Source organism: Lacrimispora sp. 210928-DFI.3.58 (assembly GCF_020554865.1).
Classification (GTDB): Bacteria; Bacillota; Clostridia; order Lachnospirales; family Lachnospiraceae; genus Enterocloster.
The window spans coordinates 1-48,016 of the sequence record NZ_JAJCIC010000035.1 but is presented as its reverse complement, the minus strand read 5'-3'; the positions used below and the strand labels follow the sequence as shown (position 1 = coordinate 48,016).

Sequence of the window (48,016 nt, the reverse complement as noted above, 5' to 3'; positions counted from 1 at the left end):
AGTAAAACTGTGCTACAGCCCCGGCAGGCCATCGCGCAGCGATTTTGTTCAATCGGTATTTTCGTGATTAATATCAATCAACTCGACCTTGAAGTAATGTTTGTCCTTTTCTTCCGTGTCAGTTTCAGTTGTTACGATTGCATCAAGAATTTCATCAACGGTATACTTCTTGTCCGAAATCAACATCTCACGCATCAGCTTCGCATCAAAGTTCATTCGAGAAGCTACCGCTTCTCCTGCGTATGATGTTGTAAATACTAAAGTCCGGCAATATGCCAAACCGCAAAGTCGTCCAATACCACGGAAACCCTTGTCTACACCAATCTTTTTGTCGGAGTTTGCAATGTCACCCAACTGTGCAACGAAATCTTTTTCTCGTACACCCGTAGCATTATCTTCAATCGAAACATATCGTTTCTTTTGGTCGATGAAGATTGCAACTTCTGCTAATTCGGGAGTTACAATTCCGCTATCTATTGCCTTGTCAATCTGGTCACAGGCATTCTGCACATATTCTCTGTAGGCTACCTTTGAGTCTGAATACATACCCGTTGTCAGATTTTCAAGAATATTCTTTCCTATCTTAGCCATGTCATTTCACTTCCATCATTTTATCTGTTTATAAATTGGCTTCGGGAATTTGATGTGCAGCATAGACCTAAAGATAGGATTTTGCACAATGTATTCGCCTTGCTTTAATCTTGTCATCATTGTCTTATATACAGCCGGAACACTCTTGTAATCACTCTTTGTAACCTCGATAGAGTTTGTTCTTCCGTATGCATGAGTAGAACAGTTACCCGTTACTCTATCATGGATTGCACTTCTGAACTGTTCTGCAGCAAATAGAACCACACCTAACGAACGACCTCTTTCAGCAACATCGAGGATCTGCTGAAGAATCGGAGAGTGACGAGGTGCATCTTTAGAGGCATACTTGTTCAGCTCGTCGATAAAAATAACAATTCTGGACGGAGGTGCTACGCCCTCATCTCCGTTGTATTCACCAAGCTGCAAGTTATACAGTGTCCTAACTGCATCACCAAATACATACGCTTGCTTATCTTCAGAAAGTTTTGCGATGTCAATGACATGGACTTCGTTCTTTTTGATGTACTTCAACGAATCACCAAGTCTTGTTTCTGCCTTGCTTTCATCAACAGCTCTTGCAAAAATGGCGGTCTTGTCGTTAATCGCCTTATTTACAATACGGTAGAACTTTCGCCAGCTTGAAATAGGAATTTCCTTGTCGCTTGTTCCGCCAGCATTACATTTTTCTTTAATGGCTTCAAGGAACTCCTGCCAATCATTGACAGAGCTAAATTTACCTTGACCAGCCATAATATAATTGATGATTGCATCCATTGTCTGAGTGGTATCATCAATATTGGAGAACATCAAATCCAAGTTATTGCGATCATACTTGTAGATATACTTGAATTTCTTTGCCTTTTTCTTCTTTACATTGTCAGCTACTTCTTCCGGCTTCAAATACGTATTCCAGTATTTTTCAGTGGAATAAGGATAGTAATATGTTACATTTTGGAAAGGCTCTGCTGACAAGCCTAATTCCTCATACATAGCAAGGTTTTCTTTTCGTGCCTGTTCCGGATTATCTTCGTCGCTGTAATCATTTGGCTGGTCAATGGTTAAAAGGTCTCTGCCCTTAACATTAAACATTACAAACGCAACGGAATCTTCCTCATCCTCGCTATTCAAATATCTATCCTGGATTGCTTTCATCAAGAACATTGCATAGGATGTTTTTGCAGCAAGTCCAGAAATACCAGAGATATTCAGATGTGCGCCCTCTGGTCCGATAATAAATTTAGAGTTCAACCGTACAGGAAGCATTACCTTTTCACAGCCAGCGGTTCCTTCGTACATTTCAAGATAGCCACATACCAACGGATTACGAATATCTTTTAAGCCTAATGCGTATTCAATTTCGTTGGCTGTTGCAAGGTACACCTTTGCATTGCTTTGACACGGGATGTAGATGTTCTTGGTATTACATACAACTTTAGCTTGAACATAGTTCATGCCAACACGCAAAGTAGGACTTTCTACATCCACATCACCGAAATCACTTGAAATGTAGTTTGTTAAAAAGCTCGCTGCATCGGTAATATGAGATATATCCTCAATCATGCCGTATGAAAAAGAGCCATTAACGTGTTCGACTTTTACAATGTCAAACGGATTTAATATCAGCGTCGGATTAGTCCAAAACGCAAAATTATCAATAGTCGTAGGGGCTTTTTCTGTCGCCAACACTCGACCTATAATCTTGGAATCTGTCACAATATTTCCTCCTTAGAATAAGTGCAGAAACATTTCTGTACTCATGTATTTGCTTTTCACAAAAGATTCTGTCAAAAAAACGGGATAAAGATGGTTTGCCCATCTCTTGTCCGTACCGTAACACGTTGGAGTTCGCTCATTTATCAGCGTAGCACTCAACAAATCAATTTCATCACTGTCTATGCCGATACCATATTCCTCATCCATAAGTATCTTCTCGACCTTAATCACACCATCAAAAGGAGTTCTGGTGTGTTTCTTATCTCGGATTCTTATATACCAGACTGCAAACTGAACATCTCCTAAAAAAGCCTTGTTTTCATAGAGCGCAACTGGCGTTCTATGAAATAGAGGAAGGTCAGCGATGTAGTTTGCATTCGATTTACCAGTATGATCTAAGATGCTTTCTGGATTAAAGGATTTTGAAACGCCTATAACCCAACGATAGTTGTGCTTTATCTTTTGAAGTTCTCGTAAATCGCCCCTGCCGGTTTTCATCGGTTTGTATTCAAGAGAACCATCTTTCAGTAAATAATTATTCTGATTGATTCTGCCTGCTTTCACAAGCTCTGCAACCATTTCCTTTTCAGACTGTATCATGTAGTCTTGGATGCAAGCTATGCCGCTATCCTCGACTTTGCCTTTTCTCTTGTCTTTGGGCATTGTGTACGGAAGAATAGCAGAGAACTCAATCCCTAATCGCTTCAACTCAGCACTCTTGTTCAGCTTTACTGTTTTTGCTGCGAAGAACTCTTCATCGCCCCACCCATCTGCATTGCATACATTGGGCAATGACAATACGAGCCTTCTATAAAACTTCTCGGCGTGCATAACGCCATCTACTCGTCTGCAACACCCAACACCAACTTGTCCAGCTACAACTGGATAAACTTGCTTGTTATATGAAATATCGTCAACTTTATAGGCATGGCGTGAACCATCTAAGAAATAGCTGATAACAGGGGGACTACCTGCTAACTGTCTTGCATAGTCTCCGAGGGGGACTGGCTTTTTGTGACGTGTGGTCTCGCCAGATACTTGCCATTTCATTATTTTACTGCCATCATCGTCATAATCAAACGATGGCATTCCTATGGTATCAAACGAATATTTTTCTGTATTATAGCTTTTGCCATTCGTTTCTTTGGCTATTATCTGCATTATCTTTGCCATAATGTTACCTCCTCAATTAAGTATCATCTTCGTCAAAATCAACCTTAATTGAGTTGGCATTGCAAAAAGCACTGATTTTTTTCATAGCAGCATAGTTCGGTTTTGACTTCCCACGCTCCCAACGATTCACTGTTGAGAACGATACACCTATCTCTTTTGCAAAAGATTCTTGACTGAGATAAGCGACCTTTCGGATGTATTTAATTCCTTCTGAAAAATTCATATTCTCACCTCTATAATATGCGGTGTTTATACAATAACTCACTATAAATTATAGCGAGTTTGCTATGGAAATGCAATAGCAGAGCTATGAAATTACGAAAGAATTTACAAATTTCCACCTCTAAAGCGTCTTTTCAATAACATTATGCTGCTTGATACCCTATACCTTGCTATGTAATTGCGGTCAAAAAATCAAGTACAGACCTGACATTTTGACCGCAAATCAACCTTTATTGATACATTACTTCATCATTCGTCTGTAACGGTCTCTGCGTTCGCTCAAATGGTCTTTCATTCGTTTATGATAGTCTCTGATGGACATATCCACGGGAACCGGCTGACTGTCCGGCACATACTTGTGGTGGGGTACTCGCTCAACCTCCAATCTCATATTGTAGAAGAAGTTGCGATATCCGTCATCGGTTGCTTCTTCGATCAACATAACAGCCAGACGGAAGAAGTTTTTCTTTGCAGTCGGGTCAACTGCCAGAGCTGCGGCGTGGCAAAGTCTTGTAACGGTCAAGCCACGGTTCGGGCATCCGAAAGTGAACAGGATTTTCTTGTCATTCATACTCATCATCATTGTGTTGTCCTCCTTAGCCGTTGTCGGATTTTGCATTAAATCTATTCTGTTTTGCGTATTCACTTGCTTTCTGTCTGCGTTCCTCGCTCATCGGAGGTTGCAGACGAATGGATAATCTGGACTTTTCCAGAACATAAGAAACCCCGCCTTGCTCACAGGACTTTTCCAGTCGGCACAAGTCGGGGTACTTCTTGCTGAAATTCGCCAGTCGCTTTCGCAATCCGGCATTGTAGGTATAAATGCTTGCTGTGTTCTCGCCCTCATTGAACAGGACAATGGTTTCTTTCTCATACTTCGTTAGCTTCGCCATATTCGTCCTCCATGTCATAGGTGCTGAGTTCTGCCAGTTTCATGGTCAGCTCGGCATCGTAGTAGCTCTCCATTTCCTCTCGGAGAGTGCGGAAGAAGCACTGATACCAACGCTTCGCATCGTCCGTGTCCAGCTTGATTGCCAGTCCCAAGAAAAATTTCTGGGTCTCGTAGTCGGGAGCAATCACCGCAATCATCTGGAGACGGTCAACCGTTGCTTCGTGATTGGGGCATCCGAAAGAGTACAGAGCCTTCTTCTCAAAAATGTTCATCTTCATTGTGTTTTCCTCCTAAGATTTTGAAAAATTAAAAGCGACAGAGACTTCACAAGGAAATACCTGTCGCTTTGTTGTCGATATGAAATTGTTGGGTCAGGACTTGATATAATCACGCAGCCCATAATTGATGGGGGCTATTCTGATAATCAACCATTCAGCAATATGTGGGATGATAAAGACCACAAAGGCAACCGTCAGCATTTGGAGTGTTTCTGCTCCTGTGCCGATGCCGAACATCCATCCAGCAGCCGCTATCAGGAACAGTAGCCCTGCAAGCAGATTTAATATGACGGTCGAGAACTGCGTGAGGAAGATACCGACCCATTGTATCAGGGTGACTGCCGCAATCAGCGGCAGTACCAGCAGCTTTAAAAACATCTTTATCAGAGCCATGTTTTTCTCCTTACTCGGTATGTGGGAAGAATGGACTGTGGAAGATTTCACACATCAGCAGAACGCCCATTGTGAACCCATACTTAAACTGACACTCGTTTGTCATGTTGCCCTCGTCTGCGTAACTGTCGCAGAGCTTTTCAAGCATGGCATAATCCTCCGGGGACAACTTACCCTCAAAATAGGTCATGGTCTCGGAAATATGTGTGGCAGTCTGTCGGAACTTGTCAGACTTCGGCACGATATCCTCGCTTGCGTAAATCCCACCTTTGAACAATGCTTCTAAAATCATATATCTTCGCTCCTTTCTCAGAAGTAAATTAATTCAGCTTTGATGGTTTCTTCTGCCTGTGCCACACAAGCGTTCATCTTACGAATCCATTCAAGCTGATTTTTGGCTTTGAGCTGCTCTGTCACGCCGTAATATTCCATCAGCTTGGGAAGAATGATGTTCATCCGGTTCTTGGCAGCGGCTTCAATCTCCGCACAATGTTCGTAGAGTGTTTCAGACAGCACCATATCGGAGAAAATGACAGGGTGTGCCAGCCGCAGATACTCTCTGCGCATCCGTCCCCACTTTCCGAGACAGATACTTGGCTTTTCCAGTCTGATGTCCGGGATGTAGTAATCTCCGCACTTGATAAAATTCAGTTCCATAGTCAAGCTCCTTTCTTTTTCTGATAATTCTCCCTGCGTTTGGCAAGGGTGGCTTCATATCTGGCGATTGCTTCGGGGTCTCCAGCTTCCGCATCAGCCACCATCTTCTGGCGGCTTCTGAGCGTGGCTTCGCTCTGATACTTCCTCATTTCAGCCAGCTTCCGGGCAGCTTCTTCATCGGTCTTGGCAAGCTCAATAAGAGCTTCACGCTCTGCCTTTCTTCTTGCCGTCCTTGCTCTGGTATATTCAGCCTTGCGTTCTGCCATCATTGCGGCATATTCGGGGTCAGCCGCCATCCTTGCTTCTTCACGCTCCTTTTTACGCTGTCTGGCTTCGGCTTCCTTGGCTTTCAGAGCTTCCCATTCCTTTGCGGCGACCGGGTCAGTCTTTGCTTTTTCTTTCAGTTCGGCTCGTGTCATTTTCTTTTTTCGGCTGGCTCGTTCCATACGCTTGCGCTCGGTTTCAAGCATTTTTTCACACTTGATGCGTTCCTTTTCTTCCAACTGGCTGAGATATTCCGGGTCGGCTTCTCTGGCTTCTTTAAATTTCTGACGGCGTTTCTGATTGCGCTCTCGCTGATTGGCAAGATGCTTCTCATACTGTGCAATGGCTTCGGGGTCTCCGGCTTCCGCAGCCATTCGCAGGGCATCAAGTTTCTGCTTTCTGCGTTCCGCAGATCGTTTGCCTTTTTCCTGCTTCTTGCGCAGCTGCTCGGCTTCAATAGCGGCAATGCGTTCTTCCTCTGATATGGTTTCGACCGGCGGATAGTAGTTGCCGATGAAATTGAAATGAATATCAATGTTCTGCTGACGGTAAACCGTTCGTCCGCCTGTGGCTTCGTGAACCTCAATTCTGTCGATAAAGGCATAGAGCATGGTGTCTGTCAGTTCCTCGCAGTCTCGGTATTTCTTGACCAGGGCAATAAATCGGGAAGTGTCCACTTGCTTAATTTCGTCCTGTTGAACCAGACATTCCAATTCCTCAATACGCTTTTCAAGCACAATCTGTTCTTCGTCGTACTGCTGAATCATTCGCTGTGCCTGTCGCTCCGGCAGGAGACCGTTCAAGGCACTTTCATAGAGCTTCCTGATTTTACTGTCTAAATCTGCCATTCTCTTTTGGGCTTCGACAAGCTCCTGCTGTCCGTTGTTCGCTGTCCTCGACTGTTGCTCATTCCATACGGCTTTGAGTTGGTCGATAAACTCTGCTTCGTTTTCAAGGACATATTTGCTGACCGTCTGGATTGCCTGTAAAATGACCGCTTCCAGAACCGATGTTTTTACATAGTGGGAAACACATTCGGCTGTGGCACTACGATAGTTGCCACATTGAAAAGCAGAATCGGAATCATAGTGTTTATCACCATGTTTGGCTTCGGGACTGATAAATCCCATCCTTGCACCGCAGTCAGCACAATACACTAAGCCGGACAGACGATGAGAGTATGTTCCGTTCGCCGCTCTCGGCTTTTTCTTCATGCGGATTTTTCTGGCAATATCCCATGTATCCTGATCAATGATGGCTTCATGAGTGTCCGGGAATAGCATCAGCTCGTCCGGCGTTGCGGCTCTGCGCTGCTTCGTCTTGAAGTTCTCGCAGATGGATTTGCCCAACACGGTATGACCGAGATATTCCTGCCTGTCAAGGATATAGCCAACGGTAGTTGCGTTCCAGCGGCAGGGGTCTTTCACACTTTTGTGTCTGCAATTCTTCGGATTGTGCAGGGCGGCATACGCTGCCGGTATCAGCACTTGCTCCGCTGTCAGAATGTCCGCAATGGCTGTGGTACTGTTGCCCTGGCAAGCCGAACGGAAGATTTTCCTGACAACCTCTGCGGCAGGCTCGTCAACGATAAGGGTCTGCTTATCATCCGGCTTTCTCTTATAGCCATAAGGGATAGAACCACTGCACCTCATTCCGTCTTTCATTCTGGATTTGAATATTGCCTTGATTTTGTTGCTTGTATCCTTGGCATACCACTCGTTCATGATATTCAAAAACGGAGTGAAGTCATTGTCCTGCGGAGCGGCACTATCCACATTGTTGTTGATGGCTATGAAGCGAACGCCCTTTTTCGGAAAGAGGATTTCTGTGTAATAGCCGACTTGCAGATAATTACGACCAAAGCGGCTGAGATCCTTTACCACAAGGGTCTCAACTCGTCCGGCTTCGATTTCTTCAAGCAGGGCGGCAAAACCGGGACGATTGAAATTCGTACCAGAATAGCCGTCATCATAAAAGTGTCGGATGTTTCTCAGCCCATGCTGACGAGCATATTCTTCGAGATATTTCTTTTGGTTCTGGATGGAATTGGATTCTCCAGCCTGTTCATCATCTCTTGATAGACGCTCATACAGAGCAGTTATTTTGATTTCTTCTTTCTTTGCCACGATTTTGACCTCCCTTCTTTATGTAATTTGCGTTTGTGACACGCACCCCTTGTCTATCCTCTTACAGTTTAACCTTTCGGGTCAGTGACCACATAGGAGCTGTGCATCTGGAGAAGGTTTGGCTTCAACCAAAAGCGAGTTTTACCGGAACCCGAACCGCCGATAATCAGGACATTCTTATTTCTGGCATTGGCAGGATTCTTCGGACGATTGCTCATCATCAGCCGCTCTGTTTTTGTCAGGATCACATTGTCCTCGAATTTTGGTGCAATAAACGGCTCAATATCTTTTGCCGTTCCCCAACGAGCAGAACCGTACTCAACATTGTGCCGGTACTTCTTTGCGTTTTTGCCTTTTAGATAGACAGCCAGCCGGAGTCCTGCACCGCAGAGAATACCAATCAGCAAATCCAACGGGTGAAAGCTGGGCAGCGGATTGTTCAGGGCTATCGGAAGGGCATGAAAAAAGCTGAGGATTTTCGCAGATGAATCTGCACCCTCAGCCAATCTCCATGCTTCTCCTAAATTCGTAGCGAACAATCCTACCAGAAAATACGGTAAATTCAGAATCAGGAGCTTTTTCATTTTTCTCTTATCCATCACAGATCACGCTCCTGTTTCTTCTCTCGAACCTTCTTCGGAATCGCTGCGACAATTTCCTTGAACTTCTTCAGTTGCGCCAGAACACTCGGCTTTTCATTCTTGGTTAATGTCCTTGCTTGATGTTCCTTGCAGATTGCATCCAAGGCATCTGCATCTTTGGAACGGACAAAAACAAGAAACCGGGGAGGATCAACGGACTTATCTTTTCTTACGGCAAAGTCCACGCCGTACTTCTTGGCGAGCTTTTCAAAATCACGGATACTCTCTTTGTCGATCTCAACATTCGTAGCGCCCTGATTCTGTCCCAAAAGCTGTTTCACGGATTGCTTTCCATGAACGGCAGGGTCTCGTGCCTTTTTCATCTTCACTTTTTCCCGGTGCTGCAAATACTTGCGGATACCGGCAATGATAGTGCGCCCTGTCAGCTTGGTAGTGCTGATCGCCAGGTTTACTGTCCTGTTTTCAACTTCTTCCTGCATGATTCATCACCTCCTGCAAGCAGTAGAGTGAACAGATTATCGTGCCATATCTCTGTGGTCGTAATACAGATTGCCCTTGGCAACTGCGGCATGGCTGATAATCTTGATATTGCCAGCTTTCTGGTTATCCAGAGCCTTCTGATAACCCACATCGCTCAAATACAGACGATTTCTTTCGCCTTTCCAACCGACAGGCGATTCATCGGTCAGCACATCGAAAATAATCATGTGCTTGGTGGCTTCATCAAATCGTGCCAAGTCCATATAGGTATGTCCCTGGTACTCCTTAGCGCCATCCTGAATCCGCTTTCGCTCCATCAGCTCTCCAATCGTCGAATTTCTTTGCATAAGAACCTCCTTACAGAACATCTCGGTCAGGGTTGCTTTTGTGGAGAACCGTATCAGTTTTGACAGGTGCATCTTCTTTCTTCACCATATCATCCGGCAGGGGAAGCGCCATAATGCTGCGCCCCATGCGTACAAAAGTCTCAGGCTGATGAAAGTGTTCCTCAAACTGCTTCATCAGTTCCGGGGACAGAGAACAAAAATCCTCCTCGCCCAAACCGACCACCAGGAAATCACCGGCGATAATGTCATAAATATCGCCGTCATCATCACGCAGCGCACGGTTCAGGTCTTTGCCTACGAGTTTACCTTCATCGTGCATGAGCAGTGCAACCGGCTCATTGAACGGATAAGTTGCCTCAATATCACCACCTACGGCCTTCTGCAAATCCTCCAGCTCACAGCCGATCTGCACAGCCTGCGGATACATGAACGGCTTTACCAGCAACACATTCATGGTATCTGCCTGTTCTTTCTGAACCTCCCGTTCCTCGGTCGTGCCAAACGCAACACCGGTAAAGTTTTCGGAGTCCAGAATGTACTCCGAATTATAATAAGCGGCTCTAACCTGTTCCTCTGCTGCATCGTGAGATTCTGCTTGCACCGTAACCGTTTTCTCCAAGGTTTCTGTAATCTTCACATCGTATTCTTTCAAGTTTCGATACCTCCGTTTCTTTGGGAATAAGAAAAGCGACCATCCATGAACCTGTTACAGTTCATAAATAGTCGCATCCACATCGGCTAAAAGCTCGAACAAACAAATATCGTCCAGTTCGCAAATCAGGGAACCCATGTCGAAGAAAATATCGTCCTCGCATTCCACCGTAGTAACTACGCTGCGGTGTTCGTTAAGACAAATGGCTTCTTCCTTGTCCATCGTAATCGTGGACATACAGGACACCACATAGAATGTCATATCTTCTGCTAACCACAGCTCCTTGCACTGAATCGTGCGAACTTTTTCATCGCCGCTCATATCTTCTACATAGGACAGAAGACGCACGGCTCTGCTGTTCAGAAGTACCGTTCCCTGATAGTCGATCCCATCACCAGCAGAGGACAATACTCGATACTCGCTAACCATCTCGGCATTTTTCTGGAACGACTTTGCCAGAAGCGCAGGAGAAATATCATCGAACTCCTCACTGTAGTTTACGAGCATGTCTACCATATAATCAGGATCGCAAAGGTCGTAGAGTTCTTCCAAAGCGCCCTGAATGTTTTTGGGTGTAAACATTTTTTCACCTTACCTTTCCATAGATTTTTCTCTTTTTTTCTGCCACTGTTCCAAAAGCTGAATGATTTTATCCTCCATCTGCTTGTTGGTATAGGACTTCGGGAAGTATTTTCGCAACGAATCCGTTTTGAAAGTTACTCTGTCCAGCTCTCCCTTCTTGATTTCATTCATAATCTCGCACATCGCATCCAGCGTACACTCGCCCTCCTGTGCGAGCTTTTTAATTCGCTGTGCTTGCGAAAGGGAAGGGGCTGCTTGAGCATAATCCATTGCGGAAAGAAAGTCCTGCTGTTCTTCGCTTGCCAGATAGGAAAGCTCCACCGCAGGATTGAATTTGATCTGACCCGTATCCACCATATCCAGCAGTTCCGGAATCAGTTCGGTAAGACGGATATACCTTTGAACCTGCACACGGCTATCGCCACTTTGCTCAGCAACCTGATTCACCGCCCACGACTTCTGCCCAACTTGGGCAGAAGTTAAATCTGTCCGTTCGCCCTGATGTTTAATCGCATCCAATTTCATCTTGTAGGCAAATGCTCTTTCGCTCGGAAGAATGGTTTCTCTCTGCAAATTCGCATCGACCATCAGAATAATGGCGGCATCATCATCCAGGTCACGAACAATCGCAGGCATGGTTTCCTTACCCGCAAGCTCCGATGCCCGGTGCCGCCTGTGACCAGAAACGATTTCATAACCACCATCGGGGTCAGGACGGACAATCGCAGGAGTGAGAACTCCAAAATCTCGGACACTTTCCGCCGTTTTCATCATTTCCTCATCGTCTACCACTCGGAACGGATGTCCCTCAAAGGGGTGTAACTCAGAAAGTGGAATTTCCTGCACACGCTCCTGCTGGGCTTCAGCTCTGGATTGATCGGTGGAGAAAATATCATCGTACCCCTTCAAGCTGATGTTTGCGCCTTTTTTCTGCATTGTTTAACACCTCCTTCGTCAGAACTTTATAGGCTTCGGCAACTTTACCTTTGGGATCATGCTTGAAGATACTGGTTCCCTCAGCGCTGATTTCCTCTGCACGGACAGAACGGGGAATATCTGTCTTGTAGACTTTCAGCTTTCCACCGTAGCTCTCCCGAATCAGATTGCTGATGTCTTTGGAATAGTTGGTTCGGCTGTCCACCATCGTTAGAAGAATACCTTCGATTTTCAATTTGGGATTGATTTGCCGTTTCACTTTGCTGACGGTTTCAAGCAGCTGTTCCAGACCCTTTGCAGGAAGATACGCCGCCTGAACCGGTATCAGCACATTGTCGGCAGCTGCCAACGCATTCACGGTCAGCATACCCAAAGACGGCATACAGTCCAGAAGAATGTAATCATAGTTCTGTTTGACCGTATCCAGGTACTGACGAAGAATGGTTTCTCGGCTCATGGCATTGACCAGTGCTACTTCCATACCTGACAGTTCGATGTTGGATGGCACCAAATCAACGCCCTCCGGATGATGAAGAATCCCTTCACCGGGAGCAATGGGTTTCTCCATCATAATCTTTCCCATCAAATCGGAAAGTGTCGGAGACAAGTCATCCGGGTATGGGTTGCCAAGACTGACCGTTAGGGAAGCCTGGGGATCGGTGTCTACCAGAAGTACCTTTTTACCCTCAAGCGCCAAGCCCACGCCCAGATTCTCGGTGGTGGTGGTCTTGCCGGTTCCTCCTTTCTGATTGACCACCGCAATGATGGTTGCTTTTTTCGACATTTTTCGTCACTCTCCTTCCTCTCGTTTCATTTTCAATTTCTTAAATCCTCCTTCCAAATATCCGTGTGACATATCGTGCCGAACAAGAGCATCGTAGTAGGTGTCTATTGTCGTCGGCGCATTGTATATCGTAGTCAGCATATACTGACGGATATTTCTAATCTTTGTGGTGTTCTCTTTGAAGCAGTCCATAACATATCGAATGTGTTCGATATTCAGTTTCATAAACCGACTGCGGACAATTTCTGCCGGACGCTCCTCTGCACCAATGCGAATCAACGGTCGCTTTGTGCAAACCGTTTCAACAATCAACTCCAGAATGTTATCCAACATTTCAGAATCGTAAGGGTAATCCTTCTTCAACAAATCTATACTGAGCTGATCCGAGAAATAATCAAAGTATTCTTGATACCGGTCATTCTCGTCCATCATTCCACCATTTCCGGAAGGAAAGATAGAATCAGTATCACTAAATTCAGTATTTTTAATATCAGTATTATTACATTGTGATTTTGGAAGTTCTTGAGTTGTGATTTCCATTGTTCCAGAATTGTGATTTTCACAATTCAAGAGTTGTGAATCCACAGCAGAGATAAAGTTCTTCACATAGATCAGGTTGGGTTTTCCCAGACCCTGGCGCTTGCGTTCAATCAATCCTGCTTTCTTCTCAAGTTCACTGAGCAGCTTGATAGCCTTTTGTTCAGCACAGTTCAGAGCCATCTTCGCTTCGTCGATTGTAAAAATGATATACACTCGACCGTTTTTATCTATCCAACCATTCTTGGCAGACAGGCTCATGCGGTCAAGCAAAATGCCATACAGCATCTTGGCATCGGCAGAAATATTCCAGAACCTCTCGTTCGTGAACAACACCTTCGGAACTCGATAGAATGTGAACAGATCGGATTGCTGACCGTAAAAATAATCAAAACTCACACGGCTTCACCACCTTCTTTCTGCGGAACACTTTCTGTTGTCAGCGGAATGCTGCGGAAAGTCGTATCCGTCTTTTCGTAAGGACATCGGGCAAAATGGCAGAAGCGGCATTCCTGTTCATACGCATCCATATCAACGAAGCCCCACTTCACGCATAACCTTCTTCGTACACCAACCAATGCACGGGTGATCTCGCCCATAGGGACAGCCATCACATTCCGACTTGGGTTTCGGTGGCAAAGAGATTAAGTAGTAGCAATTATTTCTACCCAGACGGCAACCCTTTCTGCCATTCGTCCAGAAGTAGCAGTAATGGCAATCGCTCGGCTTGTCTGCGGCATAAACAGACTTGCTCAAATAAAACACCTCCAATCTCTTGTATTTTCCCATGGTTTTGGGCATAAAAAAGAGCGCCTATCCATCCCCGATGCGGGGCAAATAGATGCTCTATGTATATAACGATATTCAATTTTATCTGCTATAACAGCATGGTACTCAAAACATCCGCCTTTTTTGATTAGCTGAATTTTTGGCACGATTTTGGGGCTGATTAGCAGGAAGGGTATTTTCATTAGCAAGAACAGCCCGTTTTCTGCTAATAATTAGCTGGCAATTTTGTCTTATAACAACCGTTCGATTCTGGAGGGGTTGTCAAAAATCAAATTTTGGAGTAGAATTTTATCTCATACAGTGAATGAGCTTTTTCGCAGCTTTTTATATAAGAAAAGCCGAAAACCCTTGAAAACAAAGGCTTTCGGCGTTGTTAGCTGGCGTCCCAGAGAGGATTTGAACCTCCGACCCCACGCTTAGGAGGCGTGTGCTCTATCCAACTGAGCTACTGAGACATGGCTGGTTTTATGACTAAGCCCGAAGAAACTCGAACTTGAATCCTATATGAAGTTTTTCCAAGGTGGCCGTTGTAACGCAACCTTAGGAGGCAGTCGCTCTATCCAACTGAGCTACGGAAACACATATCAGCGGACTAGGGCGGTTCTGCCGAAGTCCGTCTTATATCATAACCTATATTGGGGAAAAAATCAAGCCTCAAATTGTACGGTTCCCTGCATCCACACCTGGCCCTTGAAGCGGCGGCCGATCTGGGGTTCGCCGAGCAGATCCTGCTTGTTGATGGCAACGGTGAAGGTCAGGTCATTGCAGTCAAGCTTCAGGCGGTAGACCTCCTCTCCTGTCAGGCGGTTCTTGGCAAGCTCCATATCCGTAATGTTGCCGATGACGGAATACTGGTCGCATTCCACGCCGCAGGGCATGAAGCAGGTCTCGATGATGGAGTAGATGTCCTCGTGGGCAATGCGCCGTGATACCATGGAGTACAGGTCAATGTCTTCGATGGTAAGGGTTTCAATGGCATCCTCGTCTCCATGCTTGGCGGCCTCCAACAGGCGTCCGCGCTTGCTGGCTTCCTGGCGTGAGTCTTCGGCCTGCTTTGGAGTCTTCTGAATGGGAAGGAGTATTTTTCCCTGTACAGCAAGGCCTGTGAGGCAGGCTCCTTTTGGAAGGACGGGCAGCTGCTTCTGGCGGCGGAGACGGTACTCCATGGAGTTTTCAATATAGAAAATGAGGGAAATGCCAACTCTGTATTCATCTAACAGCCCGGCGTAGGTCTCGCGCTCTGTGTGGCGCTGTATGGAGCACTCCGCATTGGAACTGACATCGCTGCTCTGCACATAGGGGAAATAGTATTCCCTGGTGAATGTTCCGCGTTCACTTATACGACCTACCATCACTATGCCCATTCCGGGGGCAGTCTCAGCCCGGAGTTCGTAGAGCTTGGAACCGTCCTTCTCATCAAGACAGCCGGTAGTCAGGGCCTCCTTTGCAAGGCGCCGCAGCAGCTTATCCATATCCTGTTTTTTCTGGTACATGCTAAAACCAATGGTACGGATGAATTTATGCATTCCTTCACCTTCTTTCCTGTTGATCCTGGGAAAAATCCTTCTGCCCATTATATACTACTTTATGATAGATTACCAGTATTTTTGTGAAAGAATGTATAAAATATTCATGACACTTTTCGATGGTTTTCGAGAAAGAATTGTTAATATTTAGACGATTTTTATTTATTGACTGACAAACGAAGTTATGCTAGACTGAAATCAGGCATAAGCTTTATAATTCAATATGATCGGATGATGGATTCGGGAGAGACTGCACTGGCAAGCCAGGAGGCAGCGCCGAAGGGGAAGCGAAGAACTCTCAGGTAAAAGGACCGGATACCGGACGAAACTCTGGAAAGCAAGGATGCACCGACGAAGCTAAATCTTTCAGGTATAAAGACAGAGCGCACGAACAGGTTATTTGTTCGTGCGCTTTTTCCGTGTATTTGAAAATGCTTCATAGTGCAGCCGTCAGGTATTCTGCTGTGCCTGAAAATGTAGGTAAATGTAAAAAACAAAAAGGAGGGATTAATATGGCTGGGACAGAATGTAAGACACCGCTGTACGATATGCATGTAAAGTATGGAGGGAAGATCGTTCCCTTTGCAGGCTATCTGCTTCCGGTACAGTACGGTACGGGGGTGATCGGGGAGCATATGGCAGTGAGGACAGCCTGCGGGCTTTTTGATGTTTCCCATATGGGAGAGATCATCTGCAAGGGCCCGGACGCGCTGAACAACCTGAACATGCTGCTTACCAATAATTATACCGTAATGGCGGAGGGCCAGGCGCGCTACAGCCCCATGTGCAATGAGCAGGGCGGCGTGGTGGATGACCTGATCGTCTATAAGGTCAGGGAGGACTGCTATTTTATTGTGGTAAATGCAGCCAACAAGGATAAGGATTTTGCCTGGATGAAAGCCCATCAGTTTGGAGATGTGGTGTTTGAGGATATTTCGAGCCAGGTGGCCCAGCTGGCGCTCCAGGGACCAAAGGCCATCGGGATCTTAAAGAAGCTGGTGAAGGAGGAGGATATACCGGAGAAGTATTATACCTGCAAATTCCACCGGACGATCGACGGAATGGACTGCATTATCTCCAAAACAGGCTATACAGGCGAGGACGGAGTGGAGATCTACCTGGCAGCAGAGAACGGGCCCAGGCTCTGGGAGCTGCTTCTGGAGGCAGGAAAGGAGGAAGGTCTCATTCCCTGCGGGCTGGGAGCCAGGGATACCCTGAGGCTGGAGGCTGCTATGCCTCTTTACGGACATGAGATGGACGATGCCATTTCTCCGAAGGAGGCCGGACTGGGGATCTTTGTAAAAATGGACAAGGAGGATTTTATCGGCAGGCAGGCTCTGATTGAGAAAGGGCCCCTTACCAGGAAGCGTGTGGGCTTAAAGGTAACAGGACGCGGTATTATCCGTGAGCATCAGGCAGTGTATGCAGGCGGTGAGCAGATAGGGATCACCACATCGGGAACCCATTGTCCGTATCTGGGGTATCCGGTGGCCATGGCATTGGTGGATGTGGCCTATAAGGAGCCGGGAACGGAGCTGGAGGTAGATGTAAGGGGACGGAGAGTAAAGGCAGAGGTAGTGGCGCTGCCATTTTATAAGAAAAAATAAAAAATAGTTGAGCGCCAGAGCGCGAAACTATTTGCTACGCAAACGGAGCGAAGCGAAGTTCGCGGTAATACGGGATCTAAGTGCTCATAGCGAAAAGGAACCTGGCTGCGGGGAGCAGGCGGCAGGCCGGCACGGAGCCATAGAAGGATAGTAAAAGAGTCAAATATAAGGAGGTAATAGTTATGACATTTCCAGAGGAATTAAAGTACACAAAATCACATGAGTGGGTAAAGCTGGCAGAGGACGGGACTGCCTATGTAGGCGTAAGCGATTATGCTCAGAACGCATTGGGAGATCTGGTTTTTGTAAATCTGCCGGAGGCGGGAGATGAGGTGACAGCGGGAGAGGCATTTGCGGATGTGGAGTCTGTAAAGGCTGTGTCAGATGTATATTCTCCTGTCAGCGGTACTGTGGCAGAGATCAACGAGGGGCTTTTAGATGCGCCGGAATCCATCAATGAATCCCCCTATGATGCATGGTTTGTGAAGGTGGAGGGCATCTCCGGACAGAGCGGGCTCTTAAGTGCTTCGGAATATGAGGAGTATATCAAGACTCTGGATGAATAAAGATCCGGAAAGCCGCGAGGGCAGGCTTCAAATAAGGAGCTTACGGCAGATACGGACAACAACAGCACAGAAATGAGGTGACATATATGGGTTCCTATGTACCCAACACGAAGAAAGAGCAGCAGGAAATGCTTCATGAGATCGGCTTTGAAAGCTTCGATGAGATGTTTTCCCATATACCGGGCGAGGTGAAGCTTAACAAACCGCTGGATCTTCCCTCCGGCTTAAGCGAGCAGGCAGTCATGCGCAGGATGGAGGAGATTGCAGAGAAAAATGTCGTATTTAAGCACATTTTCCGGGGAGCAGGCGCTTACAACCATTATATCCCGGCCATAGTCTCAAGTGTAGTATCCAAAGAGGAATTTGTCACAGCATACACCCCTTATCAGGCAGAGATCAGCCAGGGCATCCTCCAGTCGATCTTTGAGTATCAGACCATGATCTGCGAGCTCACCGGGATGGATGCTGCCAACGCCTCTGTGTATGATGGAGCAACGGCGGCAGCAGAGGCTGTTGCCATGTGTAAGGACAGAAAACGCAGCAGGGCCTATATTTCTGGTGCGGCAAATCCACAGGTGATCCAGGTGATAAAGACCTACTGCTTTGGCAGCAATACCGATGTGGTGGTGGTGCCGGAAAAGGATGGGGCAACGGATATAGAGGCCCTGGAGGCACTTTTAAAGGAGGATAAGCAGGCGGCCTGCTTTTATGTACAGCAGCCCAACTTCTACGGGATCATCGAGGACGGTGACAGGCTGGGAGCCGTCGTCCATGAGGCTGGAGCAAAGTATATCATGGGCTGCAATCCGCTTGCGCTGGCTGTCATGAAGACTCCGGCGGAGTACGGCGCCGACATTGCTGTGGGTGATGGGCAGCCCTTGGGAATGCCGCTGGCATTTGGCGGCCCTTATCTGGGCTTTATGGCTGCAGGCGCGGCTATGGTGAGAAAGCTGCCGGGACGCATTGTGGGAGAGACAACGGACAGCAGGGGAGGAAGGGCATTTGTCCTGACCCTTCAGGCCAGAGAGCAGCATATCCGCAGGGAGAAGGCCAGCTCCAATATCTGCTCCAACCAGGCGCTGTGTGCGCTGACAGCAGCGGCATATATGACAGCCATGGGCGCAGAGGGAATGGCAGAGGCTGCCGGACAGTGCATTTCCAAAGCCCATTATCTGCGGGATAAGCTGGCAGAGTCCGGCCTGACGGAGAAATATGCAAGGGAATTTTTCCATGAGTTTGTCACAGTGATTCCGGAAGGAACACAGGCCGACAGTGCAGCGGTCTTGAAGAAATTGGAAGATAACGGGATCTTAGGCGGACTGCCGCTGTCTGACAAAGAAATCCTGTGGTGCGCAACGGAGATGAATACAAAGGAAGAGATCGACAGGACAGCAGCGGTCATAACCGAAGTTCTCTCAGAGAAGTCCGGTAAAAAAGGAGGTGACATTGCATGAAGCTTGTATTTGAAAAGAGTTCCTCCGGAAGAGGGATGAAGCTTTTAGAGGCCTGTGATGTGCCCGGAACAGAGCTTTTGGGGATCCACAAAAGGAGCAGCTCCCCCAGGCTTCCACAGATGTCTGAAAATGAGATCAGCCGTCATTATACAGAGCTGGCAAAGGGTGCTCACGGCGTAAACGATGGATTTTATCCCCTGGGTTCCTGTACCATGAAATACAATCCCAAGGTCAATGAAAAGGCGGCGTCTCTGAAGGGATTTACAGGCATCCATCCCCTTCAGCCGGAGCATACGGTCCAGGGCGCTCTTGAGGTTCTTAAGCTGGCAGAGGAGTATCTGTGCGAGATCACAGGAATGGATGCCATGTCCTTCCAGCCGGCAGCAGGGGCTCATGGCGAATTTACAGGGCTTTTGCTCATAAAGGCATACCACACAGCCCGCAAGGACGAAAAGCGCAAAAAGATCATTGTGCCGGATTCTGCTCACGGAACGAACCCGGCCAGCGCTGCCATGTGCGGCTATGATGTGGTGAGTATCCCTTCCAGAGAGGACGGCTGTGTTGATCTGGACCAGCTGAAGGCAGCGGTAGGTGAGGACACGGCAGGCCTTATGCTGACCAATCCCAATACCGTGGGACTGTTTGATAAGAATATTTTGGAGATCACGAAGATCGTCCACCAGGCAGGGGGACTCTGCTATTATGACGGGGCAAACCTCAATGCGGTCATGGGGATCGTAAGGCCGGGAGATATGGGCTTTGATGTGATCCACCTGAACCTGCACAAGACATTTTCCACGCCCCATGGGGGCGGCGGACCGGGAAGCGGGCCTGTGGGCTGCAAGGAGTTTTTAAAGAGGTATCTGCCGGGAGCCGGGATCGAGAGGCTGGAATCGTACCATTTGACTGCCCATGAGGCTTCCATTGGAGCGGTAAAGATGTTCTATGGGAACTTCTTAGTGGTGGTGAGGGCGCTGGCCTATATCCTGACATTGGGCAGGGAAGGGATCCCGGAGGCCTCCTCCAATGCAGTGCTGAATGCAAACTACATGAAGGTAAAGCTCTCCGATATTTATAAGATGGCCTATGAAGAGACCTGCATGCACGAATTTGTCATGACTCTGGAGGGCTTAAAGCATGACATCGGCGTTTCGGCCATGGATATTGCAAAATCACTGCTGGATTACGGCATCCATCCGCCGACCATGTACTTCCCGCTGATCGTCCATGAGGCTTTGATGGTGGAGCCCACAGAGACAGAGTCCAGGGAAACATTGGATGAGGCGATCGCAGTATTTAGAAAGATTTATGAGGAAGCCCTAAAAGATCCGCAGCGGCTTCACGGGGCGCCCTATGATACGCCCATAGGCAGGCCGGACGAGGTGACTGCAGCCAGAAAGCCGGTACTGAAATATGATTTTGGAGGAGCCGTCAAGCCAAATACCCCGTAGCAAGCTACAAAGTATTTGGCTCTTGAGGCATTTGCCAAATATCCGTGCAAGCACGGCTGCTTGGCTCATTGCTTCGCAGGAATAAACGGCACTGTACCGGAAAGGATTTAAGACATCATGATTTACAAGCTGCTTTGGATCGATACGGAAAATACATATCCCTACAAAAATCTTGCCATGGAGGAGTACATGACCCTTCATGTGCCGGAGGGAACCTGCATCCTGTTTCTGTGGCAGAACCGCCATACGGTGGTGATCGGCAGGAATCAGGACTGCTGGAAAGAATGCAGGGTAAGTGCGCTGGAGGAGGATGGCGGATATCTTGTCCGCCGCCTTTCCGGAGGCGGAGCGGTATTCCATGATCTGGGGAACCTGAATTTCACCTTCATGGTAAAGAAGGAGGACTATGATGTGGACCGCCAGCTGCAGGTGATCATCGAGGCTGTGAGGATGGCCGGTATCCGGGCGGAGAAGACGGGGCGCAACGACATCACGGTAGAAGGGCGGAAATTTTCCGGAAATGCATTTTACCAGTCAGGTGATTGCTGCTACCACCATGGCACGCTGATGCTTCGGGCAGACAAGGAACAGATGTCAAAGTATCTCAACGTTTCAAAGGAAAAGCTGGCATCTAAGGGTGTCTCCTCTGTGAAATCCAGGGTGGCGAATCTCTGTGAATATAACCCGGAGCTGACAATAGAGCAGATAAAGAAAAATCTGGTTCAGGCATTTTCTGAAGTATATGGCAGGGAGGCAAAAGAGCTGAAGGAGCAGGAGCTGCCTGAGGCCGGGATCAAGATCCTCATGGAAAAATTTGAGTCCTGGGATTGGAAATACGGCCGGAAGATACCCTTTGAATATGAAATGGAGCGCAGATTCCCCTGGGGAGGCGTCCGGCTGCAGCTTCAGGTGAACGAGGGAAGGATACAGGATGTGAATGTCTTTTCCGATGCCATGGAGCAGGGAGTCATTGAGGAGCTGGCGGCAAAGCTGAAGGGATGTCCTTATATGGCGGATGCCATATGCAGCGCAGTGAAAGCAGTCCGGGGAAGCAGGGAGATAGGAGAAAAGGAAGCCCCGGAGAGCATTGTGGAACAGATGAAGACAGATATTATGAGCCTTGTAAGGGAGGCTCTGTGACGGGAGGAAAATAATGGCAGACCGATTTGATCTGATTGTGATCGGCGCAGGCCCAGGCGGATATGAAGCGGCGATCGAAGGCGCAAAAAAGGGCATGAAGGTGGCGCTGGTGGAAAACCGGCAATTAGGCGGAACCTGTTTGAACAGGGGCTGCATTCCCACAAAGACCATCCTTCACACGGCGGAGCTCTATCACGAACTGAAGAATGGGCCTGCCATAGGACTTGAGGCAGCCGGGACGTCTGTCCATATGGAGGCTGTGTGGCAGAGGAAGGAGGAGGTGCTTGAACAGCTGAGAAAGGGCATTGCCTCCCTGATGAAGACGAATAAGATCGCTGTGTATTATGGCACAGGGATGATCCTTGACAGAGAACACGTCATGGTGGCGGAAAATGAGCCGGTTCTTCTGGAGACCTCCCGCATTTTGATCGCCACAGGCTCCGTACCAGCCCATCCCCCTATTCCGGGCTCTGATCTGCCGGGAGTTGTGACAAGTGATGAGCTGTTGGAGAAAAAGGAGCTGTTTGGCCATCTGGTCATCATTGGCGGCGGCGTGATCGGCATGGAATTTGCCTCCATTTACAGCTCCCTGGGCCATCCGGTGACAGTGATCGAGGCCATGGACAGGATCCTGCCGGGGCTTGACAAGGAGATTGCCCAGAACCTGAAAATGATCCTGAAAAAGAGGAATGTGGAGATCCACACAGGCGCTAAGGTGGAGGAGATCCAGCCATGTGAAGACGGCTCAGGGCTGATCTGCCGCTACAGGGAAAAGGAGAAGGAGCAGGAGATAAAGGCGGAGGGCTGCCTGATCGCAGTGGGCCGCAAGGCAAACACAATAGGGCTGATATCAGAGGAGAGCAGCCGGGAGATACAGGAAATCTCCATGGAAAAAGGCTGTATTGTTGTCAATGAACACTATGAAACCAGCGTTCCGGGTATCTATGCGGTGGGCGATGTCACAGGCGGCATCCAGCTGGCCCATGCGGCCACAGCCCAGGGCCGGAATGCGGTGGCACATATGGCAGGGGAAGCCATGGATATCCGCACGGACCTCATCCCCTCCTGCGTCTATACCAGCCCTGAGATTGCCTCTGTAGGGCTTTCAGCGGATGATGCAAAGTCCAAGGGCCTTTCCGTCATATCAAAGAAATATCTCATGTCAGCCAACGGAAAATCCGTCCTTTCCCTCCAGGAAAGAGGATTTATCAAGGTGGTAGCTGACAGTGAGAGCCACCGCATCCTGGGCGCCCAGATGATGTGCGCCAGGGCAACGGATATGATCAGCCAGTTTGCAGTAGCGGTAGCGAAAGGGCTGACGCTGGAGGATCTGGCGGCGGTGGTCTTCCCCCATCCTACGTTTAGTGAGGGGATATTGGAGGCGGTGCGGTAAGATAGACCGCTTTATATGGTGTCATAGGCATCACGGAGCTCACCGCGCAGGGCACAGGCGATCCGTGCGCTTTCCTCCAGCTCTTCGATACCAAAAAAGGCATCCATTATGGTTTTTCCTCCCACAAGAGGTCCATGGTTTTTTAACAAAAAACCATTTGCCAAATGTGCCCTGTCTTCCATGAGAGAAAATAATTCACTGCTTCCAGGAGGAGCATAAGGAATTAAAGCGATCTTTCCCACTTTCATATTAAGATAGGGAGTGACGGAGGGGATCACATTTTCGGCGTTTTCGTGTTTATAGCAGGACCACAGAGTTGCGTAGAAGCTGTGGGTGTGGATCACTGCTTGAATGGCATCACTCTTTTTATAAAGACACATATGAAGGGGGAGCTCCTTGCTGGGCTTAATGCTATTTTGGCATTGGCCATCTATGGAGAGCATGGCAAACTCCTCCTTTTTTAATGTTCCAAAGCAGGTTCCGCTTCCTGAAATATAGATCATATCTTCATGCCGGAAGCTGATATTGGCAGAAGAGCCTGATGTTTTTCCTCTGTCAAATAGGCTGTGAGCAGCCCAGAGTATATCTTTCCATTTTTTTTGAAGTTCTTCCATAATATGTTCTCCCCTTTCTATTGGATGCCAGTTTTCTCTACTGCTCTGGTAAAGAAATCGGTCTGTCCAAAATTACCTGACTTTAACACAAGGCGGAGACTGGGATCATCCATGGGGATCAGCACCGGTACGCCGGGTGCAATGCTGTTTCCGAGAGTATAAGAATAAAATCCCAGAGCTTTTGTAACTGCACCAGAGGTCTCTCCCCCAGCAACAATAATTCTGGTCGTTCCCTCCTTTCGCGCCTGTGCTGCCAGAGAGGCCATGGCTTGTTCCAGAGCCGTTGCAACCTTTGCTGATCCGGCTTCCTGAGCTTTCCTGACATCTTCTGCCGGAGCCGAGCTGTAGACCAATACATTTTCATGGTCATGGCTCCTGATTACTTTCATAACACTTTCCACTGTCTGCCTGCCATTTAGCCATTCCTCTGGATGTATCTGAACCCATGGATTTCCCTTTTCTTTATAATCCTCAATTTGGTCTAATGTAGCAGTAGAACAACTTCCAGCCAGGAGAAGGGCACCGCCCTTTGTACCATCGGGAAAAGCGCTCCCTCTGTGGGCAGGCAGGTTCTGCTGCTTTAGACACCTCTTTGCAAGGCAGGTCATGAGCCCGGAGCCGCCGCTGAGTACAGGCAGGCTTCCAAATAATTCTGCAATTTTTGATGCATGTGCGTCAAGGTAGTAATCAGGGATGAGATAGAAATGTTTATGCAGTTTGTTAAAACAGCTGACTGTTTCCTGCAGAAGCTCAGCCGGCCTTTCCAAAGCTGCGCTGTTTAGCTCCAGGGCCGGATATTTACTCTGAGCCTCAATCAGCACCTTCAGCCTTGAGTCCCACATTGGCGTAAGGGGATGGTTTTTCATGGGGCTTTCTGACAGGGGGATGTTGTTTACATACAGGATTCCGTCCTTTACCGTTCTCCCATTTATTGGAAGTGCAGGACATAGAATCGTATAAGGGAGCTCATACTCCTCCATGATAGCGTCCAAAATAGGTCCGATATTCCCCTTTGGGGTAGAATCAAAGGTAGAACAATACTTAATAAATAGCTGCCTTGCTCCCGCTGCCTTCAGCCATCTGCAGGATTTAAGAGTTTCCGAAACGGCCTGATCCGTTGCTGCTGTCCTTGTCTTTAAGGCAATTACCACGCCATCATAGCCTTGCAACTGACCGGCATCAAAAGAAGGGATTCCATTGACCAAAAGAACTCTCATCCCTGCGTCTGCCCAGAAGGAGGCCGCATCGCTGGCTCCGGTAAAATCATCTGCCACACATCCCCATGCAAATCCAGGTTTTGTCATATACACAGTTTCCTCCATATCGTATTTGGAGCACTCCCGGAAACTCCCTTGCACCCGTATTTGCAGCTGATTTTCCGCCAGCTGTGCTCAAATTTACTCAACGTACGTTCCGCGTACGCTTCATAAATTGGGGCACAACTGACAAAAAATTATCTCACAAATCCGGGCACAAAGAGTTTTCGAGAGTACTCAGATACTTATAAATTAAGCAATATTTGTGCCAATTTAAGGGCGGCGGATGCCATACCGTTTCATATGCCTCCACAGGGTAGTGCGGTCGATCCCCAGTTTTTTTGCGGTTAATGTCTGATTATATCCAGATTCTTCCAGTATACGGATCAAAAAATTGCGCTCTTCATCCTGATAAAGGGACTGCTCTACAGTCTGTTTTTTTACAGGAAGCTCCTCAGGATAAATAGCCTCCTGGACATCATTGGCTGAAATTTCTTCTTTGTCCATACAAATGACAACAAGACGTTCGGTTATATTTCTCAATTCCCGTATATTTCCTGGAAATTGGTAATTAGAAAGCAATTTAAGAGCATCCTCAGCAACCGTTGGTATCGTGCTCTTTACCTGCCTGTAATAAAGATCAAGATAATGGAGAAATAGAACCTCTGCGTCACCGGAACGCCTGCGTAAAGGAGGAAGGAAGAGCTTCAGGACATCCAGCCGGTAGAGAAGATCCTGACGAAAGCCGCCGCTTTCTGTCACCTGCTTTAAACTGCGGTTTGTCGCTGCAATAATACGCACATCGACAGCGATGACACGGTCTCCCCCAACACGCCGTACCTCATGCTCCTGAAGGACACGGAGCAGTTTTCCTTGAATACTTAGGGGAATTTCAGAAATCTCATCCAAAAACAAAGTTCCTTTATGAGCCAATTCAAACAGTCCTGCCTTACCGCCCTTAGCTGTACCTGTAAATGCACCTTCCACATAACCAAAGAATTCACTTTCAAGCAGGCTTTCGGGAAGAGCAGCACAGTTTACTGCCACGAAAGGACCATTACAGCGGCTGCTGGCATTGTGGATACTCTGTGCAAATAATTCTTTTCCTGTACCAGTTTCACCTTCGATCAAAATATTGGAGGAAACAGCGGCAAATTTCTGGGCTTTAGTGATCACATAATCAATTTCAGCACTTTTATGGATGATATTTTCAAAATGATAATGGGCGTTTAATCCCTTGTCAGTCAGTTTTTTTCGGATCTGAATTTCTACCTGCTGTATCTGTGTCACATCCTGAAAGGTAATAACAATTCCTGTCATCCTGCTATTGATAATAACAGGGTGGATCGTGGCATTGATAATATTATTTTTCCATCGGATCAGCTGATTAGGAAGTTCTGTTCCCGCATTCAAAGCACTTGCTGTGGGCTTTACAAAAAAGGGAAAAGCCTGCTGTAAAGAGAGACCGATCACATTTTTCTTATGGCCGGTATACATGTTTAAAGCTGCAGGATTGCAGGCCTTGATGATCTGTTTGGTGTCTACATAAAGCATGCCATCCTTTGCGGTCTGAGTGATCGTAGTGAACATTTCAGACCGTTCGCGCTCTGCGCGCATCACCTCTACTGTGCGGATTGCCTCATCTAAGGCCCGCATGATGGCCTCTTTGCCAGTGCGGATGGTTACAGAGGGCAGACCCTTTTGGGAACAGGCCAGATTAACAGAGTATCCGCCTATAAATGCATTGCATCCATCGGCGGCAGCAAGCTCGATCACACGGTCAATATGGTCAACGGATGCGGCATGGTAGCTCTGTACATCACAGGAAACAACACTTCCCAGCTCCTCTGCCTCAACCAAAGCAGCGTAATTTCCAATAAAAGCCACTTTTTTAGGAGAATAGAGGGAGATGCATTCGTTTAAAGCACGGATCAGATCGTAAGCAGTAATAGGCAGTTCGATTACAGGAAGATTAGGAATGATCTTATGGAGTCCACAGGCTGTATATCCTCTGGCGATGATCACATCGCTTTGGGCGTTAAAAGAAAAATCGTCAAGTTCGCCGGCAGTCCGCATTTCTATCCGCTTCCTTAACCGTGCCTTCAGGGGATGGTTTTTGAAAACCTCATTGACTTTGCTCTCCAATTCCGGATAAGGAATAATAAAAATAAGATTGATCATAATTTGCCCCTCCTATTGATGTAATAATTGCAACATTGCATCAATATTACAACAATGTTGCAGAAAAATCAAGAGTGCTATTGTCTGAGGTTGTAAAAAATTTACATAATTTATAAGAAATCCCAAAGGAATTTTCAGACAAGGGGGGATTTAAATATTGGTTGGCACAGAATTTGCTCATTATAATAGTATCTCAATATTGCAATAAACAAAAGGAGGAACGAAAATGAAAAAGAGAAAAAGACGAATTTTAGCAGCGGCCACAGCAGCAATGCTCATTTTAAGTGCATGCTCTGGAACATCAAAGGAAAACACAGGACAGAGCGCTGAACAAAGCGTGGCTGCCACAACGGCAGCAGCTTCTGACACTGTCACAGAGAAAACGGAGGGGAATCAGTTTACATATGTTATTGGAACAGAGCCTCTTACTCTGGATGCACATTTGATCAGTGATGCCAACACAGGACGCGTTTCTGTACAGATCCATGAAAATCTTGTTAAGAGAGATCTGGAAGGAAATTTCAAGCCGGTTTTGGCTACAGAATGGAGTTCCAATGAGGATGCTACAGAATGGACCTTTAAGCTTCGGGAAGGTGTGACCTTCCATGATGGAGAGCCATTTAATGCAGAGGCAGTGAAGTTTAATATTGACCGGTTAAAAGATCCTGCCACTGGTTCTCCCAAATCTTCCCTGGTTTCTATGATTTCAGATTATGAGATTATTAACGATTATGAAATTAAATTTATCCTGGAGCAGCCCTGTGCAGTTATCCCTGCAATGGTAAGCACCTACAGTACCGGCATGATGAGTCCAAAAGCAGTACAAGAATATGGAAAAGATTATAGCACTCATGCAGCCGGAACAGGACCTCTCAAATTAAAGGAATGGATTCCGGGAACCTCTATGTCTCTGGAAAAGAATGAAAATTATTGGGGAGATCCGGCAACAGCAGACACGATCAATATAAAGATCATTGCAGAAGACTCAGCAAGGGCGATGATGCTTAAGACAGGGGATGCAGATGTTGCTGCCAATATTCCCAGCGTTTTGGTAAATGAGCTGGAGAGTGACCCCAATGTGGCGATCAGTATGGTGCCGGGCTACCGCACCATTTATCTGGGATTAAATTTCCAGGATGAAAAGCTTTCCAACCTGAAGGTACGTGAAGCCATCGATTATGCCATTGACCGTGATGCCATTATCAATGGCATTTTGGGAGGCTATGTTACATTCCCGTCAACAGGCGTGATCTCCTCCTCCATCCAAAATGCAAAGCCCGGAATCGGGGATGATTATAAATACGATCCGGAGAAGGCAAAAGAATTGCTGGCTGAGGCTGGTTACCCTGATGGATTTACCACAAAGATCAACACTCCCGAAGGCAGATATGCAATGGACCGCCAGGTAGCAGAGGCCGTTCAGGCCATGCTCTCTCAGGTAGGCATCACAGCAGAAGTAAACGTATTAGACTGGGGCGCATACACAGAGGCAGCAGCAGCTGGCGACACAGCGATCTTTTTACTTGGAAAGGGCTGTGCTACAGGAGATCTGGCCCAGGATCTGATGTACAACTACAGAACCGGAGAGCTTCAGAACTATACCCTCTATTCCAATCCGGAATATGACAAGATCTGTGAGGAGCAGCAGCGCACAGCAGATGAGGCGGCAAGAAAAGAATTGTTATATAAAATGCAGGATATTATCCATGAGGATCGTGCATCCATTATTCTGTATTATGAGAACCAGACCTTTGGAACACGTGCTGATGTGGATGGACTGGTGATCTATCCTAATGAGACCATTGAGCTCGCATATCTAACTCGTAAATAAAGTGTAACAACAAGCCATCCCTCAGGAGTATTCTGGGGGATGGAAGTTTAGAAAGGAACAGGGTGGATAATGGCAAAATATGTTTTTAAAAGGATACTGTCTCTGATTCCCGTATTATTTGTAGTCTCCCTTTTGGTATTCATGATGGTACATATGATGCCGGGAGATCCAGCCAGAATGATTGCCGGAGAGCAGGCTACCGCTGAGGATGTGGAACGGATACGGGTAGCCTATGGATATGACAGGCCTTTATACATACAATATTTCAAATATATGGGAGGGATCCTTCAGGGCAATTTTGGAATGTCCACAAGGACCGGAAGGCCGGTGGCAGAGGAATTGGCAGTACGTTATCCGAACACCCTTCTGCTGGCAGCAACCTCCACAACAGTAGCAATTATCGGGGGTGTTGGAATTGGCCTCCTTTCGGCAGTAAAGCGGTATTCGATTTGGGATAATCTGTGTATGTTCCTGGCTTTGATCGGCCTGTCCACCCCGGCTTTCTATTTGGGATTAATGTTGATGCTGGTTGTCTGTGTAAAGCTCCAGCTCATCCCCATAACGCCAAAGTCAACTGCGGTAAGCTTGATCCTTCCCACAATGACCTTGTCTTCAAGAAGCCTGGCAACGATTGCGCGTATGACACGGTCCAGCACGCTGGAAATTCTGGGACAGGATTATATACAGACTGCCAGAGCTCAGGGCTTCAGTAAAGCAAAGGTGATATTTGGATGCGCCCTGAAAAATGCAATGAATTCGATTGTTACGGTAGCAGGACTGCAGTTTGGCCTTTTGATCGGAGGCGCTGTTATTACCGAAAAGGTTTTTGGATGGCCGGGTCTGGGAGATCTGATCGTAACATCCATCAAGGCCCGTGACTTTCAGGTGGTGCAGTCATCTATTCTGGTAATTGCTGCTTCCTTTGTAATCGTGAATCTTATTGTTGACATCCTTTATGCAATCATTAACCCACGGATCAAATTATCTTAAGGAGGGAAGAAAATGCCGGAAAATACAGAAAATTTACAGGTTCAGGGCACCTTCGCTTCTGACATTAAGATATCAAAATCATATCAGATAAAACGATTTTGGCACAACTTTAAGAAAAGAAAAATCGCTGTTCTGGGAATGGTCATCGTACTTTTGTATGTGGTCATTGCCATTGCTGCTCCCTGGATCGCTCCTTATGACCCGGAGGAGGCAAACTTCAGCATTATGCTGAAAGCACCTGGAATGATAGAAGGGCACCTTCTTGGCACAGATGAATTGGGAAGAGATATTTTAAGCCGTTTAGTCTACGGTGCCAGAATATCTATCGGAATTGGTATGACAGTGGTCATGTCAGCATTTTTTATAGGAGTACCTTTGGGGATCATATCGGGATACTATGGGGGAAAGATTGATTTCATTTTGATGCGGGCAATGGATGTTCTCATGGCATTCCCGCAGCTGCTGCTCTGTATCCTGTTTGTAGCAGTGCTGGGAGCAAATCTGACAAATGCCGTTATGGCGGTTTCCATCTATACAGTGCCTAATTTTGCCCGTATGGCGCGCAGTGAAACACTGGCTATCAAGAACGGCGAGTACATAGAAGCGGCAAGGGCGCTGGGAGCCAGCAATGCCCGCATCATTGTCTCTCACATTCTTCCAAATATCATGTCGCCTCTTATTGTCTTAGCTACTCTGAATTTTGGAAACGCAGTGCTTACCACTTCAGGAATGGGATTTTTGGGAATAGGAGCACAGCCGCCTACGCCGGAATGGGGCGCTATGCTTTCCAGCGGTCGTCAATATCTGCTGGTGGCTCCTCATGTCACAACGATCATCGGACTAGCCATTCTTTTCTTAGTTCTGGGACTCAACCTATTTGGAGATGGACTCCGGGACATTTTGGATCCCAAATTAAAGGATGATTAAAAATAGCTGAGCGCTAGGGCATAATAAAAAATGATTTTGAAAGGAAAGAATATGAAAAAGATCTTTGATTATATTGAAGCCCATCATGACGCATATTTAGAGGAGCTGTTTACCTTTTTAAGGTGCAAAAGCATCAGTACCAGGGATGAGGGGGTAGAGGAATGTGCCCAGATGCTTTCTGATATTATGGAAAAAAGCGGGATAAGCACAACCATCTATCCAACAAGCCGTCATCCTGTTGTTTATGGGGAAAGGATAGAAAATGAGGATCTTCCTACCATGCTGATCTATGGGCATTATGATGTTCAGCCGCCGGAGCCCTTGGAGGAATGGAATAGTGATCCTTTTGAACCGGTGATACGTGACGGCAGGATTTTCTGCCGGGGAGCTTCGGATAATAAAGCCCAGCTTTATACACACGTGAAGGCGGCTGAAGCGTGGCTTCAGGTAGAGGGGAAGCTTCCTGTTAATGTCAAATACTTGTTTGAGGGAGAGGAGGAAATAGGAAGTCCGGATCTGCTGCCCTTTGTGGAAGAGCATAAGGATCTTTTAAAGTGCGATGTCTGCTTTTATTCGGACAGCCACTACCATGAGAATGGCAGGCCTCAGATCAATTTAGGAGTGAAAGGGTTATGCTATGTGGAAATCACACTGCGGGAGGCCGAGACAGACCTGCATTCCATGATGGCTACCTGTATCCAAAATCCTGCCTGGAGGATGGTCCAGCTGCTCAGTACCCTGAAGGATCCGAAAGGAAATATCACCATTGATGGCTTTTATGATGATGTTCGTCCCCTTAATAAGCTGGAGATCGAAGCAGCAGGCAGGATCCCATCCGATGAAGAGACATTAAAAAGCCAGTATGGTGTAAAGCGCTTCCTGAAGGGGCGGAGGTCAGATGATTTTTATTATAATCTCATATTTGAGCCCACCTGCAATATTGCCGGTTTGTATGCAGGCTTTACAGGAGACGGCTCGAAAACCGTACTTCCTAAAAAAGCTTCTGTAAAGATCGATATGAGGCTGGTACCGGATCAAAAGCCGGAAAAAATATTGGAGGCTCTTAAAGACCATTTATGCCGGCACGGCTTCTCTGATGCAGAGATCAGGCATTATGGCATGGTTACGCCGTCAAGAACCCCAGTTGATCATCCCTATGTAAAGGTGGCAGAAGAAGCTTTGCGGGAGGGCTTTTTGCAGGAGCCGATCGTTTTTCCGGGGATTGGAGGAGTAGCTCCGGACTATGTATTTACAGGGCACCTGGGCGTTCCTACGATTGTCATCCCTTATGCAGCGGCTGACCAGAAGAATCATGCGCCGAATGAGAGTATGGTCCTGGACGGATTCTTTCATGGAATACGTACCTCAGCAGCATTAGTTTATCATCTGGCAAAGGAGGCGGGGGAGTATGAGTGATAATCTGCTTGAGATAAAGGATCTGAGTATTGAATTCCGAACATATGACGGCGTGGTGAAAGCGATCAATCATATGACGTTCAGTGTTCCGAAAGGAAAAACAGTAGGACTCGTGGGTGAAACCGGAGCAGGAAAAACGACAACGGCTTTAGCCATCATGGGCCTGGTCCCCAATCCTCCCGGTGTGGTCACATCCGGTTCCATTGTGTTTGATGGGACAGATCTTCTGAAGATCAGAGAGTCAGAGATGTACGGTTACCGCGGGAAGAAGATCGGAATGATCTTCCAGAACCCAATGACATCCTTAAATCCGGTTTACACTGTAGGGCATCAGATCAGCGATGTGATCAAGAAACACCAGAAGGTAGATAAGAACGAGGCTTGGAAGAGAGCGGGAGATATGTTAGAGATCGTAGGTATCCCGCGGGAACGCCTTAACAACTATCCTCATGAATTTTCAGGCGGTATGAAACAGAGAGCCTGCATTGCCATGGGACTTTCCTGCAATCCGCAGCTTTTAATTGCAGATGAACCAACGACTGCCTTGGACGTTACCATCCAGGCGCAGATATTAGAGCTCATGAAGGGCCTTAAGGAAAAGTATAAAACATCGACAATTTTTATCACCCATGCTCTTGGAGTTGTGGCAGAAATTGCAGATTATGTAGTAGTTGTTTACGCAGGCAGTGTAATTGAAAAGGGAAGCATCAGGGAAATATTCGAGCACCCGACCCATCCATATACCCAGGGATTGTTTGGCTGCCTGCCGGATATTGAGTCCGAGGAATCAGAAAAGCTTCATGTGATAAAAGGCTCTATGCCTGACCCGATGGATCTTCCAAAGGGCTGCAAATTCTGCCCCAGATGCGATAAGGCAATGGACATCTGCAGAGAAGAGGAGCCGGAGGATATCCTGATCTGCGGGGAGCATAGTGTAAAGTGCCATTTGTACAGAAAGGAAGGGACAGAATGAGCGAGGCTATTTTGGAGGTAAATAACCTGAAAAAATATTTTAAGGTCCCCGGAGGCACACTTCATGCAGTGGATAATGTGAGCTTTCATATCAATAGAGGAGAGACACTGGGACTTGTGGGAGAAAGCGGCTGCGGAAAATCTACCGTTGGACGTGTGATCCTCCGTCTGATTCCGCATACAGAGGGCCAGGTTATCTATAATGGGGAAAATATTCTTTCCTATAATCATCAAAAGATGCAGAATCTTAGGAAAAAGATGCAGATCATATTTCAGGATCCCTATTCCTGCCTGGATCCCAGAAAGACCATAGGACAGATCATCGCAGAGCCTCTGCAGATACATAAAACAGTTCCGTCAGGAGAGATCAATGAAAAAGTGCTGGATCTCATGGCAAAAGGAGGAGTAAGCCGGAAGCTGTTTAACAGCTATCCCCATGAGCTGGACGGAGGAAGGCGGCAAAGGGTGGGTATCATCCGTGCGTTGGCGTTAAACCCTGAATTTATTGTTTGTGATGAACCGGTGTCCTCTCTGGATGTATCAATCCAGGCACAGATTCTGAATCTTCTTCAGGAGCTTCAGGACACGATGGGGCTTACATACCTGTTTATTTCTCATGATCTCAGCGTGGTCCGGCATATCAGCAATCGGATCCTAGTGATGTATTTAGGTCAAATGGTGGAATTATGTCCTGCCAGAGAGCTCTTCCGGAATCCTGTCCACCCCTACACAAAGGCCCTTCTTTCAGCAGTACCCATTGCAAAATATGGGTATAAAAGAGACCGTATATTGCTGGAGGGAGATGTGCCAAGTCCGATCAATCCGAAGCCCGGCTGCAAGTTTGCGAACAGATGTCATCTGGCGCAGGATATCTGCAGGAGGGAAGAACCGCCTGTTTATACAGTATCAGAAGGGCATCAGGTATGCTGTCATCTGGCAAATTAAAAATATAAAGGAGTAATACATAGTATGGATTATACAAATCTGATCAATAACATCTCCGGAAAAATATCAAAAGTAGGAATAATTGGTGCTACCCGTGGTTATGGGTACACATTGCTGGCACAGATCCCTAAAGTCAAGCATATGGATCTAAGAATAATCTGCTCCAGACATACAGATGAATGCATGAATGTGCTAAAAGAGATTGGATATGGTGAACGAGATATTGTTGTATGCCAAAATAAAGAAGAAGTGAAAAAGGCGTCGGAGACGGCAGTTCTTATTGTCAGTGATTACCGTCTTGTAATGGAAAGCGGCATCACGGCTCTGGTAGAATGCACGGGAAACACAGCTGTCAGTTCTGATGCAGCGCTTTCGGCGCTCAGGCGGGGAATCAACGTTTATATGGTTTCAAAAGAGACAGACAGTGTATGCGGTCCTGTTTTAAACCAGATCGCAGCGGAAAATGGCGCTGTTTATGCCCTTGTAAACGGAGATCAGCCCCGCAACCTTTTGGACCTCTATTCCTGGGCAATGCTGCTGGGACTGGAGGTGATAGCAGCAGGAAAATCAAGTGAGTATGATTTTGTATGGGACAGGGAGACAGGAGATTTTTCCTATCTGGACGGCGTAAGCCCTACAGAAAATCTGCCTGAGCTGCTGGAACATTGGCAGTACAAAGGAACAGAAACGCTGGATGCCCGCAGAAGGCTTCTAGAGAAATATACAGAGATCATTGCAGCAGATCTGTGTGAAATGAATCTGGTATCCAACATTACGGGACTGGTACCCTCATCCCCCTTCTTGAGCTATCCAATTGCAAAGACTAGTGAACTGGCGAATATTTTTATCCCAAAGGAGGACGGAGGAATTTTAGACCGGACGGGGGTTGTAGATGTATTCTATAACCTGAGAGGCACAGATGAGGCCAGCTTCTGCGGCGGTGAATTCATTACTGTTAAGTGCGACAATCCAAAGATGTGGGATATTTTAAAGGGAAAAGGGCATGTGATGAGCCGGAACGGTAAGTATGCCTGCATTTATTATCCTTATCACTATATGGGGCTTGAAACACCTGTATCCGTTTTGCTGGGGGATCTTATGGGGATCGGTGCGCATCCTGAATGCCGCCAGGTATCTGTTCTGGCAGGTGTTGCACAGGAGGATCTGCCTAAGGGAACAGTGCTTACAGTGAAGGGACATCATCATTCTATAGAAGGACTTGTTCCGGAGCTTTTAGAGAGGAAAGAAGTGGGAAATATAGCGCCATTCTATCTTCTTAATGGCGCAGCTCTTCTGAAAGATGTAAAAAAGGGAGAGCCGATTACCCTGGACCATGTGGATCTGTCGCAGCTTGAGGCTTATAAGCTGTATGCCCAGGGACTTAAGCTTTAATTTCATGTAACTGTTCAGAACGGCGAATGTCATTCAAGAAGATGCCTCGTTCTGAATAGTTACAAATTCATATAGAAGATCAGGGTACAGCGTTTTGGGCTGGAGTACGTGACTGCGTTCTGTTTTCACTGCTCCGGCCCATTTTTTGACAGGGTATAAAAATATAGGATTTCTTGGTATAATATCGGCAGGAGGAGAAATTTATGTGCGGCAGATATCATTTTAATTACCAGGCAGTAGACGAGATGCAGGAGCTGCTTGCAGACGGAAGTTGGAAAATGGAGCTGGCGGTGGAGGACAGGGATATCCGGCCAGGGGATATGGCCCCGGTGATCGTGGCAGGCGGGAGTTTAACAAAAGCAGGAAATGATCCGAAGCTCCAAATGCACCGCCAGCGCTGGGGTTTTCCAAGTCCTGACGGAAAGGGGCTTGTGTTTAATGCCAGATCCGAGACCGTATTTGATAAGCCCATGTTCCGGGAGAGCGTCAGCCTGCGCCGGGCGGCGGTTCCTGGAACATGGTTTTATGAATGGAACAAGAGCAAAGAGAAATATACCTTTAAGAAAGAAGGCAGCCGTGTGCTGTTTCTTGCCGGGTTCTACAGCCTTTATGAGGACGGAGAGCATTTTGTGATACTCACCACAGAGGCCAATTTCTCCATGTCGCCCGTCCATGACCGTATGCCCGTTATTCTGGAACGGGAGGATGTGGGAAACTGGATATTTGATGAGGCCAAGGCCAGAAGCATTCTTAGAAAGTCTCAGCCACAGCTTGACCGTTCCTGTGAATATGAGCAGCAGACTTTGTTTGACCTGCTGGATACCAGTATATAGGAAATCATACCTCCTCTGTACTATACTTCCTCTCCATGGACCGCAGCTGCGTCCGGTACTGCACCGGAGTCATCCCGTGAAGGGTGCGGAAGGATTTGAGGAAGCTGCTGTAATTAGTAAAGCCGCTGTTTGTACAGGCATCCAGTACGCTGCGCCCAGCGGCGATCTCACGGCGGCAGTTCTGCATGCGGAGATTGTTGATGTAGCTATGGATGCTCTCCATGGTGTATTCCTTGAACGCGCGGGAGAGGTGCTCACGGCTTGTAAAGGTATACTTTGCAAGGGAGGCAGCGGTCAGGTTGGGATCGGTATAATGCTCGCGTATATATTCTACAGCAGTGGAGATCAGGGCGCTGGTGGCGCTGGGAGACTTTGTGTGCTGCTCCTCCACGATCTGGTTAATAAAAAGCTGAAGCTCGACCAATTCGCAGGTCAGGATCGTTTCCTGATACATTCTCTTAATATGTGAAATCTGAGCCATTCGTTCCAATAATCCCCTCAAATCCCATGAAGATACAGAATTTGCATCAAGGATCACGATGCCTTTCTGCCATGCCGGATCCTGAAGCCCTGACTGCCGGATCGCTTTGTCCCAGGCATTGGCATTGATCTGGACCACAAGGCGGTCGGAGACAGTATCTGTAACAGTGTATCTACCGGCATGATAGATCTCCGCGGGAAAGAATACCATTTCTCCGGGATGCAGGGTATAAAGATTGCCTAAAAATGAATACAGGACATCGCTGCCGGAGATCGGCAGGATGATCTCATGATAAGGATGGGAATGAACAACGGACTGTTTGTTATTCTGGTTCGTGAACCAGGTCACTACAACCTGGCATTCCTCCAGATCGATCCGGGCCATTTCCTGTGTCAGTAAAGAGTCAGTACAGTGCGTGATTTTCTGAACGATCATGGGCAGCCTCCCATCAGAATTTATAAAAGCCTGGACAACAGGTTCTAAATATTCATAGCTGTAAAGCGTCTAATTTCTATAAAATAAAGTATATCTGTAAATATCACATTTTGCAAGTTTTTAGTCACAAAAGGATGAAGCAAAACTCGGCTTGAAATAGTAAAATTTGACTACAGGTTCACGAAATGAAGGCAGAATGATAAAAATATTAACAAAACAATGGTAAGAGTTGTGCAGTAATATATAGTTTTCAGAATGGAGCTGTGTCAATGAAAAATGGAAGTGTGCATTTTGAAGCTCAGGTCATATTTGATGATGACACCATCCGCCGCATGTTCCGGACAGAATATTATACTTATGAAACAGCGCAGCGTGTGCTCCGGCTGATCTTGGGAGCGGCGGGTATCCTGGCGGCATTGTTTCTGGATATCCATACGGCGGCAAGGGTCGTGTTTCTGATGTTTGGCGTGTGGATGCTTGTGGCGGGAGATTTCCCAAGTAAGGTTCAGGCAGAGGGTGTGATCGAAAAGCGGGGCGGAAAGAGCAGCCGGGTAACATACCAGTTCGGCTCATCCGGCATCCAGATCATGGGCGGCGGTCATATACCGTACCAGAGTCTGGACAAGCTGATATTCGATGATGAATACCTGTATCTTTTTGTAAACCGCCAGAATGCAGTTATGTTCCGGGCTTCTGCACTGAAGCCGGCTGATCCGGAAAGGCTTAAGGCAGAAATTGCAGAGAAGAGCGGGAAAAGCTGGAAACGGCTTACCACAGGTATTCTGGAATATAACATCCGGGATGTGCTGCAGGTCATAGATGGCGGCAAAAAACGTAAAAGCAACAGCTGACAGCATTTTAACGAAAATGCAGGCTGCTTTATAAAGAACCAAATAACAAATAAATTATTTTATAGGAGGGTTTTATTATGAGACTACGTAATCATGTAATGAAGGCACTGGTAGTAGCAGGAGCATTGATGATGACTGCCTGCTCCGGCGGCGGCAATTCTTCTACCCAGGCAGCATCCGGCAACGGCGGATCTTCAGGAGAGCAGACCTTTAATCTGAAGCTGAGCCATGGCCTGGCAGAGGACCATGCAGTACATATCCAGCTGACAGAGTGGGTAGAGCAGGTAAAGGAGAAGTCCGGCGGCACCATCAATATTCAGATCGTTCCAAATGCACAGCTGGGCAGCGAGGCAGACAACATCTCTTCCATTCAGGCAGGCGCTCTGGATCTGGCAAAGGTTTCCGCGTCTACTCTCGGTAACTTCAACAATGCATGGAATGCCCTGTCTGTTCCCTACGTGTTCAATGACAAGGATCACTATTATAATGTAATGGACGGCGAGATCGCTGATGAGCTGTATAATATCACTGAGGGCGATGGCTTTATCGGCCTTACCTGGCTGGATTCCGGCTCCCGTTCCTTCTACACTGCAAAGACACCGATCCGCGTACCGGCAGACTTAAAGGGCTTAAAGATCCGTACCATGGACAGCCAGATGGCAATCGATATGATGAATGCACTGGGCGGTTCCGCTACTGTTATGAGCTACTCTGAGATCTACACCGGCATGCAGCAGGGTGTTGTTGACGGAGCAGAGAACAATATCACCGCTCTTCGCGACCACAGCGATGTTGCGCAGTATTACTGCTATGATGAGCACACACGTATCCCGGATATTGTTGTTATCTCCACGAAGGTATGGAATCAGATGAGCGACAACCAGAAGAGCATCATGAAGGAGACCGCAGCAGCTGCAACAGAAGCATACAAGACACGCTGGGCTGAATTTGAGGAGGAAGTAAGAACTGCTGCAGAGGCTAATAACGTTACCTTTGTTGAGGATGTGGACACCGCAGCATTCCAGGAGGCATGCCAGTCGATCTATGACAACTTAAAGAGCAGCGACCCGGATGTATATGCAATTGTTGAGAAGATCCAGGCTGCAGGGAAATAAAAGGAACTACGTAATCTAGCACTTCGTTAAGGAGATGAGATCTTGAAAAAGTTTGATCAGATTTTAGATACCGTCATGCGCTTTATTATGGCGCTTGCCATGTTTGCGCTTCTGGCCGGCGGCACATGGCAGATTACTACCCGCTGGATTTTGGGAAACCCATCTACATTTACAGATGAATTTCTCCGCTATGTATTGATCTGGGCATCCATGCTGGGCTCTGCTTACTGCTTCTACAAGGATGAGCATTTGGCTTTGGATTTGGTGAAGGACCGCGTAAAGGGCGGAGTCCGTGTTGCCCTGCTGGTTTTCATTGAGGCAGCTATCCTGTTCTTCGTATGCTATGTGTTTGTTTTCGGAGGAATGAAGCTGGTGCTGAATGCAACGAACCAGTCATCCGTTATGCGCATTCCCTTTAAACTGCTGTATGCCTGCCTTCCGATCTCCGGCATATTCATTGTGATCGCCAGGATCATCAAGTATATACAGCTTTACATTGACAGCAAAGGAGGTAAATAAGCATGGTTGTTCAGGCTACATTAATGCTGTTTGGTTCATTCTTTGTTATGCTGTTTGCAGGAGTTCCGATCTCAGCCGGTATTGGAATTGCGTCCATTATCACGGCCATCATGAGCGGAATGGATGGAAATATCTTTGCCCTGACAGCGGCACAGAGATGCTTTTCCGGCTGCGATTCCTTCTCCCTTCTGGCTCTGCCCTTCTTCTCTTTGGGCGGTAACATCATGAACAAGGGCGGAATTGCAAAGAGGCTGGTTCGTCTGGCAAGACTTTTAGTTGGCTGGGTGCCCGGCTATCTGGCAGCCACCAATGTACTTGCAAATATGTTCTTCGGTGCAGTATCCGGTTCCTCCGTTGCGGCAACCTCCGCAATGGGCTCCATCATGAGCCCTCTGGAGGCAGATGAGGGCTATGACCCCAACTATTCTGCAGCAGTAAACATCTGCTCCGCACCCACAGGAATCCTGATTCCTCCGTCCGGTCCGTTGATCCTTTACTCTATCACAGCCGGCGGCGTGTCTGTAGCAGCTCTGTTCATGGGCGGCTATCTGACAGGCGCACTGCTGGGAATCGCCGTAGCGGCATTGGCGATCTATCTTGCTGTTAAGAAGGGCTATAAGGCCTCCTCTGTAAAGGATTCCGATCCCGCCTGGAAGATCTGGCTGGATGCGGTTCCTTCCCTGCTGGCCGTTATCATCGTTATGGGCGGAATCCTGACCGGTATTTTCACAGCAACAGAGGCCGGCGTTGTTATGTGCCTTTACTGTGCTCTGCTGGCTGTTATCTACCGTGAGATGAGCCTTAAGACGTTTTATACCCTGCTGTCAGACACCATGAGAAGCTCTGCAACCATTCTCTTCCTGATTGCATCCTCCTCCATTATGTCCTATGTGATGTCCTATTCCGGTATTCCGGCAGCCATCAGCGGAGCGCTGATGAGCATTTCCAGCAACCGCTATGTGATCATCCTGATCATGAACGTGTTCCTGCTGGTTATGGGTATGTTCCTGGATCTGACGCCTGCAGTTTTGATCTTTACTCCTATTTTCCTTCCTATTGCTACCAGCGTAGGAATGAGCCCGGTACATTTCGGACTGATGCTGATCATGAACCTTGGTATTGGTTCTGTTACTCCTCCTGTAGGCTCCTGCCTGTTCGTAGGCTGCGGCGTAGGTCATGTTAAGATCGAGGGCGTTACCAAATACATTGTGCCGATCTTTATCGCAATGGTGATCGCACTGTTCCTGGTAAGCTTTATTCCTCCTATCCCGCTGCTTGTGCCATACCTGTGCGGTCTTGTACCCAGCATGTGGTAAATATAGCAGGATGTGGTAAAATACTTGTGTACTGTCCTGTAAAGGCCTTTCAGGAACAACAGGACAGTATACGGATGTCCCCCATAATATTTGATCTAAAGGAGTGGAGACAAAATGGATATTTGTACACAATTTGCAGGTATTGAGAAATTAAACGGCGCATGGCTGATACATACAAACTGCGCCGACATAAAGGTTGTATTTGTTACAGACGAGATCGTGCGGATCCGTACAGCCTTTGACAGAGATTTTCCGGAGGAGTCCTATGTGCTTATGACTACTGCATGGGAGGACCGCCTGGATCCCTTGTTTGAGGGAGAGAGAACACGTGTGGAGCCGGTGATCCCGGAAACAACAGAAAATGATCAGGAGATCAGCTTTGATACAGGAAAGATCAGGCTGGTATTCACAAAGGATCCCATTGGATTTGACCTGTATGATAAGGAGGGCAGCCTTCTTTACAGCGAGCTTCACGGCGCCCCCAGCACCCTGGACTCCAACCGCCGGGTGAACCACTATTCCTGCATGGAGGAGGATGACTGCTTCTATGGGTTTGGTGAGAAGACAGGGGTCTTAAACAAGAACAAGGCCTTTCTGCGGGAGCGTGCCACAGACGCCATGGGATATGATGCAGAAAAGATGGATACCCTTTATAAGCATATCCCCTTTTACATCCGTTTAAGCCGCAGCACCAAAAAGGCAGTGGGCGTATTCTATCATAACTTCTATGAGTCCTGCTTCAACATGGGCTGTGAAAAGAGCAATTACTGGCACAGATATACCTACTGGCAGGCAGACGGCGGGGATATTGATATGTTCCTGCTGGGCGGAAATTCCATTTCCCGTATTGTAGACAACTATACACTGCTGACCGGAAGACCGGCCCTGCTGCCAAAGCGTGCCATCGGCTATCAGGGAAGCTCCATGTACTATCCGGAGCTGGAAAAGGACAGCGATGATGCGGTTCTGGGCTTCATCGATACCATCAAGGAGGAGGGCTTCCCTATTGACGGATTCCACTTATCCTCCGGCTATACCAGCATTGGAAGCAAGAGATGCGTATTTACCTGGAATAAGGACCGCTTTAAGGATCCATCTGCTTATTTCCATGCAATGCAGGATAAGGGAGCAGAAAATGTTCCCAATATTAAGCCGGGAATCCTGCTGTGCCATCCATGGTTTGATGAGTTCAACAGCAAGGATGTGTTTGTGAAGGACAGCAAGAACCCGGATACCTACGCAGTGGGAAGCTGGTGGGGCGGCCCAGGAGCATTCTGGGATTACACAAAGCCGTCTGCCCGCGAAGCCTGGAAGAAATACGTTATTGAGAACTTGATATCTGTAGGAACCAATTCCATCTGGAATGACAACTGCGAATATGACAGCCTGCTTGACAAGGATGCCATTGTGGACTTTGACGGCAAGGGCGGAACCATCGGTCAGCTGAAGCCTCTTATGTGCACGATTATGTGTAAGCTCAGCAATGATGCCGTAAGGGAGCATGATGAGAATGCAAGGCCTTACTCTGTATGCCGCAGCGGAAGCAGCGGGATCCAGCGCTATGCACAGACCTGGTGCGGCGACAACTATACCAGCTGGAAGACATTAAAATACAATATTCCGATCATCACCGGAATGGGACTTTCCGGACAGCCGAATGAGGGTGCGGATATCGGCGGCTTTGCCGGACCGGCTCCGGAGGAGGAGCTGTTTGTGCGCTGGGTACAGCAGGGAATCTTCCAGGCACGCTTCTCTATCCATTCAGCCAGCAATGACAATACGGTTACAGAGCCCTGGATGTTTAAGGACAGCGCGGACCTGATCCGTAATGCCATCCTGCTGCGCTACCGCATGGAGCCTTATATCTACTCCTGTGAGTATGAGGCAACAAAGACAGGTGCACCCATTATGAGGGCATTGGTTTACGAGTTCCAGGATGATGAGAACACCTATGACAACAGCTTTGACTTTATGTTCGGAAAGAGCGTGCTGGTTGCCAATGTCATCGAAAAGGGCGCTGTAAGCCGTCAGGTTTACCTGCCGGAGGGCTGCAAATGGTATGATATGAGCGATAATTACCGCTGCTACGAGGGCGGACAGACCATTGAGATCCCGGTAACCATGGAAAGCATTCCAATGTTCCTGCGCGAGGGCGGGATTCTGGCCATGGCGGATAACCAGCTGATGAATATGGAGAAGGATTGTGTAAAGGACCTGCACCTGATCATCGCTCCGGCAAAGGAAGGCTCCCAGTTCGTCATGTACGAGGATGATGGAAGAACAAATGACTTCCGGAAGGGTATTTACCGAAAGACTGCGATCAATGTCAGCGGAACAGATGTGGTCAAGGTAGACTTTACAAGTGAAGGAAGCTACCAGGATACGGTTGAGACAGTTACAGTTGAGATGATCCGTAAGGAGAGAAGCCCCTTCTGGGTGACCCTGGGCGGGCAGAAGCTGGAGCACTATCTGAACCGCCGGAAATTTGAGGCGGCAGAGGCCGGATGGTATTACAGCCAGACAAAGAGAGCGGTTCTGGTGAAATATAAGAATCCGGGAACAGATGCCACGCTTACAGTCTCTTTTGAGGATTTTGATCTGATTGGTATGTAACTTTTTAAGCAGCCGTCCGATAGTGGGCGGCTGCTTATTTTATAAAAGCCTGCATGCGCCCGGCTGGCGAACAAACCGCCATACGGCAACAGTCTGGCGGGTGTATTTGGTATACCTAAATTTAGTGCCGCCTTGCGGCGGCGAAGTTTTATAGTAAGGAGAAGGAAAAATGCTGCTGCGCGAACTGAGATCTATTGAAAAAACTGATACTGGCTATATCCTTCATGGGGATGCAGCCGATGTTCTGCTGATTTTTATGACAGACGATATTATCCGTATCCGGGTAAGCTTCAAAAAGGAGTTTAAGGAGGAATCTTATACTCTGGTTACCACAGCCTGGGCTGACCGCATGGATGACCTCTTAAAGGGAGAGCGTGTACGTATTGAGGCTCTGGATATTCCATGCCAGGAAACAGAGAAGAAGCTTGTGTTCAGCACAAGGACCTGTACTCTTGAGGTGAACAAAAAGCCTCTTCACTTTACACTGAAGACACCGGACGGAAAGATCGTTTACCAGGACTTAAAGGAACGTGCCTTTGAGGAGGATCAGATAGGGCGCCTGTCTCACTATTCCAAGATCGATCCGGCAAATGACCATTTTTACGGCTTTGGTGAGAAGACAGGACATCTGGACAAAAAGGGACGGCGCTTAAGGATGTCTCCTAAGGACGCCATCGGTCATGACCCGGAGAAGGGCGATCCGATGTACAAACATATCCCATTCTACATCCGGGTAAATGAGAAGACGGCCTATGCTGTGGGCTTGTTCTACCACAACTCCTATGACAGCGTATTTGATATGGGACAGGAGATCTCCGGTTATTGGGACCGTTACTGCTATTACCAGACAGATGGGGGAGATGTGGATCTGTTCCTGATCAACGGACCGGATATGCCTTCCATAATAGACCGTTATACTATGCTCACAGGACGCATGACGCTGCCCACCAAGCAGTCTCTGGGCTACTGTGCTTCCACCATGTACTATGCAGAGCTGGAAAAGGACTGTGATAAGGAGATCTACCAGGTGATTGACAAGCACGAGAAGGAAGAGGTGCTGATCGATAATTTCTGGCTTGCATCCGGCTATTCCAGCGGCGAGGAGGACAATCTCCGGTACGTTTTCAACTGGAATTACAAGAGATTCCCGAATCCGAAGGAATTCTTTGAAAAGATGAATGCCAGAGGCATCAATGTGATCCCCAATTTAAAGCCCGGAATTTTAAAGAACCATCCTTACATGGAGCTGTTTGAGAAGAATGATGTTTTCATCAAAAATCCGGATGGAAACGGCGACTACTACGGAAGATGGTGGGGCGGAGAAGGACGGTTCTTCGACTTTACGAATCCAAAGGCACGTGAGACATGGAAGGGCCTTCTTGAGGAGCGCATCCTGAAGATGGGTACAAAAACCGTGTGGAATGACAACTGCGAGATGGACGGCGTAGAGGACAGAAATGCCAAATGTGACTTTGAGGGCGGAGACGGAACCATGGCAGAGCTTAAGATCCTTCACTCCAACCTGATGGCCTTCCTGGCCAAGCAGGCGATCGCAGATGTATATCCCGGCGAGCGTCCTTATATCATCAACCGTGCCGGCTATGCAGGAATCCAGAGATATGCCCAGGTATGGGGCGGCGATAACCTGACAGACTGGCGTACCGTGAAGTTCAACATTGCCACCATCATGGGTATGGGACTTTCCGGCTGCGCCAATATGGGCTGCGATATCGGCGGCTTTGCCGGACCGGCCCCTGAGGCAGAGCTTCTGCTGCGCTGGATCCAGAGCGGTATTTTCCAGCCCCGCTTCTGTTTAAATTCAGCCAATAATGACAATACCGTAACCCAGCCCTGGATGTATGAGGAGAACAGGGAATATGTGAAGGCAGCCTATGCACAGCGCTACCGTATGCTGCCCTACCTGTACAGCCTGATGTATGAGGCGAGCAAGAACGGTATGCCTGCTATGCGTCCTCTTTTCCTGGAGTTCCCGGAGGATGAGAACTGCTACACCGATGAGAACCTGACCTTTATGTATGGCAAGAGCGTACTGGTTGCCAACGTGGTGGAGCCGGGAGCAAAGACACGCACCATCTATCTGCCTGCAGGCTGCCGGTGGTTTGACATGAATGACAATATGAGGGAGTATCAGGGAGGACAGACCATCACCATCCCTGTAGATCTGGGAAGCATTCCTATGTTCTTAAGGGGCAGCGGCGTTTACGTGACCAGCGAGGATGTGAAGCATATCCTTGCAGATAAGATGACCCAGGCAGACCTGTTAGTGAGTGCAGATACCGATACCAGCTTTGTGCTCTATGATGACGATGGCCACACAGAGGATTACAAGAACGGCGTTTATGCAAGGACGACTATCTGTGTAAGTGCCGGAGACAGGACCGTGCTGAGCTTTGATACTGAGGGAACCTATGAGAGCCCGCTTGAGAGAATGACCATCAAGCTGGTAAGCAAGCTGAAGGGCGCTTTCTGGGTAACCGTTGACGGCGAGAGGATCACACGCTATATTGTAAGAGACGGCTGGGAGGAAGCGGAATCCGGCTGGTATTACAACCTCTCTGACAGGACGATCTGGGTGAAGTTCCCGATCCCGAAAAAGAGAACATATGATGTGGTGATCTCTAAGGAGAAATTTGACCTGATCGGTATGGTCGAGGAGTAAAAAGATTTCGCTTTTCCCGTCTGAATTACGGCGTGAAGGGCAGACATAATACAGACAACAAGGAGGAGAACAGTATGGGAAAGGGAAATATGGACTTAACACAGGGGCATCCGATGAAGCAGATATTTCTCTTTTCCATACCACTGGTACTGGGCACCGTGTTCCAGCAGCTTTACAGCTTTGCGGATACGGTGATCGTGGGAAGATTTCTCGGCGTTACGGCGTTGGCGGCGGTGGGGACGACCTATTCCCTGAATTTTCTGATCCTGGGTTTTGTCCAGGGGCTTTGTGTGGGCTTTGGCATTCTGCTTGCCCAGAGCTATGGAGCTCATGACAGAAGGGGGCTGCAGCGCTATTTTGTGAACGGGAGCGTTCTTGTCTGTCTGTTCAGCGCAGTGCTGACGGTGGTTACCGTGCTTTTGGCAGAACCACTTTTAAAGCTGATCCGAACACCGGAGGATATCCTTGTGATGGCGGCGGAGTATGTAAAGATCATCTTTTTTGGAATCCCCGCTGCGATGCTGTACAATTATTCCGCAGGCGCCCTGCGGGCGGTGGGGGATTCTAAACATCCCTTCTATTTCCTGCTCTGCTCCAGTGTGCTGAACATAGTCCTGGATTATCTGTTCATCGTTCCCCTTAAGGGCGGCGTGGCGGGAGCAGCATGGGCTACGGTCATAAGCCAGCTGGTAAGCGGGCTGCTGGATATCTATTGGCTGACGGCACGCATCAAGCTGCTGGAGGGCTGGGAGGACGGCCTGCAGTTAAGCGCTCTTCATATGAAACGCCTCTGTGTTGTGGGGCTGCCCATGGGCTTTGAATACTCTGTGTCTGCCATCGGAGCTGTGGTAATGCAGGGGGCCATCAACAGCCTCGGAAGCATTGCGGTCGCTGCCCAGACTGCGGGAGAGAAGATCCGGCAGATGTTCACCCTTCCTATGGAGAGTGTGGGCATGGCCATGGCAACCTATACAGGACAGAACTATGGCGCAAAGCGTATAGATCGTATCAGGGAAGGTATCCGAAGCGGACTTAAGATCCAGTATATGTATTGTGCAGTAGTGTGGGTAGTGATTTTTGCCTTAAAGAGGCCATTTGTGGGACTGGTCCTGGGTGAGACAGAAAGTGCGGTGGCATATGGGGCTATACAGTATCTGTCCATTATGAGCGTTCTGTTTTTTATTCACGGATCTCTGATGATCATGAGGAATACCCTTCAGGGGTTGGGCTACAGCCTGCAGGCGATCATATCCGGCGTGGGAGAGTTAGTCGGACGCAGTCTGGGAGGGCTTCTCGCAGTCCGGTGCTTCGGGTTCACGGCGATCTGCTTATCCAATCCAATGGCATGGCTGCTTGCGCTGATTTACTGCAGTGTTATGGTGCGGCACTATTTAAAAAGATGATAAATATGGGGAAACGGAGCGGCTTTTTTGAAAGCCGCTCAGACTGTAGACAAAGTTGGTGCTAGTTGATTACGCCCAGCACCACTTTTCT

General features: G+C 47.7%; 45 protein-coding genes, 1 tRNA gene, 1 pseudogene and 1 riboswitch. Of the genes and pseudogenes, 21 read left to right on the top strand and 26 right to left on the bottom strand.

What is annotated here, in order from left to right:
* Positions 1-48 precede the first annotated feature (48 nt).
* The 22 genes and pseudogenes from LIZ87_RS17945 to LIZ87_RS17840 form a co-directional block, all read right to left on the bottom strand.
* Positions 49-591, bottom strand: coding sequence for an ATP-binding protein (locus tag LIZ87_RS17945; RefSeq protein WP_227148694.1), 543 nt, complete (start codon positions 589-591; stop codon positions 49-51).
* A gap of 15 nt (positions 592-606) precedes the next feature.
* A complete protein-coding gene (locus LIZ87_RS17940) occupies positions 607-2,304 on the bottom strand; it encodes an ATP-binding protein (RefSeq protein ID WP_227148693.1) in 1,698 nt (565 codons plus the stop codon).
* 12 nt (positions 2,305-2,316) lie between these two features.
* Positions 2,317-3,477, bottom strand: coding sequence for a hypothetical protein (locus LIZ87_RS17935; protein WP_227148692.1), 1,161 nt, complete (start codon positions 3,475-3,477; stop codon positions 2,317-2,319).
* A 16-nt stretch (positions 3,478-3,493) separates the two neighbouring features.
* The gene (locus tag LIZ87_RS17930) at positions 3,494-3,700 is read right to left on the bottom strand and encodes a helix-turn-helix domain-containing protein (protein ID WP_227148691.1); all 207 of its coding nucleotides are present in this window, start codon (positions 3,698-3,700) and stop codon (positions 3,494-3,496) included.
* Positions 3,701-3,940: 240 nt separating this feature from the next.
* The gene (locus LIZ87_RS17925) at positions 3,941-4,276 is read right to left on the bottom strand and encodes a hypothetical protein (RefSeq protein ID WP_227148690.1); all 336 of its coding nucleotides are present in this window, start codon (positions 4,274-4,276) and stop codon (positions 3,941-3,943) included.
* Between the two features lie 19 nt (positions 4,277-4,295).
* Complete coding sequence (locus LIZ87_RS17920) at positions 4,296-4,592, bottom strand: molecular chaperone (RefSeq protein WP_227148689.1); 297 nt, start codon at positions 4,590-4,592, stop codon at positions 4,296-4,298.
* On the bottom strand, positions 4,570-4,869 hold the full coding sequence (locus LIZ87_RS17915) for a hypothetical protein (protein WP_227148688.1): 300 nt from the start codon (positions 4,867-4,869) through the stop codon (positions 4,570-4,572). Before LIZ87_RS17915 ends, LIZ87_RS17920 begins: the two co-directional genes overlap by 23 nt.
* 93 nt (positions 4,870-4,962) lie before the next feature.
* Complete coding sequence (locus LIZ87_RS17910; RefSeq protein ID WP_227148687.1) at positions 4,963-5,262, bottom strand: CD1845 family protein; 300 nt, start codon at positions 5,260-5,262, stop codon at positions 4,963-4,965.
* A 10-nt stretch (positions 5,263-5,272) separates the two neighbouring features.
* A complete protein-coding gene (locus tag LIZ87_RS17905; RefSeq protein WP_227148686.1) occupies positions 5,273-5,554 on the bottom strand; it encodes a DUF6809 family protein in 282 nt (93 codons plus the stop codon).
* A 17-nt stretch (positions 5,555-5,571) separates the two neighbouring features.
* Positions 5,572-5,919, bottom strand: a complete 348-nt coding sequence (locus LIZ87_RS17900) for a TnpV protein (protein ID WP_227148685.1) — start codon at positions 5,917-5,919, stop codon at positions 5,572-5,574.
* Between the two features lie 2 nt (positions 5,920-5,921).
* On the bottom strand, positions 5,922-8,309 hold the full coding sequence (locus LIZ87_RS17895; RefSeq protein ID WP_227148684.1) for a recombinase family protein: 2,388 nt from the start codon (positions 8,307-8,309) through the stop codon (positions 5,922-5,924).
* A gap of 71 nt (positions 8,310-8,380) precedes the next feature.
* Positions 8,381-8,908: pseudogene (locus LIZ87_RS17890) on the bottom strand (type IV secretory system conjugative DNA transfer family protein); the annotation flags it as partial.
* Entirely contained in the window at positions 8,908-9,390 is a 483-nt protein-coding gene (locus tag LIZ87_RS17885; protein ID WP_055179119.1) for a PcfB family protein, read from the bottom strand. The pseudogene LIZ87_RS17890 and the gene LIZ87_RS17885, both read right to left, overlap by 1 nt.
* A 36-nt stretch (positions 9,391-9,426) precedes the next feature.
* The gene (locus LIZ87_RS17880; RefSeq protein WP_117416131.1) at positions 9,427-9,738 is read right to left on the bottom strand and encodes a DUF5720 family protein; all 312 of its coding nucleotides are present in this window, start codon (positions 9,736-9,738) and stop codon (positions 9,427-9,429) included.
* A gap of 10 nt (positions 9,739-9,748) precedes the next feature.
* A complete protein-coding gene (locus LIZ87_RS17875; protein WP_227148682.1) occupies positions 9,749-10,390 on the bottom strand; it encodes a DUF3846 domain-containing protein in 642 nt (213 codons plus the stop codon).
* A gap of 54 nt (positions 10,391-10,444) precedes the next feature.
* A complete protein-coding gene (locus LIZ87_RS17870) occupies positions 10,445-10,906 on the bottom strand; it encodes a hypothetical protein (RefSeq protein WP_227148681.1) in 462 nt (153 codons plus the stop codon).
* A gap of 75 nt (positions 10,907-10,981) precedes the next feature.
* On the bottom strand, positions 10,982-11,908 hold the full coding sequence (locus LIZ87_RS17865) for a ParB/RepB/Spo0J family partition protein (protein ID WP_118629850.1): 927 nt from the start codon (positions 11,906-11,908) through the stop codon (positions 10,982-10,984).
* Positions 11,865-12,692 (bottom strand): ParA family protein, encoded by an 828-nt coding sequence (locus LIZ87_RS17860; RefSeq protein ID WP_227148680.1) that lies wholly within the window; start codon positions 12,690-12,692, stop codon positions 11,865-11,867. Before LIZ87_RS17860 ends, LIZ87_RS17865 begins: the two co-directional genes overlap by 44 nt.
* 6 nt (positions 12,693-12,698) lie before the next feature.
* Positions 12,699-13,628, bottom strand: a complete 930-nt coding sequence (locus LIZ87_RS17855) for a DUF6017 domain-containing protein (RefSeq protein ID WP_002578965.1) — start codon at positions 13,626-13,628, stop codon at positions 12,699-12,701.
* Entirely contained in the window at positions 13,625-13,828 is a 204-nt protein-coding gene (locus LIZ87_RS17850; RefSeq protein ID WP_227148679.1) for a hypothetical protein, read from the bottom strand. Before LIZ87_RS17850 ends, LIZ87_RS17855 begins: the two co-directional genes overlap by 4 nt.
* 568 nt (positions 13,829-14,396) lie before the next feature.
* Positions 14,397-14,473: transfer RNA gene (locus LIZ87_RS17845), tRNA-Arg, on the bottom strand.
* 192 nt (positions 14,474-14,665) lie between these two features.
* Positions 14,666-15,544 carry a DUF3881 family protein gene (locus LIZ87_RS17840; protein ID WP_178314847.1) on the bottom strand — a complete coding sequence of 293 codons (879 nt, stop codon included), beginning with the start codon at positions 15,542-15,544 and terminating at the stop codon, positions 14,666-14,668.
* 231 nt (positions 15,545-15,775) lie between these two features.
* Positions 15,776-15,868, top strand: a riboswitch (glycine riboswitch).
* 188 nt (positions 15,869-16,056) lie between these two features.
* On the opposite strand from LIZ87_RS17840, the gene gcvT reads away from it, so the two are divergent.
* The 6 genes from gcvT to lpdA all read left to right on the top strand — a co-directional run bounded on the left by gcvT (position 16,057) and on the right by lpdA (position 23,155).
* Positions 16,057-17,151, top strand: a complete 1,095-nt coding sequence (gene gcvT, locus LIZ87_RS17835) for a glycine cleavage system aminomethyltransferase GcvT (RefSeq protein WP_178314845.1) — start codon at positions 16,057-16,059, stop codon at positions 17,149-17,151.
* A 182-nt stretch (positions 17,152-17,333) separates the two neighbouring features.
* Positions 17,334-17,717 (top strand): glycine cleavage system protein GcvH, encoded by a 384-nt coding sequence (gcvH, locus tag LIZ87_RS17830; RefSeq protein ID WP_178314843.1) that lies wholly within the window; start codon positions 17,334-17,336, stop codon positions 17,715-17,717.
* An 86-nt stretch (positions 17,718-17,803) separates the two neighbouring features.
* Complete coding sequence (gcvPA, locus tag LIZ87_RS17825) at positions 17,804-19,171, top strand: aminomethyl-transferring glycine dehydrogenase subunit GcvPA (RefSeq protein ID WP_227148678.1); 1,368 nt, start codon at positions 17,804-17,806, stop codon at positions 19,169-19,171.
* Positions 19,168-20,622, top strand: a complete 1,455-nt coding sequence (gcvPB, locus tag LIZ87_RS17820; protein ID WP_178313597.1) for an aminomethyl-transferring glycine dehydrogenase subunit GcvPB — start codon at positions 19,168-19,170, stop codon at positions 20,620-20,622. The genes gcvPA and gcvPB overlap by 4 nt, the downstream gene beginning before the upstream one ends.
* A 117-nt stretch (positions 20,623-20,739) precedes the next feature.
* Positions 20,740-21,762 carry a lipoate--protein ligase gene (locus LIZ87_RS17815; protein WP_227148677.1) on the top strand — a complete coding sequence of 341 codons (1,023 nt, stop codon included), beginning with the start codon at positions 20,740-20,742 and terminating at the stop codon, positions 21,760-21,762.
* 13 nt (positions 21,763-21,775) lie between these two features.
* Positions 21,776-23,155: a dihydrolipoyl dehydrogenase gene (gene lpdA / locus LIZ87_RS17810; RefSeq protein ID WP_227148676.1), complete on the top strand. Its 1,380-nt coding sequence runs from the start codon at positions 21,776-21,778 to the stop codon at positions 23,153-23,155.
* 11 nt (positions 23,156-23,166) lie between these two features.
* Here the strand turns inward: lpdA and LIZ87_RS17805 are convergent, their stop codons facing one another.
* From LIZ87_RS17805 to LIZ87_RS17795, 3 genes are all read right to left on the bottom strand, one after another.
* Complete coding sequence (locus LIZ87_RS17805; RefSeq protein ID WP_264468053.1) at positions 23,167-23,769, bottom strand: class II aldolase/adducin family protein; 603 nt, start codon at positions 23,767-23,769, stop codon at positions 23,167-23,169.
* A gap of 17 nt (positions 23,770-23,786) precedes the next feature.
* On the bottom strand, positions 23,787-25,073 hold the full coding sequence (gene otnK, locus LIZ87_RS17800; RefSeq protein ID WP_178316070.1) for a 3-oxo-tetronate kinase: 1,287 nt from the start codon (positions 25,071-25,073) through the stop codon (positions 23,787-23,789).
* A 225-nt stretch (positions 25,074-25,298) separates the two neighbouring features.
* Complete coding sequence (locus LIZ87_RS17795; RefSeq protein ID WP_227148675.1) at positions 25,299-27,206, bottom strand: sigma 54-interacting transcriptional regulator; 1,908 nt, start codon at positions 27,204-27,206, stop codon at positions 25,299-25,301.
* Positions 27,207-27,432: 226 nt separating this feature from the next.
* Here LIZ87_RS17795 and LIZ87_RS17790 point away from each other — a divergent pair, with 226 nt between their 5' ends.
* From LIZ87_RS17790 to LIZ87_RS17755, 8 genes are all read left to right on the top strand, one after another.
* Complete coding sequence (locus LIZ87_RS17790) at positions 27,433-29,037, top strand: glutathione ABC transporter substrate-binding protein (protein ID WP_227148674.1); 1,605 nt, start codon at positions 27,433-27,435, stop codon at positions 29,035-29,037.
* Between the two features lie 69 nt (positions 29,038-29,106).
* Positions 29,107-30,027: an ABC transporter permease gene (locus tag LIZ87_RS17785; RefSeq protein ID WP_178314075.1), complete on the top strand. Its 921-nt coding sequence runs from the start codon at positions 29,107-29,109 to the stop codon at positions 30,025-30,027.
* A 12-nt stretch (positions 30,028-30,039) separates the two neighbouring features.
* Entirely contained in the window at positions 30,040-30,954 is a 915-nt protein-coding gene (locus tag LIZ87_RS17780) for an ABC transporter permease (RefSeq protein ID WP_227148673.1), read from the top strand.
* Between the two features lie 51 nt (positions 30,955-31,005).
* A complete protein-coding gene (locus LIZ87_RS17775) occupies positions 31,006-32,370 on the top strand; it encodes a M20/M25/M40 family metallo-hydrolase (protein WP_178314080.1) in 1,365 nt (454 codons plus the stop codon).
* Positions 32,363-33,343 carry an ABC transporter ATP-binding protein gene (locus LIZ87_RS17770; protein WP_178314082.1) on the top strand — a complete coding sequence of 327 codons (981 nt, stop codon included), beginning with the start codon at positions 32,363-32,365 and terminating at the stop codon, positions 33,341-33,343. Before LIZ87_RS17775 ends, LIZ87_RS17770 begins: the two co-directional genes overlap by 8 nt.
* The gene (locus LIZ87_RS17765; RefSeq protein ID WP_178314083.1) at positions 33,340-34,287 is read left to right on the top strand and encodes an ABC transporter ATP-binding protein; all 948 of its coding nucleotides are present in this window, start codon (positions 33,340-33,342) and stop codon (positions 34,285-34,287) included. Before LIZ87_RS17770 ends, LIZ87_RS17765 begins: the two co-directional genes overlap by 4 nt.
* 24 nt (positions 34,288-34,311) lie before the next feature.
* A complete protein-coding gene (locus LIZ87_RS17760) occupies positions 34,312-35,679 on the top strand; it encodes a homoserine dehydrogenase (RefSeq protein ID WP_227148671.1) in 1,368 nt (455 codons plus the stop codon).
* A 203-nt stretch (positions 35,680-35,882) separates the two neighbouring features.
* Positions 35,883-36,512: an SOS response-associated peptidase gene (locus LIZ87_RS17755; protein ID WP_178314087.1), complete on the top strand. Its 630-nt coding sequence runs from the start codon at positions 35,883-35,885 to the stop codon at positions 36,510-36,512.
* A gap of 4 nt (positions 36,513-36,516) precedes the next feature.
* Here LIZ87_RS17755 and LIZ87_RS17750 read toward each other — a convergent pair whose 3' ends face one another.
* Positions 36,517-37,428 carry a helix-turn-helix transcriptional regulator gene (locus tag LIZ87_RS17750; RefSeq protein ID WP_178314089.1) on the bottom strand — a complete coding sequence of 304 codons (912 nt, stop codon included), beginning with the start codon at positions 37,426-37,428 and terminating at the stop codon, positions 36,517-36,519.
* A 269-nt stretch (positions 37,429-37,697) separates the two neighbouring features.
* On the opposite strand from LIZ87_RS17750, the gene LIZ87_RS17745 reads away from it, so the two are divergent.
* From LIZ87_RS17745 to LIZ87_RS17715, 7 genes are all read left to right on the top strand, one after another.
* Complete coding sequence (locus LIZ87_RS17745; RefSeq protein WP_178314091.1) at positions 37,698-38,279, top strand: YcxB family protein; 582 nt, start codon at positions 37,698-37,700, stop codon at positions 38,277-38,279.
* Positions 38,280-38,356: 77 nt separating this feature from the next.
* Positions 38,357-39,394 (top strand): TRAP transporter substrate-binding protein, encoded by a 1,038-nt coding sequence (locus LIZ87_RS17740; RefSeq protein ID WP_178314093.1) that lies wholly within the window; start codon positions 38,357-38,359, stop codon positions 39,392-39,394.
* Between the two features lie 42 nt (positions 39,395-39,436).
* Positions 39,437-39,913, top strand: coding sequence for a TRAP transporter small permease (locus tag LIZ87_RS17735; RefSeq protein WP_178314095.1), 477 nt, complete (start codon positions 39,437-39,439; stop codon positions 39,911-39,913).
* A 2-nt stretch (positions 39,914-39,915) separates the two neighbouring features.
* The gene (locus LIZ87_RS17730) at positions 39,916-41,229 is read left to right on the top strand and encodes a TRAP transporter large permease (RefSeq protein ID WP_178314097.1); all 1,314 of its coding nucleotides are present in this window, start codon (positions 39,916-39,918) and stop codon (positions 41,227-41,229) included.
* 114 nt (positions 41,230-41,343) lie between these two features.
* Positions 41,344-43,842 carry a glycoside hydrolase family 31 protein gene (locus LIZ87_RS17725; RefSeq protein ID WP_227148670.1) on the top strand — a complete coding sequence of 833 codons (2,499 nt, stop codon included), beginning with the start codon at positions 41,344-41,346 and terminating at the stop codon, positions 43,840-43,842.
* A 169-nt stretch (positions 43,843-44,011) separates the two neighbouring features.
* Positions 44,012-46,522, top strand: a complete 2,511-nt coding sequence (locus tag LIZ87_RS17720) for a glycoside hydrolase family 31 protein (protein WP_227148669.1) — start codon at positions 44,012-44,014, stop codon at positions 46,520-46,522.
* Between the two features lie 74 nt (positions 46,523-46,596).
* On the top strand, positions 46,597-47,925 hold the full coding sequence (locus tag LIZ87_RS17715; protein WP_178316061.1) for an MATE family efflux transporter: 1,329 nt from the start codon (positions 46,597-46,599) through the stop codon (positions 47,923-47,925).
* The last annotated feature ends 91 nt before the right edge of the window (positions 47,926-48,016 follow it).

Excerpts from the sequence above, each read along its gene's own strand:
- LIZ87_RS17920 (WP_227148689.1), bottom strand. The coding sequence starts at position 4,592 with ATGGCGAAGCTAACGAAGTATGAGAAAGAAACCATTGTCCTGTTCAAT.
- LIZ87_RS17930 (WP_227148691.1), bottom strand. The coding sequence starts at position 3,700 with ATGAATTTTTCAGAAGGAATTAAATACATCCGAAAGGTCGCTTATCTC.
- LIZ87_RS17715 (WP_178316061.1), top strand. The coding sequence starts at position 46,597 with ATGGGAAAGGGAAATATGGACTTAACACAGGGGCATCCGATGAAGCAG.
- LIZ87_RS17760 (WP_227148671.1), top strand. The coding sequence starts at position 34,312 with ATGGATTATACAAATCTGATCAATAACATCTCCGGAAAAATATCAAAA.
- gcvH (WP_178314843.1), top strand. The coding sequence starts at position 17,334 with ATGACATTTCCAGAGGAATTAAAGTACACAAAATCACATGAGTGGGTA.
- LIZ87_RS17850 (WP_227148679.1), bottom strand. The coding sequence starts at position 13,828 with ATGGGCGAGATCACCCGTGCATTGGTTGGTGTACGAAGAAGGTTATGC.
- LIZ87_RS17765 (WP_178314083.1), top strand. The coding sequence starts at position 33,340 with ATGAGCGAGGCTATTTTGGAGGTAAATAACCTGAAAAAATATTTTAAG.
- LIZ87_RS17905 (WP_227148686.1), bottom strand. The coding sequence starts at position 5,554 with ATGATTTTAGAAGCATTGTTCAAAGGTGGGATTTACGCAAGCGAGGAT.
- gcvPA (WP_227148678.1), top strand. The coding sequence starts at position 17,804 with ATGGGTTCCTATGTACCCAACACGAAGAAAGAGCAGCAGGAAATGCTT.
- LIZ87_RS17945 (WP_227148694.1), bottom strand. The coding sequence starts at position 591 with ATGGCTAAGATAGGAAAGAATATTCTTGAAAATCTGACAACGGGTATG.
- LIZ87_RS17900 (WP_227148685.1), bottom strand. The coding sequence starts at position 5,919 with ATGGAACTGAATTTTATCAAGTGCGGAGATTACTACATCCCGGACATC.
- LIZ87_RS17750 (WP_178314089.1), bottom strand. The coding sequence starts at position 37,428 with ATGATCGTTCAGAAAATCACGCACTGTACTGACTCTTTACTGACACAG.
- LIZ87_RS17785 (WP_178314075.1), top strand. The coding sequence starts at position 29,107 with ATGGCAAAATATGTTTTTAAAAGGATACTGTCTCTGATTCCCGTATTA.
- LIZ87_RS17910 (WP_227148687.1), bottom strand. The coding sequence starts at position 5,262 with ATGGCTCTGATAAAGATGTTTTTAAAGCTGCTGGTACTGCCGCTGATT.
- LIZ87_RS17770 (WP_178314082.1), top strand. The coding sequence starts at position 32,363 with ATGAGTGATAATCTGCTTGAGATAAAGGATCTGAGTATTGAATTCCGA.
- LIZ87_RS17775 (WP_178314080.1), top strand. The coding sequence starts at position 31,006 with ATGAAAAAGATCTTTGATTATATTGAAGCCCATCATGACGCATATTTA.
- LIZ87_RS17870 (WP_227148681.1), bottom strand. The coding sequence starts at position 10,906 with ATGGTAGACATGCTCGTAAACTACAGTGAGGAGTTCGATGATATTTCT.
- LIZ87_RS17935 (WP_227148692.1), bottom strand. The coding sequence starts at position 3,477 with ATGGCAAAGATAATGCAGATAATAGCCAAAGAAACGAATGGCAAAAGC.
- LIZ87_RS17805 (WP_264468053.1), bottom strand. The coding sequence starts at position 23,769 with ATGGAAGAACTTCAAAAAAAATGGAAAGATATACTCTGGGCTGCTCAC.
- LIZ87_RS17795 (WP_227148675.1), bottom strand. The coding sequence starts at position 27,206 with ATGATCAATCTTATTTTTATTATTCCTTATCCGGAATTGGAGAGCAAA.
- LIZ87_RS17880 (WP_117416131.1), bottom strand. The coding sequence starts at position 9,738 with ATGCAAAGAAATTCGACGATTGGAGAGCTGATGGAGCGAAAGCGGATT.
- gcvPB (WP_178313597.1), top strand. The coding sequence starts at position 19,168 with ATGAAGCTTGTATTTGAAAAGAGTTCCTCCGGAAGAGGGATGAAGCTT.
- lpdA (WP_227148676.1), top strand. The coding sequence starts at position 21,776 with ATGGCAGACCGATTTGATCTGATTGTGATCGGCGCAGGCCCAGGCGGA.
- LIZ87_RS17730 (WP_178314097.1), top strand. The coding sequence starts at position 39,916 with ATGGTTGTTCAGGCTACATTAATGCTGTTTGGTTCATTCTTTGTTATG.
- LIZ87_RS17865 (WP_118629850.1), bottom strand. The coding sequence starts at position 11,908 with ATGCAGAAAAAAGGCGCAAACATCAGCTTGAAGGGGTACGATGATATT.
- LIZ87_RS17915 (WP_227148688.1), bottom strand. The coding sequence starts at position 4,869 with ATGAAGATGAACATTTTTGAGAAGAAGGCTCTGTACTCTTTCGGATGC.
- LIZ87_RS17745 (WP_178314091.1), top strand. The coding sequence starts at position 37,698 with ATGAAAAATGGAAGTGTGCATTTTGAAGCTCAGGTCATATTTGATGAT.
- LIZ87_RS17790 (WP_227148674.1), top strand. The coding sequence starts at position 27,433 with ATGAAAAAGAGAAAAAGACGAATTTTAGCAGCGGCCACAGCAGCAATG.
- LIZ87_RS17815 (WP_227148677.1), top strand. The coding sequence starts at position 20,740 with ATGATTTACAAGCTGCTTTGGATCGATACGGAAAATACATATCCCTAC.
- LIZ87_RS17840 (WP_178314847.1), bottom strand. The coding sequence starts at position 15,544 with ATGCATAAATTCATCCGTACCATTGGTTTTAGCATGTACCAGAAAAAA.
- LIZ87_RS17925 (WP_227148690.1), bottom strand. The coding sequence starts at position 4,276 with ATGAGTATGAATGACAAGAAAATCCTGTTCACTTTCGGATGCCCGAAC.
- LIZ87_RS17720 (WP_227148669.1), top strand. The coding sequence starts at position 44,012 with ATGCTGCTGCGCGAACTGAGATCTATTGAAAAAACTGATACTGGCTAT.
- LIZ87_RS17885 (WP_055179119.1), bottom strand. The coding sequence starts at position 9,390 with ATGCAGGAAGAAGTTGAAAACAGGACAGTAAACCTGGCGATCAGCACT.
- LIZ87_RS17725 (WP_227148670.1), top strand. The coding sequence starts at position 41,344 with ATGGATATTTGTACACAATTTGCAGGTATTGAGAAATTAAACGGCGCA.
- LIZ87_RS17780 (WP_227148673.1), top strand. The coding sequence starts at position 30,040 with ATGCCGGAAAATACAGAAAATTTACAGGTTCAGGGCACCTTCGCTTCT.
- LIZ87_RS17860 (WP_227148680.1), bottom strand. The coding sequence starts at position 12,692 with ATGTCGAAAAAAGCAACCATCATTGCGGTGGTCAATCAGAAAGGAGGA.
- LIZ87_RS17755 (WP_178314087.1), top strand. The coding sequence starts at position 35,883 with ATGTGCGGCAGATATCATTTTAATTACCAGGCAGTAGACGAGATGCAG.
- otnK (WP_178316070.1), bottom strand. The coding sequence starts at position 25,073 with ATGACAAAACCTGGATTTGCATGGGGATGTGTGGCAGATGATTTTACC.
- LIZ87_RS17740 (WP_178314093.1), top strand. The coding sequence starts at position 38,357 with ATGAGACTACGTAATCATGTAATGAAGGCACTGGTAGTAGCAGGAGCA.
- gcvT (WP_178314845.1), top strand. The coding sequence starts at position 16,057 with ATGGCTGGGACAGAATGTAAGACACCGCTGTACGATATGCATGTAAAG.